The 57,671-nt window shown below is 40.2% G+C and carries 52 protein-coding genes (2 of these 52 running past the window's edge); 44 read left to right on the forward strand and 8 right to left on the reverse strand.

Features of this window, described 5'->3' with window-relative positions:
• The 28 genes from CSV68_RS04755 to CSV68_RS04890 all read left to right on the forward strand — a co-directional run.
• On the forward strand, nt 1–857 hold the 3' portion of the coding sequence (locus tag CSV68_RS04755; RefSeq protein ID WP_099633213.1) for a ribonuclease J. It extends 811 nt beyond the left edge of the window; only the last 857 of its 1,668 coding nucleotides appear in the window; its start codon lies beyond the left edge, outside the window; it ends in the stop codon at nt 855–857.
• A gap of 88 nt (nt 858–945) precedes the next feature.
• On the forward strand, nt 946–3,288 hold the full coding sequence (locus CSV68_RS04760) for a DNA translocase FtsK (protein ID WP_099661557.1): 2,343 nt from the start codon (nt 946–948) through the stop codon (nt 3,286–3,288).
• Between the two features lie 351 nt (nt 3,289–3,639).
• Nucleotides 3,640–4,728 (forward strand): BMP family lipoprotein, encoded by a 1,089-nt coding sequence (locus CSV68_RS04765; RefSeq protein ID WP_099661558.1) that lies wholly within the window; start codon nt 3,640–3,642, stop codon nt 4,726–4,728.
• 271 nt (nt 4,729–4,999) lie between these two features.
• Nucleotides 5,000–6,568: an ABC transporter ATP-binding protein gene (locus CSV68_RS04770; protein ID WP_099661559.1), complete on the forward strand. Its 1,569-nt coding sequence runs from the start codon at nt 5,000–5,002 to the stop codon at nt 6,566–6,568.
• Complete coding sequence (locus tag CSV68_RS04775) at nt 6,558–7,604, forward strand: ABC transporter permease (protein WP_099633320.1); 1,047 nt, start codon at nt 6,558–6,560, stop codon at nt 7,602–7,604. Before CSV68_RS04770 ends, CSV68_RS04775 begins: the two co-directional genes overlap by 11 nt.
• A 1-nt stretch (nt 7,605) precedes the next feature.
• Nucleotides 7,606–8,559, forward strand: coding sequence for an ABC transporter permease (locus CSV68_RS04780; RefSeq protein ID WP_099633217.1), 954 nt, complete (start codon nt 7,606–7,608; stop codon nt 8,557–8,559).
• Nucleotides 8,560–8,950: 391 nt separating this feature from the next.
• The gene (gene yfmF, locus CSV68_RS04785) at nt 8,951–10,225 is read left to right on the forward strand and encodes an EF-P 5-aminopentanol modification-associated protein YfmF (RefSeq protein WP_099633218.1); all 1,275 of its coding nucleotides are present in this window, start codon (nt 8,951–8,953) and stop codon (nt 10,223–10,225) included.
• Nucleotides 10,222–11,517 (forward strand): EF-P 5-aminopentanol modification-associated protein YfmH, encoded by a 1,296-nt coding sequence (gene yfmH / locus CSV68_RS04790; RefSeq protein ID WP_099661560.1) that lies wholly within the window; start codon nt 10,222–10,224, stop codon nt 11,515–11,517. Before yfmF ends, yfmH begins: the two co-directional genes overlap by 4 nt.
• Nucleotides 11,518–11,519: 2 nt before the next feature.
• Nucleotides 11,520–12,248, forward strand: coding sequence for an elongation factor P 5-aminopentanone reductase (gene ymfI, locus CSV68_RS04795; RefSeq protein WP_099661561.1), 729 nt, complete (start codon nt 11,520–11,522; stop codon nt 12,246–12,248).
• Between the two features lie 132 nt (nt 12,249–12,380).
• The gene (locus tag CSV68_RS04800; RefSeq protein ID WP_099633221.1) at nt 12,381–13,175 is read left to right on the forward strand and encodes a DUF3388 domain-containing protein; all 795 of its coding nucleotides are present in this window, start codon (nt 12,381–12,383) and stop codon (nt 13,173–13,175) included.
• Nucleotides 13,176–13,193: 18 nt separating this feature from the next.
• Complete coding sequence (locus CSV68_RS04805) at nt 13,194–14,012, forward strand: helix-turn-helix domain-containing protein (protein WP_099633222.1); 819 nt, start codon at nt 13,194–13,196, stop codon at nt 14,010–14,012.
• A 74-nt stretch (nt 14,013–14,086) separates the two neighbouring features.
• Complete coding sequence (gene pgsA / locus CSV68_RS04810; protein ID WP_099633223.1) at nt 14,087–14,665, forward strand: CDP-diacylglycerol--glycerol-3-phosphate 3-phosphatidyltransferase; 579 nt, start codon at nt 14,087–14,089, stop codon at nt 14,663–14,665.
• Nucleotides 14,666–14,681: 16 nt separating this feature from the next.
• Complete coding sequence (locus tag CSV68_RS04815; RefSeq protein ID WP_099633224.1) at nt 14,682–15,938, forward strand: competence/damage-inducible protein A; 1,257 nt, start codon at nt 14,682–14,684, stop codon at nt 15,936–15,938.
• A gap of 166 nt (nt 15,939–16,104) precedes the next feature.
• Nucleotides 16,105–17,166, forward strand: coding sequence for a recombinase RecA (gene recA, locus CSV68_RS04820; RefSeq protein WP_099633225.1), 1,062 nt, complete (start codon nt 16,105–16,107; stop codon nt 17,164–17,166).
• A 548-nt stretch (nt 17,167–17,714) separates the two neighbouring features.
• Complete coding sequence (gene rny, locus CSV68_RS04825; protein WP_099633226.1) at nt 17,715–19,274, forward strand: ribonuclease Y; 1,560 nt, start codon at nt 17,715–17,717, stop codon at nt 19,272–19,274.
• A 68-nt stretch (nt 19,275–19,342) separates the two neighbouring features.
• Nucleotides 19,343–20,140: a TIGR00282 family metallophosphoesterase gene (locus CSV68_RS04830; RefSeq protein ID WP_099661562.1), complete on the forward strand. Its 798-nt coding sequence runs from the start codon at nt 19,343–19,345 to the stop codon at nt 20,138–20,140.
• 92 nt (nt 20,141–20,232) lie between these two features.
• The gene (locus CSV68_RS04835) at nt 20,233–20,502 is read left to right on the forward strand and encodes a stage V sporulation protein S (protein ID WP_099633228.1); all 270 of its coding nucleotides are present in this window, start codon (nt 20,233–20,235) and stop codon (nt 20,500–20,502) included.
• 149 nt (nt 20,503–20,651) lie between these two features.
• Nucleotides 20,652–22,199, forward strand: a complete 1,548-nt coding sequence (gene miaB, locus CSV68_RS04840; protein WP_099633229.1) for a tRNA (N6-isopentenyl adenosine(37)-C2)-methylthiotransferase MiaB — start codon at nt 20,652–20,654, stop codon at nt 22,197–22,199.
• Nucleotides 22,199–22,633, forward strand: coding sequence for a YlbF/YmcA family competence regulator (locus CSV68_RS04845; protein ID WP_199168358.1), 435 nt, complete (start codon nt 22,199–22,201; stop codon nt 22,631–22,633). The genes miaB and CSV68_RS04845 overlap by 1 nt, the downstream gene beginning before the upstream one ends.
• A 120-nt stretch (nt 22,634–22,753) precedes the next feature.
• Nucleotides 22,754–23,311, forward strand: coding sequence for an outer spore coat protein CotE (gene cotE / locus CSV68_RS04850; RefSeq protein ID WP_099633231.1), 558 nt, complete (start codon nt 22,754–22,756; stop codon nt 23,309–23,311).
• 111 nt (nt 23,312–23,422) lie between these two features.
• Nucleotides 23,423–23,926, forward strand: coding sequence for an immunoglobulin-like domain-containing protein (locus tag CSV68_RS04855; RefSeq protein ID WP_099661563.1), 504 nt, complete (start codon nt 23,423–23,425; stop codon nt 23,924–23,926).
• 197 nt (nt 23,927–24,123) lie between these two features.
• Nucleotides 24,124–26,691 (forward strand): DNA mismatch repair protein MutS, encoded by a 2,568-nt coding sequence (gene mutS / locus CSV68_RS04860; protein WP_099661564.1) that lies wholly within the window; start codon nt 24,124–24,126, stop codon nt 26,689–26,691.
• A gap of 5 nt (nt 26,692–26,696) precedes the next feature.
• Nucleotides 26,697–28,523: a DNA mismatch repair endonuclease MutL gene (mutL, locus tag CSV68_RS04865; protein ID WP_099661565.1), complete on the forward strand. Its 1,827-nt coding sequence runs from the start codon at nt 26,697–26,699 to the stop codon at nt 28,521–28,523.
• Between the two features lie 27 nt (nt 28,524–28,550).
• Nucleotides 28,551–30,191 carry a glycerol-3-phosphate dehydrogenase/oxidase gene (locus CSV68_RS04870; protein WP_099661566.1) on the forward strand — a complete coding sequence of 547 codons (1,641 nt, stop codon included), beginning with the start codon at nt 28,551–28,553 and terminating at the stop codon, nt 30,189–30,191.
• Nucleotides 30,188–31,114 (forward strand): alpha/beta hydrolase, encoded by a 927-nt coding sequence (locus tag CSV68_RS04875; protein ID WP_099661567.1) that lies wholly within the window; start codon nt 30,188–30,190, stop codon nt 31,112–31,114. Before CSV68_RS04870 ends, CSV68_RS04875 begins: the two co-directional genes overlap by 4 nt.
• A complete protein-coding gene (miaA, locus tag CSV68_RS04880; RefSeq protein WP_099661568.1) occupies nt 31,098–32,030 on the forward strand; it encodes a tRNA (adenosine(37)-N6)-dimethylallyltransferase MiaA in 933 nt (310 codons plus the stop codon). Before CSV68_RS04875 ends, miaA begins: the two co-directional genes overlap by 17 nt.
• Before the next feature lie 40 nt (nt 32,031–32,070).
• Nucleotides 32,071–32,295, forward strand: a complete 225-nt coding sequence (hfq, locus tag CSV68_RS04885; protein WP_099633238.1) for an RNA chaperone Hfq — start codon at nt 32,071–32,073, stop codon at nt 32,293–32,295.
• A 94-nt stretch (nt 32,296–32,389) separates the two neighbouring features.
• Entirely contained in the window at nt 32,390–33,649 is a 1,260-nt protein-coding gene (locus CSV68_RS04890; RefSeq protein WP_099633239.1) for a methionine gamma-lyase family protein, read from the forward strand.
• A 51-nt stretch (nt 33,650–33,700) separates the two neighbouring features.
• Here CSV68_RS04890 and lexA read toward each other — a convergent pair whose 3' ends face one another.
• Complete coding sequence (lexA, locus tag CSV68_RS04895) at nt 33,701–34,321, reverse strand: transcriptional repressor LexA (protein ID WP_099633240.1); 621 nt, start codon at nt 34,319–34,321, stop codon at nt 33,701–33,703.
• A 195-nt stretch (nt 34,322–34,516) separates the two neighbouring features.
• Here lexA and yneA point away from each other — a divergent pair, with 195 nt between their 5' ends.
• The 6 genes from yneA (at nt 34,517) to CSV68_RS04925 (ending at nt 38,844) form a co-directional block, all read left to right on the forward strand.
• A complete protein-coding gene (gene yneA / locus CSV68_RS04900; RefSeq protein WP_099633241.1) occupies nt 34,517–34,843 on the forward strand; it encodes a cell division suppressor protein YneA in 327 nt (108 codons plus the stop codon).
• Entirely contained in the window at nt 34,840–35,493 is a 654-nt protein-coding gene (locus tag CSV68_RS04905) for a YneB family resolvase-like protein (RefSeq protein ID WP_099633242.1), read from the forward strand. The genes yneA and CSV68_RS04905 overlap by 4 nt, the downstream gene beginning before the upstream one ends.
• A gap of 67 nt (nt 35,494–35,560) precedes the next feature.
• A complete protein-coding gene (locus CSV68_RS04910) occupies nt 35,561–35,797 on the forward strand; it encodes a DUF896 domain-containing protein (RefSeq protein ID WP_099633243.1) in 237 nt (78 codons plus the stop codon).
• A 108-nt stretch (nt 35,798–35,905) separates the two neighbouring features.
• Nucleotides 35,906–37,912, forward strand: a complete 2,007-nt coding sequence (gene tkt / locus CSV68_RS04915; protein WP_099661569.1) for a transketolase — start codon at nt 35,906–35,908, stop codon at nt 37,910–37,912.
• A 144-nt stretch (nt 37,913–38,056) separates the two neighbouring features.
• Nucleotides 38,057–38,497 (forward strand): sporulation inhibitor of replication protein SirA, encoded by a 441-nt coding sequence (gene sirA, locus CSV68_RS04920; protein ID WP_099633245.1) that lies wholly within the window; start codon nt 38,057–38,059, stop codon nt 38,495–38,497.
• Nucleotides 38,498–38,607: 110 nt separating this feature from the next.
• Nucleotides 38,608–38,844: a YneF family protein gene (locus tag CSV68_RS04925; RefSeq protein ID WP_099633246.1), complete on the forward strand. Its 237-nt coding sequence runs from the start codon at nt 38,608–38,610 to the stop codon at nt 38,842–38,844.
• Nucleotides 38,845–38,909: 65 nt separating this feature from the next.
• Here the strand turns inward: CSV68_RS04925 and CSV68_RS04930 are convergent, their stop codons facing one another.
• Nucleotides 38,910–39,836: an alpha/beta hydrolase gene (locus CSV68_RS04930; RefSeq protein WP_099633247.1), complete on the reverse strand. Its 927-nt coding sequence runs from the start codon at nt 39,834–39,836 to the stop codon at nt 38,910–38,912.
• Nucleotides 39,837–39,850: 14 nt separating this feature from the next.
• Nucleotides 39,851–40,753, reverse strand: a complete 903-nt coding sequence (locus CSV68_RS04935; RefSeq protein WP_099661570.1) for a hydroxymethylglutaryl-CoA lyase — start codon at nt 40,751–40,753, stop codon at nt 39,851–39,853.
• 126 nt (nt 40,754–40,879) lie between these two features.
• On the opposite strand from CSV68_RS04935, the gene CSV68_RS04940 reads away from it, so the two are divergent.
• The 3 genes from CSV68_RS04940 to CSV68_RS04950 all read left to right on the forward strand — a co-directional run bounded on the left by CSV68_RS04940 (nt 40,880) and on the right by CSV68_RS04950 (nt 42,529).
• Entirely contained in the window at nt 40,880–41,137 is a 258-nt protein-coding gene (locus CSV68_RS04940) for a YqkE family protein (RefSeq protein WP_099633249.1), read from the forward strand.
• Nucleotides 41,138–41,221: 84 nt separating this feature from the next.
• Complete coding sequence (locus tag CSV68_RS04945; RefSeq protein WP_099633250.1) at nt 41,222–41,647, forward strand: hypothetical protein; 426 nt, start codon at nt 41,222–41,224, stop codon at nt 41,645–41,647.
• Nucleotides 41,648–41,677: 30 nt separating this feature from the next.
• The gene (locus CSV68_RS04950; RefSeq protein WP_099661571.1) at nt 41,678–42,529 is read left to right on the forward strand and encodes an STAS domain-containing protein; all 852 of its coding nucleotides are present in this window, start codon (nt 41,678–41,680) and stop codon (nt 42,527–42,529) included.
• Nucleotides 42,530–42,567: 38 nt separating this feature from the next.
• On the opposite strand, the gene serC is transcribed toward CSV68_RS04950, so the two are convergent.
• Nucleotides 42,568–43,665: a 3-phosphoserine/phosphohydroxythreonine transaminase gene (gene serC / locus CSV68_RS04955; RefSeq protein ID WP_099633252.1), complete on the reverse strand. Its 1,098-nt coding sequence runs from the start codon at nt 43,663–43,665 to the stop codon at nt 42,568–42,570.
• Between the two features lie 214 nt (nt 43,666–43,879).
• On the opposite strand from serC, the gene ypfJ reads away from it, so the two are divergent.
• On the forward strand, nt 43,880–44,725 hold the full coding sequence (gene ypfJ, locus CSV68_RS04960; protein WP_099633253.1) for a KPN_02809 family neutral zinc metallopeptidase: 846 nt from the start codon (nt 43,880–43,882) through the stop codon (nt 44,723–44,725).
• Between the two features lie 47 nt (nt 44,726–44,772).
• On the opposite strand, the gene CSV68_RS04965 is transcribed toward ypfJ, so the two are convergent.
• The 3 genes from CSV68_RS04965 to CSV68_RS04975 all read right to left on the reverse strand — a co-directional run bounded on the left by CSV68_RS04965 (nt 44,773) and on the right by CSV68_RS04975 (nt 47,434).
• The gene (locus CSV68_RS04965) at nt 44,773–46,053 is read right to left on the reverse strand and encodes an L-lactate MFS transporter (protein ID WP_099633254.1); all 1,281 of its coding nucleotides are present in this window, start codon (nt 46,051–46,053) and stop codon (nt 44,773–44,775) included.
• 178 nt (nt 46,054–46,231) lie between these two features.
• Nucleotides 46,232–47,077 (reverse strand): formate dehydrogenase accessory sulfurtransferase FdhD, encoded by an 846-nt coding sequence (gene fdhD / locus CSV68_RS04970; protein ID WP_099633255.1) that lies wholly within the window; start codon nt 47,075–47,077, stop codon nt 46,232–46,234.
• Nucleotides 47,078–47,092: 15 nt separating this feature from the next.
• Complete coding sequence (locus CSV68_RS04975) at nt 47,093–47,434, reverse strand: Na-translocating system protein MpsC family protein (protein WP_099633256.1); 342 nt, start codon at nt 47,432–47,434, stop codon at nt 47,093–47,095.
• Between the two features lie 261 nt (nt 47,435–47,695).
• Here CSV68_RS04975 and fdhF point away from each other — a divergent pair, with 261 nt between their 5' ends.
• The 3 genes from fdhF (at nt 47,696) to purU (ending at nt 52,154) form a co-directional block, all read left to right on the forward strand.
• The gene (fdhF, locus tag CSV68_RS04980) at nt 47,696–50,620 is read left to right on the forward strand and encodes a formate dehydrogenase subunit alpha (protein ID WP_099633257.1); all 2,925 of its coding nucleotides are present in this window, start codon (nt 47,696–47,698) and stop codon (nt 50,618–50,620) included.
• 18 nt (nt 50,621–50,638) lie between these two features.
• On the forward strand, nt 50,639–51,127 hold the full coding sequence (locus CSV68_RS04985; protein ID WP_143560984.1) for a helical membrane plugin domain-containing protein: 489 nt from the start codon (nt 50,639–50,641) through the stop codon (nt 51,125–51,127).
• A gap of 118 nt (nt 51,128–51,245) precedes the next feature.
• Nucleotides 51,246–52,154 (forward strand): formyltetrahydrofolate deformylase, encoded by a 909-nt coding sequence (purU, locus tag CSV68_RS04990; RefSeq protein ID WP_099633259.1) that lies wholly within the window; start codon nt 51,246–51,248, stop codon nt 52,152–52,154.
• A gap of 38 nt (nt 52,155–52,192) precedes the next feature.
• Here the strand turns inward: purU and CSV68_RS04995 are convergent, their stop codons facing one another.
• The gene (locus CSV68_RS04995) at nt 52,193–53,056 is read right to left on the reverse strand and encodes a YitT family protein (RefSeq protein ID WP_099633260.1); all 864 of its coding nucleotides are present in this window, start codon (nt 53,054–53,056) and stop codon (nt 52,193–52,195) included.
• A gap of 161 nt (nt 53,057–53,217) precedes the next feature.
• Between CSV68_RS04995 and CSV68_RS05000 the strand changes: the two genes are divergently transcribed.
• The 3 genes from CSV68_RS05000 to CSV68_RS05010 form a co-directional block, all read left to right on the forward strand.
• Nucleotides 53,218–55,116, forward strand: coding sequence for a PrkA family serine protein kinase (locus tag CSV68_RS05000; protein WP_369823473.1), 1,899 nt, complete (start codon nt 53,218–53,220; stop codon nt 55,114–55,116).
• 236 nt (nt 55,117–55,352) lie between these two features.
• Entirely contained in the window at nt 55,353–56,513 is a 1,161-nt protein-coding gene (gene yhbH, locus CSV68_RS05005) for a sporulation protein YhbH (RefSeq protein WP_099633262.1), read from the forward strand.
• On the forward strand, nt 56,504–57,671 hold the 5' portion of the coding sequence (locus CSV68_RS05010; protein WP_099633263.1) for a SpoVR family protein. It continues 230 nt past the right edge of the window; only the first 1,168 of its 1,398 coding nucleotides appear in the window; it begins with the start codon at nt 56,504–56,506; the stop codon falls past the right edge of the window. Before yhbH ends, CSV68_RS05010 begins: the two co-directional genes overlap by 10 nt.

Below are 57,671 nucleotides of genomic sequence, written 5' to 3' on the forward strand. Positions count from 1 at the left end.
GCTATTTACAAGTGGAAGAAGATGTAGTCATTCCAGTAAAAGACATGGAGCGCTATGATGATCAGGATATCGTGATTATTGTAACGGGTAACCAAGGTGAGCCACTGGAAGCGTTAGAGAAAATCGTCCGTAAACATCATAGAGAAATTAATATCAAAAGTTCAGATACAGTATTGATTACATTTACGCCATCACCTGTTATGGAAACTTCCATGTACAAAATGATGAATGAGCTAGCAAAGGCTGGAGCGACTGTACTGACGTCCACACGAAATGTACACGTTTCCGGTCACGGTTCTGCTGAAGATTTAAAAATGATGTTAAACTTAATGCAACCTAAATACTTTATTCCGATTCAAGGGGAATATCGTATGCTGATTGCACATTCTAAGCTCGCTCAAGAAATTGGTCTCCCTAAAAACCGAATCTTCATTGCGGATAAAGGTGATATTGTTGAATTTAAGAATGAAAAGCTTCGTATGGCAGGCAGAGTACAGGCTGGTAATGTTTTGATCGATGGTATTGGTGTAGGCGATGTAGGAAACATCGTGTTGCGTGATCGCAAGTTGTTATCGCAAGACGGAATCTTTACAGTCGTTGTAACGTTGAACAGAAAGCAAAAACGTATTGCTGCAGGACCGGAAGTCGTCTCTAGAGGCTTCGTCTATGTGCGCGAATCAGAGGAATTATTTGAAGAAGCGACAAAACTGATCACTAAAATTGTCGAGAAGTATGTGAATAAAGAAACGTTTGAATGGACAAACATTAAACAAGAGATCCGTGAGACATTGAGTTCGTATTTATATCAGCAAACAAAACGTCGCCCAATGATTATCCCAATCATCATGGAATACTGATCCATACTGTTTGTTGACGAATTAAAGAACAACTGGATTTCCATGCCTTTACGGCTGGAAATCTTTTTTTCAGAAAGGGGGTTAGCAAATGGCGAAGAAACGTGCTAAAAAGAGAGCGCCAGCCAAGAAAAGACAACAGAAAAAACAGCAAAGTCAAATGCAACCGCTCTGGTTTGAAATTTTAGGTGTCGTCTTAATTGGTATCGCAATAATCATGATCTTTGAATTTGGTATTATTGGCCAGGGTTTATCGGCTTTTTCTCGATTTTTATTAGGTAACTGGTATGTTGCATTGCCATTTTTGATTATTGTGCAAGCGTTGATTTTCATGATCAAAAGACAAATTGGCGGCTATAAGCACCGAATCGTCATCGGTTGTTTATTCATTTTAAGTAGTATGCTGTTGTTCAGTCATGTTCATTTATTTCAGACATTGTACGAAAGTAAAGTTCTGATGTCCAATTCTGCACTTAAGGAGACATGGAAAGTTCTGATCACTAATGATGGCATACATGACCAAACAGGGACGCTGGGTGGCGGTATGCTGGGCGCTGTACTGTTCGCAATGTTTTACTCATTAGTAGATTCATCAGGCGCTACAGTGGCTGGTGTGCTGTTACTGCTCATTGGTATCATCTTGCTGACAGGAAAGGCCTTGATTCCGTTTCTAGTAGAGCAAACACCGATCTTTGTGAATGATATAAAGAAGAAGTGGGCAGCGAGGGAAAAGAAATCAGTTAAGTCACCTGAAGAAAAACGTAAAGAAAGTGCGCGAAGCAATAGAAAGAATAAGCCTAAGCCTGTAACGACACCTGAAACGGAAGTAGTACAAGAATATCCGGAACCGGCAAGTGAACCGATTATCTCTAGCTTCACGGCGAAAATCGAACAGGCTGCACAACCAGAGATGGTACAACAAAAGCAGTCGAAAGTTAAAGGGGACGCAACTCTTGATCCTAAAGACCCTGCGGTTGATTATCCAGTAATGGGTGGAGAACAAGAAAACGAATCGTATATTTTACCATCCGTCAATCTTTTGGAACCACCTGTAGCAAGTGATCAGTCTGGAGAATATGATTTAATCCAAGCGAACGCCAAAAAACTAGAGAAAACGTTCCTAAGCTTTGGAGTCAAGGCACGCGTAACACAAGTCCATTTAGGACCAGCCGTCACTAAATATGAAATCCTGCCTGATACGGGTGTGAAAGTAAGCCGCATTGTTAGTCTAGCGGACGATATTGCCTTGGCATTGGCAGCCAGTGGTATTCGTATTGAAGCGCCAATCCCTGGTAAATCAGCAGTGGGAATCGAAGTACCGAACACTGCAGTAGCAATGGTAAGTTTACGTGAAGTGCTCGAATCTAAGGAGAATAGTCCTCCAGAGTCCAAATTACTAGTAGGTTTAGGACGTGATGTAACGGGACAAGCCATGATGACGGAACTCAATAAAATGCCTCACGTATTAATTGCAGGTGCTACAGGTAGCGGTAAAAGTGTTTGTGTCAACGGCATCATTATGAGTATTATCATGCGGGCGAAGCCACATGAAGTAAAAATGATGATGATCGATCCCAAAATGGTAGAGTTGAACGTTTTCAATGGCATTCCACATTTGTTGGCGCCTGTTGTCACGGACCCGAGAAAAGCGGCGCAAGCATTGCAACGTGTTGTGTCCGAGATGGAACGTAGATATGAGTTATTCTCCCATACCGGCACGCGAAACATCGAAGGGTATAATAACCATATTGAACAATGGAATGAAGATCACGATGAGAAACATCCGCGCATGCCATATATAGTTGTCATAGTAGACGAGCTGGCAGACTTAATGATGGTGGCGTCAAGTGACGTAGAAGATTCCATCACACGTCTCGCACAGATGGCAAGAGCAGCGGGAATTCATTTAATCATCGCTACTCAGCGTCCAAGTGTTGATGTGATCACGGGTATCATCAAGGCTAATATCCCTTCCCGAATTGCATTTGCTGTATCTTCAGCGATCGACTCGCGGACTATTTTGGACGGTGGCGGTGCGGAGAAGTTACTAGGGCGAGGAGATATGTTATTCCTGCCAGCTGGCGCTTCAAAACCTACGCGTATTCAAGGCGCATTTGTCTCAGATGAAGAGGTAGAAGCGGTAGTGAACTTCGTGATCGAACAGCAAAAAGCTCAATATCAAGAAGAAATGATTCCGACTGAAGTAGAAGTGGTAGCGCCACATGAAGAAACCGATGATTTATATGATGAAGCGGTACAGATGGTAGTCGATATGCAAACTGCTTCAGTTTCAATGATTCAGCGTCGTTTCCGAGTTGGTTATGCAAGAGCTGCACGTATAGTGGATCAAATGGAAGCGCGGGGAGTCGTTGGACCGCCTGAGGGCAGTAAGCCAAGACACGTACTACTTACTAAGTCAGAGCTGGAAATGTAAGGATTCATTCGTCTTTATTTTGATAAGTCAAAGTTATTCGTGATTTTGGCTAGATATTTCCTTCTACCTAAGTAAATGTTATAGTGAAGGTAGAAGGAAATTATCATTCCAGGCTAATGAAATAGAATGTGACATTCAATATTTGGCGGAACGGAAAGCGCTATCATACAATGCAGTACAACCACTGGTATTATGAATAACATAACGTGTAATGTAACAAAATTTCTTAGTAAGCTATTAAGAATGATTATTTTTCGAACGATTATTTAGGTGAAAAGTAGTGTTGATCGGGGTATAAGACGTATAGCGTCCTGACATAATACCAAAAATAACCAGGGGAGGTCATTATTGATGAAAAAAAGAAAGTTTGGTCTAGCAATGTCTTTAGTGTTAGCCGCAGGTACGATGTTAGCAGCATGTGGCTCTGACGATAAGGGCAAAAACGACGAGGGTGAAAAGCCAGCAGCAGGGGGGAGCGGTGAGAAAAGCGAATTCTCAATCGCTATGGTAACTGACGTTGGAGGAATTGATGATAAATCATTCAACCAATCTGCATGGAAAGGCGTTAAAGAATTCGGGGAAGACCAAGGATGGGAAAAGGGAACTGGCGGATACGATTATCTTCAGTCAACTGGTCCAGAAGATTATACAACTAATCTAAACAACTTGGCTCGTCGTGATTTCAACTTAATTTACGGAGTAGGTTTCTTGATGGAAGATGCAATTGAAGATATTGCAGCGCAACAAAAAGATACTCAATTCTCTATTATTGATGGTGAAGTAGATGCTCCAAACGTAGCTAGCATCCTCTTTAAAGAACAAGAAGGCGGATACTTAGCTGGAGTAGCAGCTGGATTAATGACAAAATCAGATAAGATTGGTTTCATCGGCGGTATGGACAACCCTGTAATCGAACGCTTCGAAGCTGGATTCCTTGAAGGCGTTAAAGCAGTTAAGCCTGAAATCAAAGTAGATTCAAAATATGTAGGTGCGTTTGATAAAGCGGAACTTGGTAAAGCTGAGGCAGGCCGTATGTACTCTTCAGGCGTAGATATTATCTTCCACGCTGCAGGCGGAACAGGTAACGGTGTTTTCTCAGAAGCAAAAGAGCGTAAGCAAGCAGATAAAGATGCATACGTTTGGGTAATTGGTGTAGACTCCGACCAGTATGAAGAAGGTAAAGTTGGAGATGACAACATTACTCTAACATCTATGTTGAAGCGTGTTGACGTAGCAGTTAAAGACATTGCTGATCTTTCAATGGCTGGAAACTTCCCTGGTGGGGAAACAAAAGTATATGGCCTTCAAGATGATGGTTTAGGTCTAGCTGATTCACGTGGCGCAATTCCACAAGATGTATTGGATCAAATTGATGAACATGCACAAAAAATTGCAAATGGTGAAATTGAAGTACCTGAGTTTGTAGAAAAGAAGAAATAAGGTCATTAAACAGATGGAGGCCGGTTTGATATCCGGCCTTCATTTCATTAGGTTAATAAAATAAAGGTTCCTTGGTGTTTGTTCTGGAACTTTTATTTTATTAATTTTTAAGATTAATAATAAAATATACTAAATAGTATCGGCAGACTACTTATTAAGAAATAGTAAAGCTTTCAACTTTTCATATAGAGGCTTAATCACGTATTATTGAAGATAAGAGTTGGGCTGCTTAAAGTTATTGAATTCAATTATGGGCAAGGAAGTGATTGGGATGGATTATGTAATTGAGATGCTAGATGTTTCAAAAAAATTCGGAAATTTCTATGCGAATGATCATATTACATTACAACTGGAGAAAGGCGAGATTCATGCATTGTTAGGTGAAAACGGTGCTGGAAAATCTACCTTAATGAACGTATTATTTGGTTTGTATCAACCGGATGGTGGCGAAATTCGTGTCCATGGTGAAAAGGTAGCAATCACTGATCCGAACGTAGCAAATGATCTAGGAATCGGGATGGTGCATCAGCACTTTATGTTGGTGGAGAATTTAACGGTTACCGAGAATATTATTTTAGGTAGTGAGCCAACTAAATCAGGCATTATCAACATTAAGGATTCCGCGAAAAAAGTTGCTGAAATTTCAAAAATGTATGGACTGGATGTAGATCCGTACGCCAAAATAGAGGATATTTCTGTAGGTATGCAACAACGTGTCGAAATTCTGAAGACGCTTTATCGTGGGGCAGATATCCTAATATTTGATGAGCCAACCGCATCATTAACTCCTCAGGAAATTGATGAACTGTTGAATATTATGAAAAAACTCGTTGCAGAAGGAAAATCAATCATCTTGATCACCCATAAATTAGCAGAAATTATGAACGTCTCAGACAAAGTAACTGTCATCCGCAAAGGTAAAGGAATCGGTACTGTTATCACATCGGAAACAAATCCCGAAGAGTTGGCGACGTTGATGGTAGGACGTCAAGTAACATTTAAAACGGAAAAAGGCCCATCTAATCCGACTGAAGAAGTTTTAAAGATAGAAAATCTACAAGTGAATGACTACCGAGGTGTTGCTAAATTAAAAGGCCTTAACCTCTCTGTCAGACGTGGTGAAATAGTGGGGATTGCCGGCATAGATGGTAACGGTCAATCCGAATTAATCGAAGCAATCACTGGCTTGACTAAAGTGAAGAGCGGTAAGATCTTCATCAATAATGAAGATGTTACAAATAAAAAACCACGAAAAATTACTGAAACCGGGATTGGACATATTCCGCAAGACCGCCACAAGCATGGACTTATATTAGATTTTTCAGTGGCGTATAATACCGCGTTGCAATCGTATTATCATGAACCATTATCTAAAGGTGGAATCATGAATTATAAAGTGATCAATGAAAAAGCGGGAGAATTAATTAAAGAATATGATGTTAGAACACAAGGTACACACGAATTAGCGAGAGCGTTATCCGGAGGGAATCAGCAAAAGCTGATCATCGGACGAGAAATTATGAGAAATCCCGATTTACTGATTGCCGCATTACCTACACGTGGTTTGGACGTTGGGGCAATTGAGTTTATTCATCGCCGTCTGATTGAACAACGTGACAGTGGCAAGGCAGTTTTACTCATTACGTTTGAATTGGATGAAGTCATGAATGTGTCAGATAAAATCGCGGTTATTTATGATGGAACTATTGTAGGTACGGTAATTCCTCAAGAAACAACAGAACAAGCACTAGGGTTAATGATGGCAGGCCATTCAAAAGATGTTGCTGAGAAAAAAGTACTAGCTGCTGAGAAGGATGGTGATGAACATCATGTCGAATAGAATGATCAATATACTAGTCCCGGTGATTTCAATTCTTTTAGGACTCTTGGTAGGCGCGGTCGTGATGTTGATCAGTGACTATAATCCAATCACAGGCTATATAGCATTATGGAATGGTATTTTTGGTGATTCTTATGCAATCGGTGAAACCATTCGTCAAATCAGTCCATACTTACTTGCAGGTCTTGCAGTAGCATTCGCATTTAGATCTGGACTTTTCAATATTGGTGTAGAAGGACAATTGATCGTTGGTTGGTTTGCTGCCGCTTACGTAGGGATGGCATTCGACCTTCCGAAAATCATTCACTTACCTTTCGCGCTCATAGCAGCTGCAGTAGCAGGGGCACTATGGGGACTTGTACCGGGTATTTTAAAAGCAACATTGAAAGTTCACGAAGTTATTGTCACCATTATGATGAACTATATTGCCTTACACGTAGTAAACGCATTAATTAAAACACTATCTGGTGGTGGATTTAAATTAGAGCGTATCCATGAATCGGCCTCGCTTCGATCAGAGTTTTTATCTAATTTAACGGACTACTCCACATTGCACTACGGAATTTTCGTAGCATTAGCAATGGTGGTTGTCATGTGGTTCATATTAGAGAAAACGAAGACTGGCTATGAATTGAAGTCTGTTGGATATAATGACCATGCAGCTCGCTATGCAGGGATGAGCGCTAATAAGAATATTGTTCTTGCTATGGTCATTTCTGGTGCGTTCGCTGGACTTGGAGGTGCGATGGAGGCACTTGGTACATTTGGCAACATGTCTTCCATGGGCGGCTTTACAGGGATCGGTTTTGATGGAATTGCCGTAGCCTTGCTTGGAGCGAATACGCCACTTGGTGTGATCTTCGGTGCGACGTTATTTGGCTCATTGAAATATGGAGCGAATAACATGCCGAATGAGGCGGGAATTCCGGTAGAAATCGTTTCAATTATTATAGCGTTGGTTATTTTCTTTGTTGCCTGTGGATATATCATCCGTGTAGGACTCATACGTTTGCGTAATAAGAAGGAGGCGAAGTGACATGTTAGATGTATTATATTTCATCATACCCATAACAATTGCTTCTGCAGCTCCTCTTATTTTTACAGCAATTGGCGGTGTGTTCTCTGAACGATCCGGAGTCATCAATATCGGATTGGAAGGCCTTATGATTATGGGGGCATTCATTGGTATTTTGTTCAACCTATTTTTCGCGGATACCTTTGGTGCATGGACACCTTGGATTGCGTTAATTGTAGCAATGCTCGTTTCGGCTTTGTTTGCAACACTTCATGCTATAGCGTCTATCTCGTTCCGAGCCGATCAAGTAGTTTCAGGTGTTGCAATTAACATGTTAGGACTAGCTATTGCATTATTCTCAGTAAAAATGATTTTTGGTAAAGGTCAAACCGATTTCATTCAACAAAAAATCCCAAGATTCAACGTACCGTTTTTGGAAGATATTCCAATTATCGGCCCTATGTTTTTTAAATTAGTTTATGGCTCTTCTATTATGGCGATCGCCGTTGCGTTCATCGCATGGTTTGTTATTTATAAGACGCCATTTGGTCTACGTCTTCGCTCGGTGGGAGAACATCCGATGGCGGCAGATACGATGGGAATCAAAGTAACAAGAATCCGCTATATTGCAGTTCTGATTTCTGGTGGACTAGCCGGTATTGGTGGAGCAGTTTATTCTCAGACTATCACGAATGATTTTGGACATGCGACAATTAATGGGCAAGGATTCATGGCCCTAGCAGCGATGATCTTTGGGAAATGGCACCCACTGGGAGCTATGGGAGCTGCGTTATTCTTCGGATTTGCGCAGGCGCTAGCAATTAGTTCTTCTAGTATTAAGTTCCTAGCAGATATTCCAGCAGTGTATTTCCATATATTCCCTTACGTTTTAACTATACTGGCTCTAGCTGGATTCCTTGGAAAAGCGAAAGCACCAAAAGCACTTGGTAAACCTTACATTAAAGGAAATAGATAAAAGTGATAAAAGCTATCTGGAGACACATACTCTTCAGGTAGCTTTTCTAGTTTTGTTAGAACTTTTAAGATTAACTAATACTAAATTGTCGCTTCTAAGTGGAAAGTAAAGACAAAGACGGCCTTTATTTTTAAGTCCTTCAGTGCCTGTCGAGGTTAAACGGCGCTCTCAGCACTAGAAACATCCAGCTTCGAGCGCCAACCTCTCGGGTCACTTCGGCCTTAAAGATAAAGGCAAAGAAAAACACCGCCTTTATTTTTAAGTCCTTCAGTGCCTGTCGAGGCTAAACGGCGCTCTCAGCACTAGAAAGAGTTGTATCATTTTCCAAATGGCGGGCTTAAATGTATAGTGAGACTAGGAATACATATAATAAGGTAAACGAGGTGTTTGTATGTTCAATAAAACAAAATTACAAGATGGCGTACATTTGTATATACGTAAAACGGAACAGTTCAAAACAGTTAACGTGACAATTAAGTGGAAAGCACCATTGGATCAGAAGAAAGCTTCTGAACGTACGGTATTGGCAAATGTGATGGAGGATTCAACGAAGCAGTATCCAACATTAAGTTCAATGCGCAAAGCACTTGACGAGTTATACGGCACAGTATTATTTACGGACGTTTCGAAAAGAAGCTCACAACATATGGTTTCACTTTATACGGAATGTGTAAACGATGAATTTTTTGCAGGCGAAGATATCTTTAAACAGTTATGGCAATTAATCCGTTCTGTAGTATTTGATCCAAATGTAACGAACAATGCATTTGATCCAGATGTAACAGAAAGGGAAAAACGTAATGTTCGTGATCGGATTCGATCTATTTATGACGACAAAACACGTTTCGCTCAGAAGCGCATGCTTGAAATCATGAGACCTGATCATCCGGCGTCAATCTCGGCTTATGGCACAGAAGCTGCGGTGTCTGAAATTACTAATGAAAGTCTCTATGCTACATACGAAGATATGATCAATAATGATTTGATTGATATTTATGTAGTGGGGGATGTAGACGAAAAGGAAATTATTGAGCAAATTAAACAGTTTCTACCGTTTGCAGCAAGAGACGCAGCGAAACAAAATGAATTACCAGATGTAAAAGTGTCAGATTCTGTGAATACGGTTAGAGAAAAACAGGACATGAAACAAGGTAAACTTCATCTTGGATTCCATACACCCGTATCATTCCATCATCCCGATTACCATAAGATGCAAATAACAAATGGTGTTTTTGGTGGATTTGCTCACAGTAAACTTTTCATGAATGTAAGAGAAAAGGAAAGTATGGCGTACTATGCAAATAGTGCATTTGCTTCGCATTACGGTATTGTCTATGTCACAGCAGGTATTGATGCGGATTTAGAAGAGAAAGCCGTCAAACTAATTCTGGAGCAACTGACAGCTTTACAAAATGGCGAGAGTACAGAAGTCGAGTTAAGTCAGACGATTGCACTTCTTGAAAATAGCATTTTAAGTGCAAACGATTCAGCCCGAAGTCAGATTGAGATTTATGATCAATATAAAGAGTTAGACGAGAACTTCACTGCTGAGCGATTAATCGAGAAGTGGGAATCGGTCACATTGAATGATATAAAAGATATGGCGAATACAATTCAATTACAGATTGTGTATTTGTTGTCAGGTAAGGAGGATGTTTCCAAATGAAAGAAGTAAATTTTGATCAACTACAAGAGAAAATTTATACTGAAACACTAGATAATGGCTTGAAAGTTGTCATTTTACCAAAACGTGGATTTTCTAAAACATTTGTCACATTTACAACGAAATATGGTTCTATTGATCGTACGTTCAAACCGCATGGCAAAGATGAATTCATCACAGTGCCTGATGGTATTGCCCATTTTCTTGAGCATAAAATGTTTGAAAAAGAAGATGGAGATGTTTTTCAGAAGTTTAGTTTAAATGGTGCTTCTGCAAATGCTTATACAACATTTGGTAGAACGGCCTATCTATTTTCCGCAACCAATAAACTAAAAGAAAATACAAAAGTATTACTCGACTTCGTTCAACAACCATATTTCACGAAGCAAACTGTCGATAAGGAAAAAGGTATCATTGCCCAGGAAATTACCATGTATGATGACCAGCCGGATTGGAGACTATATTTCGGTACAATTGAAAATCTCTATGAAAACCACCCAGTGAAAATCGACATTGCGGGTACTGTTGAGTCTATCCAGGACATTACAGCTGAACACTTATATACATGTTATGAGACGTTCTATCATCCGTCTAATATGTTGCTGTTTATCGTAGGAGCAGTGAATCCGGAGGAAATGATGGCGTTTGTTAAAGAAGATCAAGCACAGAAATCATTCGATAAACCTGAAGCAATCGAACGCCAATTCCCGTCCGAATCAAAAGAGGTGGATGTGCCCGAACGTACATTGACGATGGATGTTTCGAAACCGAAATTGAATATTGGTATGAAGTGTACCGAGACAAATCTACAGGGCCAAGAAATGCTTGAAACGGAATTGTCGGCAAACCTCGTATTAGATAGTCTATTTGGTCGCACGTCTGCATTTTATGAAAAAGCGAACGGGGAAGGTTTAGTTGATGAATCATTTTCATATGAATTCTCCATGGAAGAAGGCTATGGTTTTGCCATGGTTGGTTCTGATACAGATGAGCCCGAGCGCTTGGAAAAATTAATTCGTCATACAATTAAAGATGCAAAAAAAAATTGGCCAGTACAAGACGAAGACTTGGACAGAATGCGTAGAAAGAAAATTGGTCAATTTATGCGTTCATTGAATTCCATTGAATTTATTGCTAATCAATATACAAGATATGAATTTAACGAAATGAATTTATTCGATGTCGTACCGACTTTGGAAAACTTATCGATGGATAAATTAAAACAAGCATTTGCCACGTTTTCCGATGACGACAGTTATACAATCTTCAAAGTCATGCCACCAAAAGCACAATGAGTATGCCACGTTTTGCACTCGTTTTAGGAGCCACTGGAGGAATTGGGGAAGTCATCTGTAAACAGCTAGCAGAAGCGGGGTGGTCTTTGTATTTGCACTATAATACAAATAAAAACCAGCTCGATCTATTGCGTATGGAGTTAGAAGAGACGTATCCCAACCAGCAATTTCGCAGTGTGCAAGCTGACTTTAGAGTGGAGCAAGCAGCAGAAAAATTAGCGGCAAGCATTCAAAGCGTTCAAGCAATTGTTGTAGCCAACGGTCAAGCAGTTGTAAAACTGTTATCCGATACAAGCGAATTGGAAATGTCGGAATTATGGCAAGTCCATATGCAGAATCCAGCTCGTTTAATCGCACTATTATCCGAAAAACTACGCAAGCAAGATGTTTCCTATATACTATTTATCGGCTCAATATGGGGCAGTGCGGGGGCTGCAGGTGAAGTCATGTATTCTGCAGTCAAAGGTGCCCAACATGCCTTCGTCAAAGCATATGCAAAGGAATCAGCTTATTCTGGTATACGAGTCAATGCCATTGCACCAGGTTGGATTGACACCCGAATGAATCAGGAATTTTCCGCAGAGGAGCGTCAGATGGTACTTGAACAAATACCACTTTTGTCAGTCGGGACACCGCAGGAAATAGCGAATATGGTCGAATTTATGCTAAGTGGCAAAGCAGATTATATGACAGGTGAAATAATTCAAATTAATGGTGGCTGGTATATTTAAAGCCTTTGGAAAAGGACAATGCCTGTTGTCCTTTTCTTTTTTTCTTTTATTCGCTTTGGCTATCCGCTATTATAGAACTAAGTGCATACTTGTGCATTCTGGAAAAAGTAGTTTTATGAAGGAGTGTGTTGAATGGGAGAATGGTATGTCGAATATGAGTTGCAAGTCAATCGGCCTGGGTTGCTAGGGGATATTGCTTCCTTACTTGGTATGTTGCGAGTAGATATTGTGACCATCAATGGGGTGGATGGAAGATACCGTGGTATGCTCGTTCACACTGATCACGATCAGCAAATTAAACGTTTCGAGTTGATTGCCTCTACTATGGATGCAATTGTCATCCACAAGATCAGAGAACCTAAACTACGTGATGTATTGGCTGTTCGTCATGGACATTATATTCAGCGCGGAACGGATGACCGAAGAACTTATCAGTTCATAAGAAGTGAGCTTGGAATCTTAGTGGATTTTTTAGCGGAAATATTTAAACAGGATGGTCATAAACTAATCGGTGTACGTGGGATGCCGCGAGTAGGTAAAACGGAATCCGTAGTAGCGGCAAGTGTGTGTGCCAATAAAAAATGGGTCTTTTTATCTTCCACGATGATTAAACAAACGATTAGAACGAGTATGATGGGGGATGAGTTCTCAGATGATAACATCTTTATACTTGATGGGATCGTGACACGAAAAACTTCTGACGAACGTCATATGCAATTAGTACGTGAAATCATGGGGTTGCCGACAATTAAAGTGGTTGAGCATCCGGATATGTTTGTAAAGCAATCCGAATATACAATTGAAGATTTTGATATCATCATAGAGTTACGAACGACTGTGGATCAAGAAATCACTTACGATATTTTAGAAAAGAATGATCCAATATCCAACCGTAACCCTATGGGCGGCTTTAATATGTTTAATTGATTGAAAAGAGTTAGGTAGGTGTTGAATTTGATCGGAATAGGTGCTCGTTTAAAAGAAGCGAGGATTTCAAAAGGGTTGACGCTAGAAGATTTACAAGACAGTACGAAAATTCAACAACGTTATTTGTCAGCGATTGAAAATGAAGAGTTTCAAGTTATTCCTGGTGCTTTCTATGTTCGTGTTTTTATTAAACAGTATGCAGAAGCAGTTGACTTGGATGCGGATGAAGTATTGAGTCTTTATCAAGAAGTGTATGAACCGGGAGTACAAGAAAAGCAGGAAAAAGTTGTGCCAGCGACTATGCAACGTAGTATGGGTTCAAAGCAGAGTAACCAATTAAGAGAAGCAATGCCGAAAATAATTGTTGCACTATTTATCATTCTGATTTTAGTTATTGTTTATACTTTGCTTAGAGACAAAGCAACAAGTCCGGCTACAGACGATGAATTATCGGAACCCGGTTCATCAGTAGTCACTGACCCACAACAAGATCCGGTAGATGTTGAGAAGCCCAAGCAACCGTTTGAACACGCTTCTACTGATGGTGAAACATCTACATTCAAATTGTCTGATACTGACAAGATCAAAGTCGTTGTCAAAACTACGGGTGCGTCTTGGATTTCAGTAACAGATCAAGATGGCAAAGAATGGATGCCTGATCCAGGTGGTGCCCGTGTAGTACAAGAAGGCGAAACAATTGAAATTGAAGCGAATGATGTGGAAAGTTTGAGAATCCGAGTTGGGAATTACGAAAACGCGGAATTAACTGTCAATGGACAGCGTGTAGATTACCCAACAAATCTCATACCACAAAACATTGTGTTAAAAAAACCATAGAAAAATAGTCATCTCAAAAGGTGACTATTTTATTCTTTATAAGTAGATTTTACCGTTAGAAAGGCGGACATGTAATGAATTTACCAAATAAAATTACACTCTCAAGAGTATTTATGATCCCTATTTTCATCCTGTTTCTTGCAGTGGACTTTGGATGGGGAATGATTCAACTAGGTGGAGTGGAAATGCCTGTTGAACATTTAGTGGGAGCGATCATCTTCATCATTGCTTCAACAACGGACTGGCTAGATGGATACTTAGCTAGAAAAAACAACTTAGTGACCAATATGGGTAAGTTTTTGGATCCGTTAGCAGATAAATTACTAGTCTCAGCTGCTTTTATTTTATTAGTGGAAATGGGGACAGCTCCTGCATGGATCGTCATCATTATTATTAGTAGAGAATTTGCCGTGACAGGTTTACGTTTGATTTTAGCAGGAGGCGGTGAAGTAGTAGCAGCCAACCAGTTAGGTAAAATTAAAACAGTCGCGCAACTTCTAGCGATTTCATTTCTTTTATTGCATAATATATTCTTCGAGGCAATTGGTATTCCATTCGGAACGATCATGTTGTATATCGCATTAGTATTTACAGTATGGTCAGGTGTCGATTACTTCGTTAAAAATCGTAAAATTTTAGTGGAGTCAATGTGAGGAGTGAAATGTATTCATGAAAGCAGAAATCATTGCGGTAGGATCTGAACTTCTTCTAGGACAAATCACGAATACTAATGCTAGGTTCATATCGGCCAGATTGGCTGAAGCTGGAATTGAGGTATATTGCCACACCGTTGTAGGGGATAATCCTACACGCTTGTCACAAACCATTCAACTGGCTCAGAAACGTGCAGATATCCTTATCTTTAGTGGCGGTCTCGGACCGACTAAAGATGACCTGACAAAGCAAACTATTGCCCATGAATTAGGTTGTGAGCTTGTATCTGATGATGATGCGATGAAAACCATCGAAGATTATTTTACTCAAGTTGGAAAAGTAATGACGGAGAATAATAAACAGCAAGCACTTGTTTTAAAAGGATCTACGGTATTGCCAAATCGAAATGGTATGGCTCCTGGTATAGCGATAGGCAAGAATGGTAAACAGTATATTTTACTGCCGGGCCCTCCCCATGAAATGGAGCCCATGTTTGAACAAGAAGCGATTCCATACTTGCTTGGTGTATACGGAAAACAAGATGTAATCACATCGAAGGTATTGAAGTTGCAGGGAATTGGCGAATCAGAATTGGAAGTGCGTATCCAGTCTATTCTAGAGAAGCAAACAAACCCTACAATTGCACCACTTGCTTCACCTGGTATGGTGAAGTTGCGTATTACCGCAAAAGCTAAAACGGAAGAAGATGCTCAGAAGTTAATATTACCTGTGGAACAGGAAATTCGTTCAATTGTAGGGGAGTTTATTTATGGTGTAGATGAAGATACGCTGGCTTCCAAAACGACTGAATTATTGCTTCAAAATGACTGGACTATTTCGGCGGCAGAAAGTTTAACTACCGGAATGTTTATGGCGGAACTTGGTTCAGAAGCTGGAATTGGTAATGCGCTAAAGGGCGGTCTTGTAGTATACAATAAAGAAATGAAAATCGAGCAATTAGGTATCTTATCATCATTGCTTGATTACCATGGGATTGTCAGTGCAGAGTGTGCTGAAGCGATGGCTGAAAGCGTTAGAGAGAGATTTTCTACAACATTTGGTGTTAGTCTGACAGGAGCTGCAGGTCCTGAACCTCATGATGGTCAGCCACCCGGTACAGTTTGGATCGGGATTGCAGCAGAAGGTATGAAGACAACATCTTATAAGCTTCAGCTTTCCGGGTCTCGTAATACAAATCGTAAACGTTCTGTTCAATTTGCCTTACATTACCTTATTCAGAAAATAAAAGAGAAAAAAGAACTGAAGTATTAAATTTTGCTATTAAATTAGCTACCAAAAATCAATTCATCCTAGCCTTTTGCGCTTGTTTTTCAATTTCTATAACCGATTTATCGAATGCCCGTTCGTTTAAATCTTGTGTATTCCATTTGAAAAAGGTATAATAAGAGTAGAAAAAGAGTTTGAGGAGGAATTGTAATTGAGCAATCGTAAAGCGGCATTAGATATGGCACTAAAACAAATAGAGAAACAATTCGGTAAAGGTTCTGTCATGAAAATGGGAGAGAAGACAGATCTTCAAATTGATACATCTTCGTCAGGTTCACTAGCTTTGGATGCGGCGCTGGGAATAGGCGGATATCCACGTGGACGAGTCATTGAAATCTATGGACCAGAGAGTTCTGGTAAAACGACTGTTTCGTTGCATGCAATTGCAGAAGTGCAAGCAAGCGGTGGTACTGCGGCATTTATTGATGCGGAACACGCATTAGACCCTGTCTATGCACAAAAGCTAGGTGTCAATATCGACGAGTTGCTATTATCACAGCCGGATACAGGTGAGCAAGCATTAGAAATTGCAGAAGCACTTGTTCGTTCAGGCGCGGTAGATATTGTCGTAGTTGACTCTGTAGCAGCACTTGTACCAAAAGCTGAAATCGAAGGCGAGATGGGTGACGCACACGTTGGTTTGCAAGCTCGTTTGATGTCTCAAGCGTTGCGTAAACTTTCTGGTGCTATTAATAAATCAAATACTATTGCAGTATTCATTAACCAGATTCGTGAAAAAGTAGGCGTTATGTTCGGTAATCCAGAAGTAACACCAGGTGGACGTGCATTAAAGTTCTATGCTTCTGTTCGTCTTGAAGTACGCAGAGGTGAAGCAATCAAGCAAGGCAACGACATTATGGGTAATAAAACTAGAATTCGTGTTGTGAAAAATAAGGTAGCTCCACCTTTCCGTACAGCAGAAGTAGACATCATGTACGGTGAAGGAATTTCAAAAGAAGGTGAAATTCTGGATTTGGGATCTGAATTGGAAGTAGTCCAAAAGAGTGGTGCTTGGTATTCTTATGAAGGCGAGCGTTTAGGACAAGGTCGTGAAAACGCGAAACAATTCTTGAAGGAAAACTTAAAAATGCGTGATGAAATCGCGGTCAAAATTCGTGAATCATACGGTTTAAATGCTACAAACTATGTAATCGCAGCACATGATGAAGAAGATGAGCTGGATGACTTACTAACACTTTCAGATGAGAAGTAAGATATACTTGCAAAACCGCCAATTTTCAATTGGCGGTTTTTTTATATAAAATCACTACATTTCATTTTAGAGATAATTAGCTTGACTATGACATTCCTCACGCTGTTCTGGAACTATAAGTACATTTCAAGGAAAAGGCGAAATGTACAGTGGAAAGACTCGAGCAAAAAACAAAAAGCTTCTATAGAGTCATTTTTCCTTCATCATTCCTTGACACAATAAAAATACAACTATACAATTAAAGTGGCGTATTATATACGTCCTATATTTAACAAACCAATCAATTGTTTTTGGCGGTATGTTGATTTTAACTTAATTCAGCAAAATGAAAAGTTAAGCAAAAAGTAGTGACATCAATAGAAAATTAGTCCCGAAACAGCAGGTTTTCTACTACCCGTTGGATTAAGTTAAGCCTTCGGCGTTTTCACAGATCGTCGGGACATTACCGGGAATCTCCGGTAACAAGTAAAGTGAATATATTCGCCGTGGCAAAATTGATTATACAAGCCGACTGAAAAGAAAAGAATAAGCAGGAGGAGGTGACCTCAATGGGTATTGAAATACTCATCTCCGTTTTGCTAAGTCTCATCGTCGGTGCAGTTGTTAGCTTTTTTATATTGAAAAATGTGAATGATTCAAAAGTAACTGGTGCCAAGCATACTGCCAACCAACTCGTCGAAGAGGCGAAGCGTGAAGCGGAGTCAGTGAAGAAAGAGGCACTGTTAGAAGCGAAAGATGAAACTCACGAACTGCGGATTGAAGCAGAAACAGAAGTCCGTGAGAGAAGGACGGAATTACAGAAACAGGAAAACCGTCTCTTACAGCGTGAAGAAAACCTTGATCGCAAGGATGATGCGCTCAATAAAAGAGAAGCAGGTCTAGAGCGCAAAGAAGATGCGCTATTAGAAAGACAACAGCATATTGAAGAGATGGAACGCAAAGCGGAACAACTCGTTACTACACAGAAGACTGAACTGGAAAGAATCTCTTCGTTAACTAGAGATGAGGCAAAGCGCGTCATCTTGGAAGATGTTGAAGAAGAACTATCTACAGATATTGCTGTCATGACAAAAGAATCGGAGCAACGAGCTAAAGAAGAATCTGAGCGTAAAGCTCGTGAAATTCTATCGTTGGCATTGCAACGTTTTGCAGCAGATCATGTGGCAGAAACAACAGTTTCCGTCGTTAACTTACCGAATGATGAGATGAAAGGTCGCATCATTGGTCGTGAAGGACGAAATATTCGTACTCTCGAGACGCTTACAGGAATTGATCTAATTATTGACGATACACCAGAAGCAGTCATTCTTTCCGGTTTTGATCCAGTACGTAGAGAGACGGCAAGATTGGCTTTGGAGAAATTGGTTCAGGATGGACGAATTCACCCTGCACGTATCGAAGAAATGGTGGACAAGTCTAGAAGAGAAGTGGACGAGTTAATCCGAGAAAAGGGAGAACAAACTACATTCGATGTAGGTGTTCACAACTTGCATCCGGATATGATCAAAATTCTTGGACGTTTGCACTTCCGTACGAGTTATGGACAGAACGTCTTGAAACACTCTATCGAAGTAGCCTATTTAACTGGCTTACTGGCGGCAGAGCTAGGAGAAGACGTAACACTTGCTAGACGTGCTGGCTTACTTCATGATATCGGTAAAGCAATCGACCATGAGGTAGAAGGTAGTCACGTTCAAATTGGTAAAGAGTTGGCAGTGAAATATAAAGAACATCCAGTTGTCATTAACAGTATTGCTTCTCACCACGGTGACGAAGAAGCTACTTCTGTTATAGCAGTACTTGTAGCAGCGGCAGATGCATTATCTGCAGCAAGACCAGGTGCTCGTAGTGAAACATTGGAAAACTATATAAAACGACTGCAAAAACTCGAAGAAATTTCGGAATCATACGAAGGTGTAGAGAAGTCATTTGCCATTCAGGCAGGACGGGAAGTGCGAATCATTGTTCGCCCCGAACAGATCGATGATATTACCGCACATCGCTTAGCACGTGATATACGAAAACAAATCGAGGAAGAATTAAACTACCCAGGGCATATCAAAGTGACGGTCATACGGGAGACCCGCGCAGTAGAGTATGCAAAATAATACCTAATAAAAAAACAGCTTCCGGTTCGTTAGGAAGCTGTTTTCATTTTGGAAAGAGGATGTTACAGATGAAAGTAATATTTATTGGAGATATCGTAGGATCGATGGGAAGAGAAATGGTAATTGATTATTTATCGCGTTTGAAACGCAAATATCAAGCAGACGTTATTATCGCGAATGGTGAAAATGCTGCTTCGGGTAGAGGAATTACAAAATCCATCTATCATGATTTATTGCATGCTGGAGTAGATGTCATCACAATGGGAAACCATACATGGGATCAACGGGAAATTTATGATTTCATAGATGAAGTGGATTATTTAATTCGTCCTGCTAACTTCTCTGAACAAGCACCGGGTAAAGGCATGACGTCCATTACCAAAAATGGCGTTACACTTTCCGTAATTAATTTACATGGCCGTACATTTTTGCCGCCGCACGATGATCCATTTGTAAAAGCAGATGAATTAGTAGAAGAAGCGTTGCAAACATCACCATTAGTCTTTGTAGACTTCCATGCAGAAGCAACAAGTGAAAAGATTGCGATGGGTTGGCATTTAGATGGAAAAGTTTCCGTTGTTGTTGGGACACATACACATGTTCAAACCGCAGACGATCGAATATTGCCGGGGGGTACTGCATATTTAACAGATGCAGGTATGACAGGCCCGTATGATGAAATTTTAGGAATGAAAAAAGAAGATGTGTTGTATCGCTTCTATACCAACTTGCCAACTCGCTTTGAGGTGCCGAAAAGTGGAAGACCACAGCTAAACGGTATGTTTGTAGAATTGGATGACAAAACCGGTAAAGCACTCAAAATTGAGCGGATACGAATCAACGAAGATCATCCTTTCAAAAACTAATTATCTAGGTGTCTAAATCCTCCTTGCCTATCATAGGATGTTGTATGGAATATACACGTTCCATAGACATTGCAAAATAAGGAGGAAATATCGTGAGTCCCTTGAAAGTATCATCTCGCTCAAATCCGAACTCAGTAGCAGGAGCATTGGTTGCAGTTATTCGTGAACAAGGCTATGCCGAGATCCAGGCAGTCGGTGCTGGAGCACTAAATCAAGCAGTGAAAGCAATTGCAATCGCAAGAGGATTCGTAGCACCAAGCGGAGGCGACCTAATTTGCGCGCCAGCCTTCACCGATATCGAAATCAACGGGGAAGCTAGAACGGCGCTCAAACTTTTCGTTGAAAAAAAGGAACGTAAGTAGAATACAGAAGACCACGATCAATTTCGTGGTCTTTTTTTCATGACAAACCAGCGACATTTTTCCCCTTTGCTGTCATATCAGACAAAAGTTCAGTATAATAACAACAGGTATGCTTATTTCCCGATAAGTAATAGAAAGGGGCTTCTGCAATGAATGAAGAACAGCGCTTGCAAGCTGGACTCGCAACGAAAGACCGATCGAAACCAGACATCTTAGAAAAAGACTATAGCAAATATTTCGAGTCTGTGTATAGCGGGCCTTCTCTAAAAGACGCAAAAAAACGCGGGAAAGAAGAAGTGGAATATCACGATAACTTTCAAATAGATCAACGCTTTAAAGGAATGGGACAAGGTCGTAAGTTCTTTATTCGAACATTTGGCTGTCAAATGAATGAACACGATACGGAAGTGATTGCAGGGATTCTTATGGCATTAGGATATGATGCCACTGACAATGTTAAAGAAGCAGACGTTATACTGCTCAATACATGCGCAATCCGTGAAAATGCCGAGAATAAAGTGTTTGGTGAATTAGGTCATTATAAACCACTCAAACTGACAAACCCTGATTTATTAATCGGAGTATGTGGCTGTATGTCACAAGAAGAATCCGTTGTAAATAAAATCTTGAAAACGTATGATCAAGTAGATATGATCTTCGGCACACATAACATTCATCGCTTGCCGAACATTTTACATGAAGCGTATATGTCTAAAGAGATGGTTATTGAAGTGTGGTCCAAAGAAGGCGACGTGATTGAGGACTTGCCAAAAGTCCGTCATGGTAAGATCAAAGCATGGGTTAATATCATGTACGGATGTGATAAGTTCTGTACGTACTGTATCGTGCCGTATACGCGTGGTAAAGAACGTAGCAGACGTCCAGCAGACATCATTCAAGAAGTTCGTCAGTTGGCTGCAGAAGGCTATAAAGAAATCACCTTACTAGGGCAAAATGTGAATGCGTACGGCAAAGATTTTGACGATATTACATACCGTCTAGGTGATCTCATGGATGAGTTACGATTAATTGATATCCCAAGAATTCGATTCACTACAAGTCACCCTCGCGATTTTGATGATCATTTGATAGAGGTCCTTGCAAAAGGTGGAAACTTGGTCGATCATATTCATTTGCCTGTACAATCAGGTTCAACTGAGATGTTGAAGATTATGGCTCGTAAATATACTAGGGAAAGCTATTTGGAACTGGTTGATAAAATCAGAAGTGCAATACCTAATCTATCACTCACAACGGATATTATTGTAGGGTTCCCGAATGAGACAGAAGAACAGTTTCAAGAAACGATGTCTCTCTATCGCGAAGTTGGGTTTGATATGGCATTCACATATATTTATTCACCGCGTGAAGGAACACCGGCTGCGAAGATGCAGGACAATATACCGATGGAAGTAAAGAAAGAACGCTTGCAGCGCCTTCTTAAACTAGTGAACGACATGTCCGCCGAAGCAATGAAGCCATATGAAGGACAAACTGTTAAAGTACTAGTTGAAGGGGAAAGTAAGAGAAATCCTGATGTACTAGCGGGTTACACAGAAAAAAGTAAATTAGTGAATTTTGTAGCACCGCGCTCTGTGATTGGTGAGATAGTAGAAGTGCGTATTAAAGAAGCAAAATCATGGTCACTCAATGGTGAATTCATTGGAGTAGTCCAACAAGAAAAGGTGATGGGATAATGGAGAAGAAGTTTACAAAAGAAGAAATCATAGAAAAAGCACGTGATTTGGCACATATGTTGGCAAACACGGAAGAAGTAGAGTTTTATAAACGTGCAGAAGCGCAAATCAATGAAAACCAAAAAGTACGTGAAAAAATCGCTAGTATGAAATCACTTCAAACACAGGCAGTGAATTTCCAAAACTACGAAAAAGAGCGTGCATTAAAAGCGATTGAAAAGAAAATCGAACAAGTACAAGGTGAAATTGACGCGATTCCATTGGTACAAGAATTCAAACAGTCTCAAGACGAAGTGAATGATTTACTTCAATTGGTTTCTAATACAATAGCTAACAGCGTGACAGATGAAATTATTGAGTCTACTGGCGGCGATCTATTACGCGGTGAAACAGGATCATACGTAGAGAATACGCAGAAAAAATCCCTTTCTTAAATAAAAAATCGGCTAAGGAGAAAATTCCTTGCCGATTTTTTTCAATTTCTGGGCTGCTGTTGCATAGGATGGATAGAAGCCAAAGAAGGAGGAAGAAAACTGAAAAACTTACGACAAATTGTGACTAAAGCTGTTATTGCCAAAGGGAAGCATCGTTCGGAAACTACTGAGCTGCTGAAGCCGCCTAATCGCCCCTCCAGCATATTGGGTTGCTGGGTGATCAATCACACGCAACAAGCAAAGAAAGTTGGAGCGCATGTAGAAGTAACGGGTAGTTTTGACGTGAATGTTTGGTATTCACATCATGATCATTCCAAGACGTCTGTCTTTACTGAATCGATTCCTTATAAAGATAAGATCGCGTTGCATTACCGCGATGAGCCGACATCCGCAAAAGAAGAAACGATTGTCACGGTATTGCAGCATCCTAACTGTACAGAAGCCAGTATTTCTGAATGTGGCCAAAACTTCTCCATTTCCATTGAAAGAGAACTATTAGTTGAGATGATTGGTGAAACAAAAGTTTCTGTAACCATTCATCCCGATCCATATGATGAAGAATGGCCGATACTTGAAGCAGAATCTTCTTCTCTTGTGATGGAGGATAAAAAGGATAATGAAGTACCGAATAAAGAGAGACCACACCAACCACCAAAACGTAAAGATTCACCATTTTAAAGCCGGAGATTCACCGGCTTTTTTTTTATTTTGCTTTAAGTAAAAAAACATGATGCAGGTCAAGTGGAATTTTCGCTAGTAGATGTAGTCTATAGACAGGAAGGTGATCCTATGGTGAAGATCAAATGGCTTATACTCCTATCTGCTTTGACACTGTTGATAGCATGTTCGAAAGAGAATGAAATACAAACACTAACAGCTCCTTCACCTGAGCAGAAATTAGTGACGAATGAGCAAGGCCTGACATTTTCGATTCTAGAAGATCAATATGAGGAAGGTATGCCGTTATTCCACACGAAAGTAAAGAATGACAGTAAAAGTATTTATGAGTACGGTGAATATTATCAAATAGAAGTATTAAAAAATGATGAATGGTACACTCTGACACATTCGGATTCAGTGTTTTATGAAAATCCACACTTTACTAATTTAGGTAATTTGATTGCACCGGGCAAGGAAATCCAACAAAGTTTTTCCGTAGAAACACTTGGAGTGACTCTCGTACCCGGCCAATTTCGCCTAGTGAAAATATTTCTGACGCCAATAGCTCCCTATTATACGATAACACTCGCTGTACCATTTACAGTAACTTCTAAACACAGAGCACCAGAATAGCACAAAATTGGAATAGAACAGATTAAACTATCCTAGCTAATCAAAAGCAAGAATAGTTTATATTTTTTAAATACCGTTTTTATTTGATTATATATGTCTATTTACCTTTTAAAACTACATCAACCCCTTTTGATTCGTTAACTCTTAGGGTGTTTGGTATAATGTATAGAAAATGAGCGAGAAAAAGAGGGTTTACCATGTCTGAACATACACCAATGATGCAACAATATTTGAAAATTAAAGAGCAATATACAGACGCATTTTTATTCTTCCGTTTGGGAGATTTCTATGAGATGTTTTTTGAGGATGCCGTTAATGCATCTGCATTATTAGAAATTACGTTAACTAGTAGGGATTCCGGTGCACGAGAACGTATACCAATGTGCGGTATACCTTATCACTCCGCTACTGGATATATTGAAACATTAATCCATAAAGGTCATAAAGTAGCGATATGTGAACAAATGGAAGACCCACGCAACGTAAAGGGAATTGTTAAACGTGAAGTCGTTAAAGTTATTACGCCTGGAACATTAACAGAAGGTAAAACAATTGATGTCGAGGCAAATCATTTTATAGGTGCTATCGATAGCTTAGGGTATCAACGTTATGCACTAGCGTATCTTGATGTCGGTACTGGAGAAGGGAAAGTAGAGTTAATTGAAGGAAGCGAGCGAACACTGCTGGCAGAAATCGAAGCACTTAACATGAAGGAAATTATCGTTGATCAACAACTTCATGTTATTTTGACAGATCTGTTCGAAAGTCGCGAAATCATGCTTTCAATTGAAGATACGGAGCATTCGGGATCAATTGGTCATGATACATATGACCATTTGCCAGAAGAGTTGCAGGAAGCTTGCCGTAAGTTGCAGTCGTATCTACTACGCATGCAAAAGATGGTTTTTGGTCATATTCGGCCTTTCATCTATATAGAGAAAGATGCTAAGTTATCGATTGATGCGAACTCGATGCGGAATTTAGAGCTTGTACAAACTATTCGTTCAGGCAAAAAAGAAGGTACGTTGTTCTGGGTACTTGATGAAACCGTTACAGCGATGGGTGCGAGGAAATTACGGATGTGGATTCACCAGCCTTTGGCGCAGCGACAAGCGATTGAAGATCGTCTAGAAACTGTAAACAACTTACTTGATGAGTATTTCTTGCGTGAAGAGTTACTAGAAGAATTGCATGACGTTTATGATGTAGAACGCCTTGCCGGCAGAATATCTATGGGTAGTGCAAGTGCACGTGATCTTGCACAATTACGCAATTCATTGTCACATATACCAAAACTAAAACAATTGCTTGAACAATCGAAGCATCCGATGTTACAGCGCTTTGCTGACCGAATGGATCCTTGCGGAGAAACATTCCAGTTGTTGACGGATGCGATAGCAGTCAACCCACCGATATCTAGTAAAGACGGTGGACTCATTTTGGACGGTTATCATGAAAAATTAGATGAGCTTCGAAATGCTTCCCGTAATGGAAAGACATGGTTAGCGCAACTTGAGCAAAAAGAGCGACAACTGACCGGAATTAAAACGTTGAAAATAGGCTATAATCGGATTTTTGGGTATTATATTGAAATCACTAAATCCAATATTCATTTAGCTGACTTATCTCGCTATGAACGTAAGCAGACACTCGCGAATGCAGAGCGATACATAACGACGGAGCTGAAAGAAAAAGAAGAACTGATCCTAAACGCGGAGGCAGACAGCCAGACATTGGAATTGGATTTATTCCAGTCAATTCGCGAACAGGTGAAGGGCGATGTACAACGAATTCAACAACTAGCATCTGTCATCAGTGAACTGGATGTTTTGCTGTCATTTGCTAAAGTATCTGAAAAGAATCAATATGTTCGACCAGTGTTCCATACAGGGAAGGCTGTCGACATTGAAAATGGCCGACATCCAGTCGTGGAGAAAATGATGAACCATTCATTATATATCCCAAATTCTTGTATGCTAGCTGAAGATGAAAATATGTTGCTTATTACAGGCCCCAACATGTCGGGTAAAAGTACGTATATGCGTCAAGTAGCTTTGACTGTAGTGATGGCACAAATCGGTTGTTTCGTGCCTTGTGAAAAGGCTATACTGCCCATCACAGATCAAATATTCACACGTATAGGAGCTGCGGATGACGTGGCGTCGGGACAGAGTACATTCATGATGGAAATGATGGAGTCTCAATATGCATTGGCTCATGCGTCCTCCCACAGTCTATTGTTGTTTGACGAGATTGGGCGCGGAACTTCAACGTATGATGGGATGGCACTCGCACAAGCGATGATGGAGTATATCCATGAAGAAATTGGTGCGAACACACTGTTTTCTACCCATTATCATGAACTGACACAATTGGAAGATGTGTTAGATCGCTTATTGAACGTACACGTTGCGGCGAAAGAGCAAAATGGTAAAGTCGTGTTCCTGCATAAAGTATTACCTGGAGCAGCCGATCGAAGCTACGGGATTCATGTAGCAGAACTCGCAGGTCTTCCTGCAGATGTAGTAGGACGTGCAAAAACCCTGTTACAGCGATTTGAAGAAGATAGTACAACGAAAGGCGCGTCATCTGTGTCAGAACAGCTTGCCTTGTTTGAAACGGACAGCGAGCCTATGCTTTCCGCAGAAACACAAAAATTGCTCGATGAAATAGAAGCGGTGGACTTGATGAATATGACACCTATGCAAACCATGCAGAAAATAATGGAGTGGAAAGAACGCCTGACCACAGAGAAGAAGGGGTGAAGCGGATGAATCAAATTCACATTATGGAAGACACACTAGCCAATAAAATAGCGGCGGGAGAAGTGGTGGAACGTCCTGCTTCTATCGTTAAGGAACTAGTGGAAAATGCGATTGATGCGCAAAGTACTAAAATTGAAGTATCTCTAGTGGAGGCGGGTTTGACTTCGATCCGTGTTACCGATAATGGCAAGGGGATGTCTGAAGAAGATGCCATTCGCTGTTTTGAAAGGCATGCTACTAGTAAAATAACTAATGAACATGATCTGTTTCGAATTCGTACGCTTGGGTTTCGAGGAGAAGCCTTAGCAAGTATTGCCGCAGTATCGAAAGTATCGTTATGGACTTCTGATGGTGTAGAAGGTGCTGTAGTGGAGATAGAAGGCGGTAAAGTACTGAAGTATGAAGCGGGAGCATTACGAAAAGGCACAGATTTTCTTATACAACATTTATTTTTTAATACGCCCGCACGTTTGAAATATATGAAAACGATTCAGACGGAACTTGGACATACGATAGATTTATTGAATCGATTAGCATTAAGTCATCCTGACATTTCCTTTTCGTTAACTCACGATCATCATAAAGTTCTTAGAACATCGGGTTCAGGAGACTTATTACGGGTATTATCAGATATATACGGTGTAGGAGTTGCCCGTAAGATGATCCCGTTTCAAAAGGAAGATGCTGATTTTAAGGTGAAGGGTTTTATTACACTTCCTGAGATGACACGCGCATCTAAAAATTATATTTCACTTCTGATGAATGGCCGTTGGATTAAAAGCTATGCAGGAACGCAAGCAGCTATTGATGCGATGCATACGTACTTACCTATAGGAAGGTTTCCGATTGCAGTTATTGATATTACAGCAGATCCTATTTTGACAGATGTCAACGTTCATCCTGCGAAGCGTCATATCCGTATTAGTAAAGAAGGAGAATTACTTTCTTTGATAAAGGCAGCAATTAGAGAGGCAATTCAAGGAGTCACTATAATTCCTGACGCGGTAAAGAAAGAGAAGCCTGTTAAAAGAGACTCGCAACAGCAGACAATTTGGACACCTTCTTATCGTCGGCCGGAAGTAGCGGTTCCATTAGAAGGACAAGAAGTACAGTCTTCCATTGCGCCTGTGGAAGCGCCTATTAGAGAGCAAGCTACACCGGTCTTTCCAGAAGCTGTTTTTGAACCGCAAGAAGAACCCATGCCGCAAGAGCCTACTGTCTATGAGCAGCAACAGCAGGAAATGAATCATTTTCCTTCCATTGCACCGATCGGACAAGTTCATGGAACATATATAGTGGCGCAAAATGAAGACGGATTTTATTTGATCGATCAGCACGCTGCGCAAGAACGAATCAAATATGAATACTTCAAAGTGAAGCTTGGACAAGTGGATGCTGGTGAACGGCAGCAATTGCTCTTACCACTAGTTTTTCATTACTCAGCTGATGAGCAAGTAAAGATTGAAGAGTGTAAAGATGCACTGGAAGAAGTCGGTGTGTTTTTGGAAGCATTCGGTCCAGCGACGTATACCGTGAAAGAGTATCCTTCATGGTTCCCTGAAGGACAAGCTACCTCGATCATAGAAGAAATGATTGAGCAAGTACTCGAGAAACGCAAAGTCGATGTCGAGAAACTGCGTGAGGAAAGTGCCATTATGATGAGTTGTAAAAAATCGATCAAAGCAAATTATTACTTAAGACAAGAAGACATGGAACAATTACTGACTGATCTAGGTGCATGTCATAATCCTTATACATGTCCGCATGGTCGTCCAGTATTGATCCATTTTACAACGTATGAATTAGAGAAAATGTTTAAACGAGTGATGTAACAGAGCACATCAGAGAGGAGCGATTTTATGTTTTCTACATTAGAAAGATCAAGCAGAATTCAGGACTTGAGAAACTTTTCATTCGATGTTTTAGTTGTCGGTGGAGGGATTACAGGTGCCGGAATCGCATTGGATGCGGCTGCAAGAGGATTTTCGGTTGCCCTAGTTGATATGCAAGATTTTGCGGCGGGAACATCTAGCCGTTCAACTAAACTGATACATGGCGGTTTACGCTATTTAAAACAACTAGAAGTGAAAATAGTGGCAGAAACGGGAAAAGAACGGGAAATTGTCTTCCGTAACTCTCGTAACATTACCAAATCAAGACCGATGCTATTGCCGATTTATCAAAAAGGAACGTATGGCAAGTATTCCACTTCTGTCGGGCTTCTCGCCTACGACCTACTGGCGGGTGTAAAGCCGGCAGAACGACGGGAAATGTTGACGAAAGAAGAAACAGCTGAACTTGAACCATTACTGAAAAAGGAACGCTTAAAAGGTGGCGGGTATTATGTGGAGTATCAAACCGATGATGCGCGCTTGACGATTGAAGTACTGAAGAAAGCGGCAGAAAAAGGCGCACTTTGCTTGAATTATATGAAGTGCGAACAATTCAACTTTGAGAAAGATCGAATCGTTGGAGCAGTATTAAGTGATCAACTAACCGGTGAACGATTTTCCGTAGGGGCTTCTATGGTGATCAACGCATCTGGTCCGTGGGTAGATGAGTTGCAGCAGAAAATTAGCAGCAAACATACGAAACAATTGCATATTACGAAAGGTGTCCATATCGTAGTAGATCAATCTATCTTCCCGTTGCAACAAGCAATCTATTTTGATAACTCGGATGGTCGTATGTTATTTGCTATTCCACGGGATAATAAAACGTATATAGGAACGACTGATACATTTTATACCGAGGATAAACAGCATCCTATAGCGACCGAAGAGGATATACATTATATTATCGATGCGGTTAGTGAGATATTCCCAAGCATTCATCTTCAACGTCAACATGTAGAATCTACGTGGGCAGGAATTCGTCCATTGATTGCACAAGAAGGTAAGGACGCCTCTGAAATCTCACGAAGAGATGAAGTGTGGGAAACAGTTCCTGGATTGCTGACGATTGCAGGAGGGAAGTTAACAGGCTACCGTCAGATGGCGGAAGTCGTAGTGGATCGAATTAGTGAACAGCTAGTAAAGCCATCTATCAAGCGATGTGAAACGAAGGATATCCCCGTTTCAGGAAGTGATTTCATAGACGATGAAGCGTTGAAGCAATTTATTGACCTACAAGCGGAAAGAGCACCTAAATTCGGCTTAACTCCACAGCAAGGAGCGCGTCTTGCTTCATTTTACGGAAGAAATAGTGATGAAGTTTTCCAATTAGCCCACTCGATTTCAGCAGAAGAGAACAATTTGCCGATAAGTTTACGCGCAGAGATCTTATATGGAATTCATCATGAAATGGTCACAACGCCAAGCGATTTCTTTATCCGCAGAAAAGGTGATTTATATTTCCAAATCGATGTTGTAGAAACATTAGCGACACAAGTAACCGACTATATGGCAAAGTTGTTGCAGTATACAGACAGTGAGAAAGCCACTCATGAAAACGATTTGCAAAATGCGATTGCGGAAGCGAAGGGAAGTGTAAGTTCATGACAGACCAATGGATAGCAATGCGTGACGGGACAAAAGTGTATGGGACAAGTTATACACCGGAGACTGAGCCGATTGGCCGTGTGCACATCATTCATGGATTAGCAGAACATAGCGGACGCTATAAAAGATTCGCACAGTACTTGCAGTCGCAAGGGTATGTCGTGACGTTGCATGACCAAAGGGGACACGGTAAGACAGCTATAGAAAATGGGCATGTTTACGGCTATATAGGTGAGTCTGCTACATTCGACCAATTGGTAGATGATGCATTCGAAGTGAATCAATGTTATCAACTACAATACCCGGAACTTCCCGTTGTACTACTCGGTCATAGCATGGGTTCATTCGTTGCTAGGCGCTATATCCAGCTTTATAGTCAGACGATTAGTCAAGTGATCTTATCGGGCACTGGTTCTAATTCTGAGTTCACTGCACATGCTGCGATTGCGTTGGCTGCGTATAGGGAAGATAAGTTCCCTAAAGAGCAACCGGATGTGTTTTTGAACAACTTGGTCTTCGGCAATTATTCGAAACAATTTCCTGATGAAGGTGAATTTGCTTGGCTATCGCGCGATGTAGAAAGCGTGGCTGATTACGAAGAGGATGAGGCATGTGGTTTCGTACCGACTGCTCAACTATTTCGTGTGTTGCTTGAAGGAATGAATTCAATGGAAGTGCCTGAATTTTTGTTGAATATTCCGAATGAACTACCGATTTTATTATTCTCAGGTACAGATGATTTAGTAGGAGACCGCGCTAAAGGTGTGTGGAAAGTAGCCAAACAATTCGACAAAGCGAAACAACAGCAAGTTACTGTTCAGCTCTATGAAGGCGGAAGGCACGAGATGCTTCAGGAAACCAACTACAAACAAGTGTATATGACTATCGTAGAATGGATGAAACGACATGAACTTACCCGTTGATGTACTAGCAGTAGTAGGACCGACTGCTTCAGGGAAAACAGCGCTTAGCATAGCCCTGGCAAAATTGTTTAATGGAGAAATCATTAATGGAGATGCTATGCAAGTATATAAAGAATTGGATATCGGCACAGCAAAGATTCATCGTTCTGAAATGCAAGGAATTCCACACCATTTCTTTGATGTAAAAGAACCAACAGAATCGTTTTCCGTAGCGGAATATCAACTAGCGGTGAGACAATGGATAGCGGATATTCAATCTCGTGGAAAACTACCTATTATTGTTGGTGGCAGTGGAATGTATGTTCAGTCCGTTTTGTTTGATTATCGATTTACAGAACAAGCCGCCGACCCTGAAGTGCGAGCGCGCATAGAACGGGAACTTGAACTAGAAGGCGCAGATGTCTTGCACGCGAAACTTGCAGAATTAGATGCGAAAAGTGCGGAGAAAATCCATCCGAATAATCATAGACGTCTAGTGCGTGCGCTAGAGATCCTTGAAGTGACGGGTCAAACAAAGCAAGACCATGAACAGCAACAAGGAAATCAGCCGATGTATCATTCTGTAATTATTGGTCTGGATCTTCCCCGTGAACTACTCTATGAACGAATCGATATGCGTGTGGAACAAATGGTTCAAGCGGGTTTGTTTACAGAAGTACAGCAACTCTGGAATAAAGGGATTCGGCACACTCAATCTGTACAAGCGATAGGTTATAAAGAACTGATTTCCTATTTTGACGGACAATTAACAAAAGAGCAGGCAATAGAAGCGGTAATGAAAAACACACGTAATTATGCAAAAAGGCAGCTGACCTACTTTCGTAATAAATTGCCTGTCCAGTGGGTAGATGCTAATCAGTCGGGGGAAGAAGTTTTTCAAACAACCTGTAAGATAATAAAGGATTTTCAGAAGTGAGTATGGAATAACTAAATAACAGGGACGAGGAGGCAATCGAATGGCACAAGGAAATATGCAAGATACGTTTTTGAATTCTTTACGGAAGAACAACACATTCGTGACAATCTTTTTACTAAATGGTTTTCAACTAAAGGGTCTAATCAAGTCGTATGATAATTATACGGTTCTATTGGAAACAGACGGTAAGCAACAGCTTATTTATAAGCATGCGATTTCTACGTATGCCCCTGCAAAACCAGTTATTTTAAAAGACGAACTATAAACAGGCGCTTGCCTGTTTTTTTGTTGTCTTTCATTTGGTATATACACTTCATCTGGTAAAATAGAATATGACAAAATGAAATGAGGTACTACACATGCAAATAACACCCATAAATGATGAATTACTGATTAAATCACAAGAAGCGGAGGAACTAATTGCTCCGTACGTGAAGACAGTAGAAGAAATTGCGTTTTTTAACCAAAGAAAAGTCTTACAAGCATTCAAAAAAAATCAGGTAAGCGACTTTCATTTATCCGGCTCTACAGGTTATGGTTATGATGACAGTGGCCGTGATGTATTGGAACAAGTATACTCAGATGTATTCGGAGCGGAAGACTGTCTTGTCAGAAATCAAATTATCTCAGGCACGCATGCCATTACAATTAGCTTGTTTGGGATATTGCGTCCGGGTGATGAACTTCTTTATATTACGGGTAAACCATACGATACGTTGGAGTCTATCATTTCCGGCAATGGCAAAGATACGGGTTCACTAGAGGACTTTCACATTTCTTATCAGCATATTGATTTGAAAGAGGATGGCTCTGTTGATTATGAGAAAGCCAAAGTGACGATTTCATCGAAGACGAAAGTCGTAGCAATCCAACGTTCGAAAGGTTATTCAAGCAATCCATCATTCAGAATCCATGAAATTGAAGCGATTATTAAGGAAATCCGTAAAATCAAAGAAGATGTCGTGATATTTGTAGATAATTGCTATGGAGAATTTGTGGAAATGAAAGAGCCCGTAGAAGTTGGAGCAGATCTGATGGCAGGATCGCTCATCAAAAATCCAGGCGGCGGACTTGCCAGAACAGGTGGATACATAGCAGGTAAGAAAGACTTGGTTGAGAAGTGTGCATATCGAATGACTTCTCCAGGCCTTGGAGCTGAGGCAGGAGCCTCACTAGATACGTTACTTGAGATGTACCAAGGATTCTTCTTAGCCCCACACGTAGTAAGTCAAGCGGTCAAAGGCGCGCTATTCACATCGGCATTTTTCGGTAGCTTTGGTATGGATACCACACCGCATTACAGTGAGCTTCGAACGGATTTAATCCAATCAGTGAATTTTTTAAACGCCGAACAAATGATTGCATTCTGTCAGATGATCCAGCAAAACTCACCAATTAATGCTCAATATGCACCGGAGCCATCCTATATGCCCGGTTATGCCGATGACGTCATAATGGCAGCGGGTACGTTTATTCAAGGCTCCAGTATCGAATTGACAGCTGACGGCCCAATTAGACCACCCTACACAGCATATATTCAAGGTGGATTGACCTATGAGCATGTAAAATCCGCAGTACTAGATTCTATGGAACAATTGCTTGAAAAGAAGTTGGTATAAAAAAAGTGTATCGAGAACCTATTAAGGTTTCTCGATACACTTTTTTGTTGATTAATGAATCATACGGAAAACACCAATCACTTTTCCTAAAATAGAAACTTGATCTACAATGATTGGCTCCATAGAGGAGTTTTCTGGTTGGAGTCGGAAATAGTCTTTCTCTTTAAAGAAACGTTTAACTGTCGCTTCGTCTTCTTCTGTCATAGCTACAACGATTTCACCATTACTTGCGGAGTGGGTTTGTCTGACAATCACACGGTCTCCGTTTAAGATGCCAGCTTCAATCATACTATCTCCTACAATCTCTAACATGAAGATTTCATCCTCTGATGAACCGAATGTATCCGGCAATGGGAAGTACTCTTCGATATTTTCAATTGTCGTAATTGGATTACCAGCTGTAACTTTACCAATCAATGGCACATGCATAACGCCACTCTTTAACTCGTCCAGTCCTTCAGGATCCAAAATTTCAATGGCACGAGGTTTTGTCGGATCCCGGCGTATAAAACCTTTACTTTCGAGCCGTGATAAGTGACCGTGAACCGTGGAACTTGATGCAAGACCGACAGCTTCCCCAATTTCACGAACGGAAGGGGGGTAACCTTTTAAACGCACTTCATCTTTTATGAAAGCAAGTATTTCTTCTTGTCTCTTTGATATTTTCTTCAACAGATTCACCTCTTCTACTAGTTTGCGAGCAATGGAATACTGAACCACTATTTTGAATATAGTATAACATGTGTTCGATTAGTAATCAAACAAAGGTTCTAATTTTGCTTGACATGGAATCATATGTTCTCTTATAATTAAGAACAGGTATTCCGAACGTGCATTCTAAATGCGCAAATTAGAGGAGGAGTTATTATGGAATTTGTTAAAGAATTTATTAAAAACAATTATTATTTCGCTGTATTATTAATAGTATGTGTGTCATTTGCCTGGGTTCAATTCGATAAAATAGCCGTGGAAGATCACTATATGGAAATCGTTGTTAATGAAGGAGATACACTATGGCAACTGGCTTCTAACTACTCAGAAGATATACCAACCACTCATTGGATCGAACAGGTACGTTCATTAAATGAATTGCCTACCGATCAAATCGTTTCAGGTGAATTACTGCGTGTGCCTGTTAAAATTAATAAACAAACAGATATCCGGGTGGCTGAAATAGGAGTGGGAACTAAATGACAGAAAAGACGTGTGTAATATACTGCCGAGTGAGTACAGAAAAAGAAACACAAGAGCAGTCTATTGTAAGGCAGCAGGAAGAACTAGAAAAGTTAGCTACTGAGTTATCCTATGATTGTGTTGGAATTTACACAGATCGGCAGAGTGGGTATGATATGGATCGTGAAGGCCTTCTATCCATGTTGGATCAAATCCAAAATGGTTTAGTGGATGCAGTATTCATTCAAGATGAGACACGATTAGGTCGAGGGAATGCAAGGGTCGCGATATTGCATGTAATTGCAAAAAGTGAAACGGCTGTGATTACCAATCATTCAAACGGTACAATAGAACTGAATGAAATGGATTCCATGTTACTAGAAATTCTCGCAATCGTAGAGGAATATCAACGTAAACTACATAATGCAAAAATACGTAGAGGGATGAAGCGTGCTGTTGACAGAGGCTATGATCCATCAAAGAATCTGCGGAATATTGATCAGGGACCGGGGCGTGAAAGACTTGAACTACCAATAGAAGAAATTGTCTCGCTTCGCAACAAAGGTCTCACATACGAAGAAATTGCAACGGTATTGAATGGACTTGGCCATGCTGTCAGTAAAGCGACGGTTCATAGAAGATATAAAGAGTTTATTGCACAAGAACACTAATAGGTTGCACTTTTCCTTCAGGTTGTTTACATTTTATTAAACGACTAACTTATGGAGGGTTTTAAAGATGCTATCAGAAAAGAAAATAAAACGTATTAATGAATTGGCGAATAAAAAGAAAACAACAGGATTATCGATCGAGGAGGCAAAAGAACAGACGCGGTTGAGAAAGGAATACTTGGAATCATTCCGTTCAAGCATGCGTGAAACAATCGAATCGGTCAAAGTAGTAGATCCTGAAGGAAATGATGTAACACCTGAAAAAGTTAAACTAGCGCGAGCGAATCAAAAGCCGCTAAATTGATGATAGGTAAAGGATTAACATTGTAATTAACTCTAGAATTGACTACACTAGAGAAGGAATATGTACTATAAAACACTCATATGAGACAGGACGGAAAGGATGTACAGCATGACCGAAAAAATCGATCAACTGGCAATAACGACAATCCGAACATTATCAATCGATGCAATTGAAAAAGCAAATTCTGGTCACCCGGGATTACCGATGGGCGCAGCACCGATGGCGTATACACTATGGACACAACATTTACACCATAATCCATCAAACCCACAATGGTTCAATCGTGACCGTTTTGTACTTTCAGCAGGACACGGCTCCATGTTACTTTACAGCTTGTTGCACTTAAGTGGCTACGGTTTGACTATTGATGACTTAAAGAACTTCAGACAATGGGATTCAAAGACACCTGGACATCCGGAGTATGGACACACTGCAGGAGTTGAAGCGACAACAGGACCACTTGGACAAGGGATTGGTATGTCCGTTGGTATGGCAATGGCTGAAAAACATCTTGCGGCAACGTATAACAAGCCCGGTTTCGATATTGTCGATCACTACACATATGCACTTTGCGGTGATGGAGATTTGATGGAAGGTGTGGCGGCAGAAGCAATTTCTATGGCAGGCCACCTTCAATTGAATAAACTGATCGTGCTATATGATAGTAACGATATTTCTTTAGATGGCGATTTAGATATGTCGTTCTCTGAAAACATTAGAAAACGCTTTGAATCATATGGCTGGAACTATGCACGCGTAGAAGATGGCAATGATACAAAATCTGTTTCAGATGCAATTGAAAAAGCAAAAGGCAATACAGGAGGACCGACAATCATTGAAGTGAAAACTGTCATTGGTTACGGATCACCAAATAAGTCTGGTAAAGCAGATGCACACGGTGCACCGTTAGGTGAAGATGAAATGGCGCTTACGAAAGAGTATTACAAGTGGACATTTGAAGAAGACTTCTACGTTCCAGAAGAAGTTTATGACCGTTTTAATTCAGCAACAGATCAACTGGGTGTTCAATCAGAGAATCAATGGAATGAACTATTCGCAAGCTACGAAAACGAACATAAAGAATTGGCAACACAGTTTAAATTAGCGATGGCAAACGAACTTCCAACTGATTTAAAAGAACAAATGCCAGTTTATGAAGCAGGTGCTTCTGTAGCGACTCGTTCAGCATCTGGTGAGTCAATCAATGCATTAGCGAAAGCAGTTCCGGCATTATTTGGTGGTAGCGCGGACCTTGCGGGTTCAAACAAGACAACGATTAAAAATGCAGGTGATTTCACTGCAGACGACTATGCGGGCCGTAATATATGGTTTGGTGTTCGTGAATTCGCTATGGGGACTGCTCTAAACGGCATGACTCTTCACGGCGGAGTGAAAGTATTTGGTGGAACATTCTTCGTGTTTAGTGATTATGTACGTCCTGCTATTCGATTGTCTGCATTAATGGGCTTACCCGTAACATATGTATTCACACATGATAGCGTAGCGGTCGGAGAAGACGGACCTACTCATGAACCAGTTGAGCAATTGGCTTCATTACGTGCAATGCCTGGATTGTCTATCATCCGTCCTGCTGACGGAAATGAAACATCTGCAGCATGGCATATAGCTGCTACTTCAAAAGACACACCAACTGTCTTAGTCTTGTCTAGACAAAACCTTGAAGTATTGCCTAAATCACAAGAACTAGCGATGGAATATGTACCAAAAGGTGCGTATGTCATATCACCTGCTTCTAAAGAGCAAGCAGATGGTTTACTGCTTGCAAGCGGCTCGGAAGTAAGTCTTGCAGTTGAAGCGCAGAAAGCTCTTAAAGAACAAGGTATCGACGTCGCTGTCGTCTCCATGCCTTCATGGGATCTATTTGAGAAACAGGATCAAGCGTACAAAGATTCTGTTCTTCCAAAGAACATCAAGAAGAGAGTAGCGATTGAGATGGGAGCTTCCCTTGGCTGGCATAAATACTCAGGCGATGAAGGAACTGTCATGGCAATTGATACATTTGGTGCAAGTGCGCCAGGCGACTTAGTCATTGAAAAGTATGGCTTTACTGTAGAAAATGTTGTAAGAGAAATGACAAATCTATTAAATAACTAAGCATACGCAACACACGGCTCTTTCTATCAAAGAGCCGTGTGTTTTTTTGCGCAGCTTTACGACAATAATAGTGATGAAGTTTTCCGCAAACTGACACGATTTACTGAGGACAAGTTCTATGATAGACAGTAGGAGGTGTTCGTTATGAGGAAGTATGAAATTTTCAAGATCAAGTCAGCGTATCAGTCCTTCATAATGGGACGTGAACGATTATTATTTGAGCTGCTAACAGTAGGTCCTTCTACGAATTATCAAGAAATTGAATATTTATGTGATCGGTTAAATCAAAGAGAACTAGATACTATTATTCAGAATAACTTGGCAAAAAGTTTTGATGAATTGGATTCATATCATAATGAATATCGATTGACACACTTAATCAAGGGAGAAGTATTCATCAAAATGGGTACGCACAGTATACAGGTGTATTGCCAAGGGTCACGCATGTTGGATTTAGATTTATTTGTAGCACTATCCACTTCAACTGATCGTTTTTTTGCGGTGATGAATGAACAGCAAGAATGCGGCTGGCTCAAACCACTTAAACACTCTGAACGCATGATACTAGAAAATTCGATGATGTAAAAACTTCCGCACAATTTGCGTACAGTCATTGCTATTCACTGCTGCTATGTTGTATAATCCTTCTTGGTAGTATGTAATCGAACTATTTTTATGAGGGGGGTTTGGCAGTAATGACTTTATGGATAGCAATTTTATTGATCGTCGTCGCTTTGATCGGCGGAGTAGCTCTCGGCTTTTTCATAGCACGTAAATATATGATGAATTATTTGAAGGACAATCCGCCAATTAATGAACAAATGTTACGTATGATGATGATGCAAATGGGACAGAAACCTTCACAAAAGAAAATTAACCAAATGATGGCTCAGATGAGCAAGGTTCAAGACAAGCCAGCTAAAAAAAAATAAGTAAAACTCCGTGAATAGCAGAATTGCTAACACGGAGCTTTTTTATTTTCTATTGTATAGCATTATCAAGAATATAAACGAAAACGACTGAGGAATGTTTGAACCGTTTGCAGATATTCATCTGGATTGTCATTATATGATTTAGCGTGAGCACCTTTTGCGAAAAGCTTCATCATTTTATCGCCTTCTTTTAATTCGTATAACTCTTCCGTCATTTGAGGCAAAATGAATGTGTCTTCCATGCTATGAATGAATAATACGGGTTTATCAATAAACTTCATCACTTCGCGGGGGGAAACAGCTGCAGAAGTATAACCATCACGAATCTTCAAAAACAAATTGGCGATTCGCAAGCTCATTGAGGTCTTAAAAGGCATCTCTGTACGAATGATATGCAATAGTTGCTCTGAGAAATCAGAAAATGGACAATCAGATATATAGAAATCCGCCTCATCTTCATACGTACCTGCGTACAACAGCGTAGTGGCAGCTCCCATAGATTCTCCATGGATGCCAATTAAAGCGCGCTTACCTACACGTTCACGAACAGCTGTCACAACTTCTTTTAAGTCTATTTTTTCATAAAATCCAAAACTTGTTGTTTTGCCGCCAGAATCGCCATGCCGCCGATGATCAAAAATAACAGAATTAAATCCTAAACGTTCAAACAGTCGTGCATATTTGATAGAATTCACTTTATTTTCTGTTACGCCATGACAAATGACAACCGTTCGTGTTGTATCTAAAGGTCGCAAGAAGATCGCGCGTAAGTTATAGCCGTTAGGTGAGGGAATCCAAATATCATCTTTTCTTATAGTTTCAAACCACTGACGATCAAAGCGTTTAGCAATCATTTCACGCTGCAAAATAACTTCTGAGTCTTTTGTTTTTAAATACATTAGACGATTAGTGAGAAGAATCCCGAAAATTGTAAGAAACGCTGTCATCACACTTGACGCTATACCGACAATATACACTACTCTACGTTTCACCAAAATCCTCCTTTCTATTTACTTCTTCGTTTATATAAGTTATACATCGCCGTTTCAATGGGACGTGACAGATAAGGTGCAACTTCATCTACTGCTGCACATATTTTATCCAGATCAATCCCTGTTTCTACATTGATTGACTGCAAAAGATATAACGCATCTTCCGTTGCGACATTACCTGTAGCGCCAGGTGCAAAAGGACAGCCACCAAGACCACCTGCAGATGTATCGAATCGATCAACACCTGCTTGTAAGGAGGCGTAAATATTAGCTAATCCTAATTTACGGGTATCATGGAAGTGTGCTGTAATTAAAATATTTGGAAACTGTTTTTTTAGTTCTCGAAACAAAGTATAGCTGGCTAAAGGGTTGGCCATACCGTCAGTATCTGCCACACTTAATTCATCTACACCCATATCGACAAACTTCTTGCAAAGTGCCAGAGTTTGTTCAAGTGGAATAAAACCTTCATACGGACAGTGAAATGCTGTTGAAATACAAGCTCTTACAAAACGCTGATCTATTTTGAGCTGATGGACAATAGGTCGCAACGTCTCCACGCTCTCCGTAGTGGAGCGATTGATATTATGTTGATTGAATGTATCACTCACGCCTACAAACACCGCCATGCTATCTGCACCAGCTTTGAGTGCATTCTCAACACCACGTGCGTTTGGCGTGAGAACAATCTGCCTGCCTTGTTTGCTAACTCGTGCCATAATCTCTTTGGAATCTGACATTTGTGGTACCCACTTTGGTGATACGAAAGAGGTAACTTCCATTTCATGTATACCTGCTTGCTGCAAAGAATGTATAAAAGCTAATTTTTGATCAGTAGGAATACTGTTTTTTTCATTTTGTAAGCCATCGCGCGGTCCAACCTCGATTAACGTTACGTTTTTTGGTAAGCTATACATAAACATCCCTCCCTCAATCTATTGTACGTAATTAAAGCGAATAAGGGCAATGTATAACCCTTGACAATTATCTGGATAATTTCAATAAGATGTATCTCAATTATCAAATAGAAAGTAGTGTTTACTATGTCAAAAAAACAACGAAAAGCATCGACGAAACAAGAGAGCAAAATCGTAGATGAGTCTGCAACTTCACTTTCAGATTTAATGAGCGATGATATGTTAGCTAAATTAAAAGGAATGAAGCAGGAAATGAAAGTAGAAGAAGAATTAAAATTGGAACAGGAAAAAGAAATACGTATTCAAGAGCGCAAAGAACGTGAGAAAAATAAAAGTTTTGAAGAATTACTAGAGGAATATGGATATGATGGAACCAAGTATTAAAAGTACTACTTAAATAGATGTGGGAATAGCTGTACTAGTAAAATGATTACTATATTAAAAGCCTTTTGCAAAGGAGAGGGAATAATGAAGTTTTTGTATATTACGTATTGTGATAAACTAAATACTCAAAAAGAACCTACATCCCAAAATCTTTTGAAGCGCGTTCATTCAGCTCCAATTGAGCATCCAATTGTTCATTGGGTGCAAAGAAATTTAGAAACTATTGAGAAAACAGGGCCTATTATATATTATGATTTTCCTGAAAAAAAGGTAGAGAGTTTTTATAATATGTTATTAGATGCACATGCGGAAAAAAACAATGATTCTCCAAGACCTTGGAAGTTCTTGCCCATCCCTTCGGAAGAACAGTATGTATATCCGATTGCGCAATATGACAAAGAATATGGCATCACGTATTATGAATCTATATACAAATATATAACGGTTCTTGGGGTCATATTAAATATCTTTGACTTTGAAGCGAATCAATTAATTATACACATTCAATAAGATCGAAGAACGTATCCAGGAGGATCTAAGATGAAACAGCTTGATGTAAGGCTTTATGAATATTTACTAGCAAAATTGCCGGAAATCACTACTTCTTGGCTAGCGATGAGAATAATAGAAAAAGATTCTATTTATTCGCTCAGCGCGCACCCAGAAATGGAAGAAACACTTCGTGAACAAAATAGATTAACGAATTTAACCATCATTAGTAGTTTACTTGATGATCCTGAAATCTTTGAAAAAAACAAAAAAAAATGGGCTGCCGTTGTCGCTCTAAGTAGAGTCAACAGCAATACCCCCATAGAAGAAGTTATAGAGGCGTTAAGTAAACTTCGTTTAACATACTGGCAAATAATAAATGATTTTAAGTTGGCCAATATAGACGACATTAAACTAGAAGATTATATGCGTTGGAGTGAAACGATCAATAGTGCATTTGATCAAATTTATATTAATTTCGCGGAAACCTATAATGAATATATCAACAGCAAGTTTGATATCCAACAAAGCTTAATTAATGAGTTAAGCTCACCCATCATTAAAATTACCGATAAAATTGGTGTAGTACCGCTAATTGGTGATATGGATGAGCTGCGTGCACGTATTATGTTGGAAAGTATTCCGGAGAGAAGTTTAGAGTCTGACATTGAACATTTATTCATTGACTTATCGGGAGTGACCGTAATTGATACACTGGTAGCTCAGAAGATTTTTCAAGTTACAAAAGTGTTATCTCTATTAGGAACAAGATGCACCATTACAGGTATCTTACCGGCAATTGCCCAAGCGTCGACAGAGCTTGGTTTAGATTTTACGAATATCCAAACATTTAGTTCTTTGCAATTAGCTTTCTCAAAAGAATTTATTATTGTAGAACAGTAAAAAGCCAAGTCACTTATGAGTGACTTGGCTTTTAGATTTCACTTATTTTTTTCTTGGAAATCAAGCATGAATTGCTGTAACGCCTGACATGCTTCAAATGGTACTGCGTTGTATGCAGACGCACGACATCCGCCTACAGAACGGTGACCATTTAGCCCGACGAATCCTGCCTCTTTAGCTTCTTGTAAGAATTGTTTTTCCAACTCTTCATCCGCTACACGGAACGTGATGTTCATCAATGAGCGACTTTCTATTTCAGCATGTCCTGTATAGAAACCATTACTGTTGTCGATTACCTCATAGATCAAGTTCGCTTTTTCTTCATTGCGCTTTGCGATTTTTTCCAAGCCGCCTTGTTGTTGCATCCAACCAAGCACTTCACCCAACATGTAAATACCAAATGACGGAGGAGTGTTATATAAAGAGTTGCTAGACGAATGTGTACTATATTTCAAAATAGCTGGAATCGCGCTATTCGCATTATCTAACAAGTCTTTGCGGATAATCGCAACTGTAACACCTGAAGGTCCAAGGTTTTTTTGAGCACCAGCATAAATCATTCCGAATTTACTAACGTCTAATGGTCTTGACAGAATATCACTGGACATATCAGCAATCAACGGAACATTGCCAGTGACAGGGAACTCGTGGAATTGTGTACCGAAGATTGTGTTGTTTGATGTAATATGCACGTACGCATCCGTTTCTTCAAATGTAATTTCTTCTGAAGATGGAACGCGATTATAATTTGCATTTTTTGTAGAAGCAGCTTCATATACTTCACCGATTGTCCCTGCTTCTTTAAGTGCTTTGTCTGACCATGCGCCTGACATAATATAGCTTGCTTTTTTTCCTTTTGCTAAGAAGTTCATCGGTACCATTGCAAATTGTAGACTAGCTCCACCTTGCAAGAATAGTACTTCATAGTTTTCAGGAATTGTGAATAAAGAACGTAAGCGTTCAATTGCTTGATTATGTACTTGTTCATAAGTAGCACTGCGGTGACTCATTTCCATAATAGACATTCCTGATTCTTTAAAATTCACTAGTTCAGCTTGTGCTTTTTCAAGAACTTCTCGTGGGAGAGCGGATGGACCCGCGTTAAAATTATAGACAGACTTTTGATTACTCAACAAACTCACTCCTTCATTAGTTTACAACCCTAAAGTAAAGTATATATGAAAAATCATACATGGGGAATAGCTATCTGCCAATTCGCAATAAATTATTCAACTCAATAAGATGCTCGTCTTGTTTGTTTTGTTGGGGAAATGGGTAAATTGTAATCAAGTAGCATCTACATAATGATGTAAAATTCAGCTCACATAAAGCCGAAACGGGGGAGACAGAATGAAAACAGGTGGACGTAGAAAAAGTTCAAATGTTGAGGATCGAAGAGGGAAGAGTGGTGGAGGCGGAGGTGCGATCGCATTAGGTGGTGGCGGTCTTGGGATTGTCGGTATTATATTGTTTCTTATATTAGGTGGAAACCCAACTGATTTATTAGATAGTAGTTCAGCTGTACCTGATCAACCGTACGTGGAAACCGAACAAGATAAAGAATTGGCAGATTTTGTATCGGTTGTACTCGCGGATACAGAAGACATTTGGTCGGAGTTATTCGCTCAACAAGGAATTCAGTATGAAAACCCTACACTAGTTCTATATTCAGGACAAGTGGATACAGCTTGTGGATATGGAAGTGCAGCTGCAGGACCGTTTTATTGTCCGGGTGATCAAAAATTGTATATTGATTTAGCATTTTATAATGAATTACAAAGTTCGTTTAAAGCACCTGGTGATTTTGCTATGGCCTATGTAGTAGCTCACGAAGTAGGACACCATGTGCAAACATTACTCGGAATTTCAGATCAAGTGATGCCGCTACGTCAAAAAATGAGCGAAGAAGAATTTAATAAATATTTAGTGAGATTTGAATTACAGGCAGATTATTTTGCGGGAGTCTGGGCGCATCATGCAAAGGGACGCGGATATTTGGAGCAAGGGGACTTGCAAGAAGCAATCACTGCTGCGGGTGCGGTTGGTGACGACACGATCCAAAAACGTGCAAGAGGGTACGTTGTTCCAGAAAGTTTCACACACGGTACAGCAAAACAACGAATTTATTGGTTTGAACATGGATTTGAATTAGGTACCATTGATGGTGGGGACACATTTAATCAAACCGAAAAATAAAAGTCGCGAAGGTCATTTTGTTTATCAAAGTGACGTTCGCGATTTTTTTATTTTGTTGCGGCTATGGCAGGCTCAGCTGGAATGATCCCTTCTTTTTCATTTCGTAGTCTTTTAATATCCACTCGTATGAGTAAGGAAATGACTAGAGCAACTGCGAATAAGCTAGCAAAGAACAGTAGGCTACTCTCGTAACTACCTGTCGTATCTTTCATCCAAGCGGCAAACATCGGCCCTGCCACACCAGCAGCAGACCATGCTGTCAAAATATAGCCGTGGATGGCTCCAAGTTGTTTCGTTCCGAATATATCACCAATATATGCCGGAATAGAAGCGAAACCTCCTCCATAGCACGTATAGATTACGGCTAGAATGACTTGGAAAATAATTGCGTTTGTGGTGAAGGGTAAAATAGCGAACAGAACAAGCTGAATGACAAAGAACGTAGTATACGTATTCGGACGTCCGATAAAATCCGAAATCGCAGCCCAGCCAAGTCTTCCGGCCCCGTTAAAAATGCCTAGCACACCAACTAATGCTGCTGCTTGAATAGTCGTCATGCCGATACTATCAATCGCCATTGGTTTGGCAGCGGATAGAATTGCAATACCACACGTGACATTAATAAATAACATTAGCCATAAATAATAAAAGCGTTTTGTTTTGACTGCTTGATTTGCTGTCAATTGAGCAAGATCTTCTTTAACTTCAGTTTTACCTGAACGAACTTTTTCAATGAATCCAGGCGGTGCCCATCCTTCTTCCGGCTTTTCTAGGTAAAGAGAAGAGAGCATCATGATAAGAAAATACGATACACCAAGAATATAAAAAGTGTTTTGTAAACCAACGTTGACAATCAAGTATTCCATGATAGGACTACTAATGGCTGCTGCGAATCCAAAGCCCATGATGGCGAGTCCCGTAGCTAGCCCTCTGCGGTCTGGGAACCATTTGACGAGCGTAGAAACAGGTGCAATATATCCTACACCTAAGCCAATTCCACCGAGCATACCGTAAAAGACATACAGCAAAGGTAATGAAGACATTCCTACTGCCAGTCCGGAACCTGTCACTCCGACCCCGAAGAACACAGCTGCAAGTAATCCTGCTTTTCTTGGACCATATTTCTCTACAAAGTGACCTAAAAAAGCAGCTGATAAACCAAGAAATAAAATGGCTATACTAAACGTTAGCTGTACTTGGCTTGTAGTCCATCCAAATTCTTCAATAAGTGGATTAGTGAAGTTACTCCAGGCATAAACAGATCCGATGGAAATGTGAATACCTACTGCAGATAACGCGATCAACCATCTGTTCTTTGTTTTTTTCATTTGTAGTCCTCCTTTTTAACAAAAAATTTCCACAGTTCTAATTCCAGTAAACAAACCTCTTAACTAGTCGGTGGAGTAAATGAATAGTCGACAGTCCACTAGTTCGCGAAGTGGAAATGAAAGGAAGATAATTAAACAATTACTGGAATGTAACTTAGGATTAAGGAGTATATTATTATCAATTCACAAGATTGTCAATATTACTTTTTCCTGTAGTCGGAAAAAGAGAATTGTCATCCATAACGATTCTTTCAGGATGTGTGTATACGTTAAAGGATCCTCCACGTATGAAACCGACCGTAGTTATTCCTAAATCGTCTGCTAAGCTCAAAGCTAATTCCGTAGGTGCAGATTTTGATAGGACAATTTCACAACCGATCTTGGCGACTTTAAGTAAAATTTCGGAGGAGATTCGTCCACTGAACACAATGATCTTATCTCGCACAGAGATATCGTTCTTTAGACAGTGCCCATAAATTTTATCTAACGCATTATGGCGGCCAATATCCATACGGGATAACAACAATTGATCAGGTACACATAAAGCTGCATTGTGAACACCGCCGGTATGTCGGAACATTTCTGCCTGATCTTCCATTTGATTCATCAAGGAAAATATTTGTACGGGTGTGAGTTTAACAGAGATACTGTCCATCTTTTTCGCTGTCAGTGCATCGTTGGCAAAGATAAATCCTTGTCTGCTCATGCCGCAACAAGATGTGATATACCTTTTATTTTGCAATTGTTCAAAGAATGGATAGGCCTTGTCGGTATCGACGTAAATAAAGCCATTTTCCAGATCAAGACGAATGTCCTTTACTTGTTCCCACTTCGGTACTATTCCTTCTGAAGCTAAGAAGCCTACTGTCATATCCTCGATATATTCTGGCGTACATACAATCGTCGCAAATTCCTTGTTGTTTAGTTTAATTGTGATTGCGTATTCAACTGCAACCGAATCTTCTTTTTCAAAGACTGTCCCATCCTGAAATCGAATAATGGATCGTTGTTGTTGCTGTTCCATAATTCTTCCTCCCTTTTAGTCAATCGATCGATCGAATAAAAATACTGAAACCGCAATATCATCATCAATTTTAAAATCGCTGAATAAATGCAGAAACTTCGCGTCGACTAATTGTTCCAATCCTTCTGGCGGCTCTTTTGCATAGACTGCCTGAATCATGCTAGTTCGCGCGCGGTGGACCATTTCTTTTCCCTCTGGCGTTCCTGCAATGAATTTCTCTGTAGGAGTCAAATTACCGTAGAGTGTAGAGACCACCATATTATCGATAAATATTGTATGAATTCGTTCGGGACCTTTGCCAAATAAGTCTTTTCGTAATTTACGGATGATATCATTAAATTCATGAATTTTCTTCATAGGACACTTCCTTGTAGTATTTACAGAATAGTCTAATTATTTGAGGGTAGCCATTGTATTATACGCTTTATTACTTTATACTAAATACATAACAGATGGAAATCTAGTATGTGATTGCTAGGAGTCCATCAACCTACATGTAATAGTAAGTATGGATTGGTTCTTTAGCAAGTCCTGTTAAGAAACTATTCCACCATAAAAAAATACCGTAATGACGGTTTTTTTATGGTGGATTTTTTATTTGAGAAGGAGGACGCCTGTATGTCAATTTCAATCAATGATAAGATTTTTAACTTCGAACCAGGGTCGACACTCATTCAAATTATCAATGCAAATAAGATTGAGCACCCACAAATATGTTATTTGCCAGAAGTCGATCCAATACAGACATGTGATACGTGTATTGTCGAAGTGAATGGTGAATTAACACGAGCTTGTTCAACACAAGCTGTCGACGGCATGGATGTTAAATTAGCGTCCCCGCGTGCAAAGGAAGCACAAACGGAAGCAATGGATCGGATTTTAGAGAACCATTTACTTTATTGTACCGTTTGCGATAACAACAATGGGAACTGTAAAGTACATAATACCGTGGCACTTATGGAAGTGGAAGAACAAAAATATCCATACGAGCCGAAATGCACGAAAGATGCAGTAGATTTCACTCATCCATTCTACCGTTACGATCCGAATCAATGTATCGCTTGCGGTCAGTGCGTGGAAGTGTGTCAAAACTTACAAGTGAATGAGACGCTTTCAATCGACTGGGAGCGTGATCGTCCAATTGTTCTATGGGATGGCGGAGCGAAGATTAATGATTCTTCTTGCGTAGGCTGTGGCCATTGTATTACGGTTTGTCCATGTAATGCCCTGATGGAAAAAACGATGCTTGGTGAAGCTGGATTTATGACTAAAATGAGTGACGAGCTGATGGAGCCTATGGTGGATTTGATCAAAGATGTAGAACCAGGTTACAGCAGTATCATGGCGATTTCCGATGTAGAATCGGCGATGAGAGAATCTACAATCAATAAAACGAAAACTGTCTGCACATTCTGTGGAGTAGGTTGTTCATTTGAAGTATGGACAAAAGATCGTACCATATTAAAAATCCAACCGGTTTCCGATGCACCTGTCAACCAGATTTCTACTTGTGTCAAAGGGAAATTTGGTTGGGACTTTGTGAATAGTGAAGAACGTATCACAACGCCTCTTATTCGTAAAGGTGACGACTTTGTTGAAGCGTCATGGGATGAAGCATTGGATTTAGTCGCAAAAAATCTAGGTGAAATCCGTGACGAGCATGGCAGAGACGGAATCGGCGTCATCTCCTCGTCAAAAATCACAAATGAAGAGAACTATGTCATTCAAAAATTCGCTCGACAAGTATTTGGTACAAATAACGTAGATAATTGTTCTCGTTACTGCCAGTCTCCCGCGACAGACGGATTATTCCGTACGGTAGGTATGGGTGGAGACGCTGGCACGATTAAAGATATTGCCGAAGCAGGCTTGGTCATCATTGTAGGTGCAAATCCCGCAGAAGGTCATCCAGTTCTTGCTACACGTGTAAAGCGAGCACACAAGCTACACGGTCAAAAGTTAATTGTAGCTGACCTCAGAAAGCATGAAATGGCTGAACGCGCAGATATCTTTATGACACCTCAGCAAGGAACTGATCAAGTATGGCTAATGGCAGTGACAAAATACTTAATCGACCAAGGCTGGCATGATCAGCAATTCATTGACGAAAATGTACTTCATTTTGAAGATTTTAATGAAGTGTTGGATCGCTATACGCTTGAATATGCAGAAAAAGTAACTGGCGTTTCAAAAGAAGTATTAATTCAAACAGCTGAAATGATCCGTGATGCAGATGGTACATGCATATTATGGGGAATGGGAGTTACACAAAATACAGGCGGTTCCGATACTTCAGCAGCAATTTCTAATCTATTGCTTGCATCAGGAAATTATCGTCGTCCAGGCGCAGGTGCTTATCCATTACGCGGACACAACAACGTACAAGGTGCCTGTGATATGGGGAGCTTGCCTGGTTGGTTGCCTGGCTATCAGCATATTACAGACGATGCAGCACGAGAGAAATTTGAACGTGCTTATGGTGTAGAGATAGAAAGTAAACCAGGACTTGATAATATTCAAATGCTTCACTCGATTGATGAAGGTGTTATGAAGGGGATGTACATTGTAGGAGAAGATATGGCACTGGTGGATTCCAATGCAAACTATGTTCATGATGTACTGTCGAAGCTTGATTTCCTTGTTGTACAAGATATCTTCTTCTCACGCACAGCACAATACGCAGACGTCATTTTACCTGCAGTGCCATCACTTGAAAAAGACGGTACATTCACAAATACGGAGCGCCGTGTACAACGACTTTATAAAGCATTGCCGAATAAAGGTGACTCTCGCCAAGATTGGTGGATCATCCAAGAAGTGGCAAATCGCTTAGGTGCTAACTGGAATTACACACATCCAGGTGACATATTTGCTGAGATGACAAGTTTGAGTCCTATGTTCGGAGAAGCTTCTTACGAGATGTTAGAAGGTTGGGGGAGTTTCCTTTGGGGAAGTCTAGAAGGGAAGAACACGCCACTTCTATATACAGATGGATTTAATTTCCCAGACAAGAAAGCACGCTTTGCATTATCGGATTGGATTGAACCAGTAAAGTTCCCTGATGAATTTGATCTTCATATTAACAATGGCCGTATGCTCGAACATTTCCATGAAGGAAATATGACGAATAAATCTGAAGGTATCCAAGAGAAAGTTCCTAATATATTTGTTGAGATTTCACCTGAATTGGCAAAAGAGCGTGGAGTAGTCACAGGTACTTATGTAAGACTTATTTCTCCGTATGGAGCAGTGAAACTACCTGCATTGGTAACAGATAGGGTACGGAAAAATGAATTATTCTTACCGATGAATTCTGTTGATAAGGAATCTGCCATCAACTTCCTAACCGGACCTGCGACTGATGAACGAACGAATACACCCGCTTACAAGCAGACAAAAGTTCGCATGGAAGTGCTCGCGAAGCAAGGAGACAATCCACTACCTAAGAGCAACCACCGTGATAAGAAACGCCATCCTCAAAATGGTGTAGAAGTAGAGCGGAAATGGAATCGACCAGGATATGTCCAATTAACAGATCAATAACTAGTGAGGTGAATATCAATGGCGGCACCCATAACTTCTATTAAAAGAACAGAACGATCCGAATTGGAAATACAGCAGGATAAGTTGGCGGAACTACAGAAACAAATTGCTGAACAGGAAGAGTCTTTGCAGAAAATCATGGAGATCACAGGTGAATTGCATAAGATTGGCGCACTAGACGCATTACAAGCCATGCTTCATTCAAAAGAAAAGATTACCGGCATAGCGTTAGGTCAAGTATCCAGAGAACCTGTCACCAACCTGCTCAATAATTTGATGGCAGGAGCTGGAATTCTAACTGCATTAGACCCAGCCACCATTCAGCAACTCTCAAAAAGTGTCCAAAAAGGATTGTCGGAAGCAGAGCAAGGGAATGATGAAGGTCAGAAAACAGGCGTTCTTCAACTGATGAAAGCTATCAATGATCCTGATATCAATCGTGCGTTAACTTTCGGTATGAACTTCTTAAAAGGGATGGGGAGAGGTTTAGAAAAACCTGCTGAGTAAGATTTTTGCGAAAAACATCACTTTGCTTCATACTGTATGAGAAGCGTTTACACGTTCCCTAGCCTTACTGGCTGGGGAACTTATTCATTACGTAACATTATTTGTAGGAGATGAAAATATGTCGGCCCAAAGTAAAATTGCAACACATTTACAAGAACAATCTACAGCACAGAAAAACATCGGAAGACTGCTTGTGAAATGCTCAGATAAACCGGGAATTGTATCTGCAGTCTCCGCATTTTTGCTACAATATGAAGCAAATATCGTAGAATCCAGCCAATATTCAACTGATCCAGAAGGTGGCATGTTCTATTTACGTATCGCATTCCATTTAGACAATCTAATGGAGAAAAAAGAAGAAATGGAAGAACATTTTAATGACATTGCGAACCAATATGAAATGGACTATCACTTTTCGTACGCCGTAGAACTAAAACGAACGGCGATCTTTGTTTCCAAAGAACCGTATTGCTTAATGGAATTGCTATGGGAATGGCAGAATGGTGATTTAAATACTGACATCGTTGTGGTTATCAGTAACCATGAAGATGCTCGCGGAATGGTCGAAGCACTTGGTATTCCTTTCTACTACATTCCGGCGAACAAAGATATACGCCAAGAAGTAGAGAAACAGCAAGTGAAGTTAATGGAAGAATACGATGTGGACGTACTCGTGTTAGCACGTTATATGCAAATACTAACACCTGAATTCGTTAGTCACTTCCCGAATCAAATTATCAATATTCATCATTCGTTCTTGCCGGCCTTCATCGGTGCGCGTCCTTACGAAAGAGCTTTTGGACGTGGTGTAAAACTGATTGGTGCAACGTCACACTATGTAACGAACGATTTAGATGAAGGTCCAATCATTGAACAGGACATCGAGCGCGTAGATCACCGTGATGATATTGTTCAATTGAAGAAGATTGGACGCACTATCGAGCGACGTGTTCTTGCACGTGCAGTGAAGTGGCATCTTGAAGATCGAGTGATTGTAGAGAATAATAAAACCATTGTCTTCCATTAAGAGACACGAAACCGCCGCTCAAATGAGTGGCGGTTTTTTTAATGTATAGGTGACTTGAAGGTCGCTCCATGTGTTTCTTGTGTGTTCATGATGGTCAAGAACGCAGAAGGGTCTATGTCGGTAGTGATTTGCTTTAGCTTTGAAATTTCTAGTCTTGTCACGACTACATAGATGACGTCTTTTTCGTTATCCGAATAGCCACCCCGACCGTGCAACATTGTAATGCTGCGGCCGAGTCGTAGACGAATCGCTTCACCCAGCTCTTCATATTCATCGGAGATAATAAAGACGGCCTTGGTCTCGTCTAGGCCTTGAATCACAATGTCGATCGCTTTTGAGGCTATATAGTATGTAATGATCGAGTACATCGCTTTTTCGGGTCCGAGTACAAAGCCTGCCCATCCGAAAATGAAGAGGTTGAAGAACATTACGAATTCTCCGACACTGTACGGGATTTTCTTTGTAAGTAAAATGCCGAGAATCTCCGTCCCGTCTAGCGCCCCGCCATTACGTATGATGGTTCCAACACCTGCGCCAAGCAACAATCCTCCAAAGACTGTAGCGAGTAACGAATCTGTAACGAATGGACCTAGTTTTTTTAGTGGAAATTCTACAATCGCAAGCAAAGCAATCGCATAGGAAGAGGAGAAGAAAAAGTTCTTGCCGATATGTTTATAGCCGAAGAACAAGAAGGGCAAATTTAAGATCAAAATCAAAATCCCAAAAGGTACTCCAGAAATGAAATTCAATATAAGTGCGATCCCGATAATACCCCCGTCAATTACGGAATTAGGGATTAAAAATAAATCTAAAGCAACTGCTGTAATTACAACACCAATAGAAATGAATAAATAGCGTCTAAGTAAATGCCCCACGGTTTCTTTTTTATGCTGTTTGCTCATAAAACTCCCCTTTTTTCAAACGTATTTATTCTATCTTAACGGAATTTTTAAAAAGAAAGTAGTGAAAATCTAAGGTTGTCAATTTTTCTTCCGAAGGACATGATGAATCTTTTACTCTTTCAGAACATAAGATGATACATCATAGCCTAATTGGAGGAGATATGTTGGATATCATTCGTCAGTTGCATAACTATCGCAAAGAAGAAAATCAGTTGAAGTGGGAAGGTACATTTTTGGAGTATCTAGAATTAATTAAAGAGCGTAAAGAAGTGGCACAGACTGCACATTCCCGTATTTATGAAATGATTAAAAGCGCAGGAATTGAAAAGAAAGACGGTAAGAAGATTTATAATTTCTTTGATGAAGAGTTATATGGTCTGGAAGAGTCTATCGAACGTTTAGTGGAAGAATATTTTCATCCGGCAGCCAAGCGTTTAGATGTAAAGAAGCGCGTACTGTTACTGATGGGACCTGTTAGTGGTGGTAAATCTACTATCGTTACGATGTTGAAACGTGGGCTAGAAGCGTATTCCCGCACGGATGAAGGAGCGGTGTATGCGATCAAAGGATGTCCGATGCATGAAGACCCATTGCACTTGATTCCGGAATCATTGAGGAAGTCATTCTTTGAAGAGTATGGCATAAGAATCGAAGGTAGTTTATCGCCTTTAAATCAGTTGCGTCTTGAAGAAGAATTCGGAGGTAAAATTGAAAATGTTGTAGTGGAACGCATTCTGTTCTCAGAAGACCGTCGTGTCGGGATTGGAACATTCACACCATCCGATCCGAAGTCACAGGACATCGCTGACTTAACTGGAAGTATAGACTTCTCCACTATTGCTGAATATGGTTCAGAGTCGGATCCACGTGCATACCGATTTGATGGAGAATTGAATAAAGCGAATCGGGGCATGATGGAGTTCCAAGAAATGCTGAAGCTCGATGAAAAGTTTCTTTGGCATTTATTGTCTTTAACACAGGAAGGAAATTTTAAAGCAGGAAGATTTGCATTGATTAGTGCAGATGAACTAATCGTTGCGCATACGAATGAAACGGAATATCGTTCATTCATTAGTAATAAAAAGAACGAAGCGCTTCACTCAAGATTGATTGTCATACCAGTTCCATACAATCTAAAAGTAAGTGCGGAAGAAAAGATTTATGAAAAAATGATTCGTGACAGTGATATGGCTCACGTCCACATTGCGCCGCATGCATTGCGAGTGGCTGCTATTTTTTCTGTTTTGACACGTTTGAAAGCATCCAAGAAACAAGGCATCGATCGCTTGAAGAAATTGCGCTTGTATGATGGTCAGAATGTCGAAGGTTTCAACGATGCAGATGCGGAAGAACTGAAGAACGAATTTATAGATGAAGGAATGGACGGAATCGATCCACGCTACGTCATCAACCGTATTTCTTCTGCAATTATCCGAAAAGAAGTACCAAGCATCAATGCACTAGATGTATTGCGTTCATTAAAAGACGGCTTCGATCAACACGCTTCCATTTCTAGTGAAGACCGTGACACGTATATGAACTATATTTCAATGGCGCGTAAAGAGTATGATGAAATTGCGAAAAAAGAAGTCCAGAAAGCTTTTGTCTATTCTTACGAAGAGTCTGCCAAAACATTAATGGATAATTACTTGGATAACGTTGAAGCATACTGTAATAAAAACAAACTACGTGACGCACTTACTGGGGAAGAAATCAATCCCGATGAAAAGCTAATGCGTTCGCTGGAAGAACAAATAGGAATTTCCGAGAATGCGAAAAAAGCATTCCGAGAAGAAATTCTGATTCGCATCTCGGCATATGCAAGAAAACACCAGCGCTTCGACTATCGCTCTCATGACCGTTTACGTGAAGCGATTCAGAAAAAACTTTTCACCGATCTAAAAGACGTCGTGAAGATCACCACAACTTCTACAACGCCTGACGAGACACAACTGAAGAAAATGAACGAAGTCGTAGCACGCCTAGTAGACGAACATGGCTACAACTCTATCTCAGCAAACGACCTACTGCGTTACGTAGGCAGTTTGTTAAATCGATAAATTGGATGAGTACTGTGAATTGAATTGGCGTAATGATGGGATTGCAACTCGGGTTTAAGTTCGCACTCCGCAGAGCAAATCACGGTTCCAGAACTAATAGAAGCCTATACAAATCAAAACCAAGAGACCTCAAATCATGAGGTCTCTTTTTAGTTTTGTTGCTGTTTAGTCAATATTCAAATAGCTATCGCATATGATAGGGAAACAAATTGTTCGAAAGATAGGCGGGGATACGAGTGGAAGAAAACCAGAAAAGTCGATTCGTTGTCACTGAAGAAAATTGGTCTCTCCATCGCAAAGGCCATCAGGACCAGCAACGCCATCTAGATAAAATAAATGAAGTACTAAAAAGTAACTTACCCGACTTGATTAGTGAAGAGAACATCATACTTTCAAATGGAAAAGACATGGTGAAGATTCCAATACGCTCACTAGATGAATTTAAAATTCGTTACAACCACGACAAGTCCAAGCACGTTGGCCAAGGAGAAGGTGACAGTGCGGTAGGAGACGTAGTGGCGCAAGGAGAAAAGAAAGCGCAGCCAGGTGAAGGAAAAGAAGCAGGCGATCAGCCGGGGCAAGATATCTATGAAACGGAAGTCTCGATTGAAGAGTTGGAAGAGATGTTCTTTAAAGAATTAGAGCTGCCAGACTTGGAACAAAAAGAACAATCAGTAACAACGATTGAAGATATTGATTTCACGGACATCCGTAAAAAGGGACTAATCGGTAATATTGATAAAAAACGGACTTTATTATCTGCCATAAAACGTAATGCGATGAAAGGCAAAGCTGAAGTTGCTCCAATTCTAGGAGATGATCTACGGTTTAAAACATGGAATCCCGTGGAAAAACCGCAATCGAAAGCGGTTGTCATCGCAATGATGGACACGAGTGGTTCAATGGGTAAATTTGAGAAGTATATGGCACGAAGTTTCTTCTTTTGGATGACAAAGTTTTTACGGACAAAGTATGAAACGGTAGAAATTGAATTCATTGCGCATCATACGGAAGCGAAAGTAGTATCAGAGGAAAACTTCTTCAACAAAGGAGAAAGTGGTGGGACCAGATGTTCATCTGCCTATAGTAAAGCATTGGAAGTTATTAAAGAATCTTATCCTCCAACTAGGTATAATATCTATCCTGTACATTTTTCGGACGGGGAGAATATGACAAGTGACAATAAGAAGTGTTTGGAACACGTGGATGAATTATTAGCGATATCGAATATGTTTGGATATGCCGAAGTCAATGAACATCGTAGAATGTCAACGTTGATGTCTGCGTATAAATCAATTGAACATCCAAAATTCAATTATTATATTTTGCAAAAAAATCGCGATGTCTACTTTGCGCTCAAGAAGTTTTTCGAAAAGCGAACGGAGGGATTACGCTGACTGATCAACGGGCATTATATTATGCAATTGATGAGATTACGGAGATTGCCAGTGGGTTTGGACTCGATTTTTATCCGATGCGGTATGAAATTTGCCCAGCGGATATTCTGTATACGTTTGGTGCCTATGGAATGCCTACACGTTTCACGCATTGGAGTTTCGGTAAACAGTTCCATAAGATGAAATTGCAATATGATATAGGATTAAGCAAAATTTATGAGCTAGTGATCAATTCAAATCCTTGCTATGCATTTTTATTAAATACGAATAGTTTGATTCAAAATAAATTAATCATTGCGCATGTATTAGCGCATTGTGACTTCTTCAAGAATAATATCTATTTCTCTAAGACGCGTAAAGACATGGTTGAAAGCATGGCGGCTACAGCCGAACGAATTGCAGACTATGAGGTACGTTACGGAAAGAAATGTGTGGAAACGTTTCTTGATGCGGTATTAGCCATTCAAGAACATGTAGATCCAAGTATGATGCGAGACATTATCCCGGCACCGTTTATTGTCCAACAACCTCGTAGATCAGCATATGAAGATTTATGGGACCTAGATCAACGGACAATTCCCGGTCAGCAAGCGATTGAAATGCACAAAAAGAATCCGAAGGAACAAGAAAAGGACATCTTATTATTTATTCTAGAAAATAGTCGTAATCTAACGGAATGGCAATCAGACATCTTGACGATGTTACGTGAGGAAATGCTGTATTTCTGGCCGCAGTTGGAAACGAAAATCATGAATGAAGGGTGGGCTTCTTATTGGCATCAAACCATCCTCCGACAAATGGATTTAACGCCTTCAGAAACAATTGAGTTTGCAAAACTTAATGCTAGTGTACTACAGCCTTCTAAGACCTCCATTAACCCGTATTATCTCGGTGTTAAAATGTATGAGGATATTGAGAAGCGCTACGATGTTTTAGCTAAAGAAGCCACTTCACGTGGAGAAGAAGCGATGACGGGACGGGAAAAAATATTCGAAGCGCGTGAAATCGAAAATGATACATCTTTCATTCGGAATTACTTAACGGACGACCTCATCAAACAAGAGGATCTGTATGTATTTCAAAAGCAGGAAGACCAATACAAAGTCTCTGACAAACAGACCGATGCTGTCCGGAATCAGTTAATTGGTCAGCGAGTGA

The sequence above is a fragment of the Sporosarcina sp. P29 genome (assembly GCF_002743265.1).
GTDB lineage: Bacteria > Bacillota > Bacilli > Bacillales_A > Planococcaceae > Sporosarcina.

Bases quoted from the DNA above. Each gene is read 5' to 3' on its own strand.
- CSV68_RS04855 (WP_099661563.1), top strand. From the start codon at position 23,423: ATGGTGAAGATCAAATGGCTTATACTCCTATCTGCTTTGACACTGTTG.
- CSV68_RS04985 (WP_143560984.1), top strand. From the start codon at position 50,639: ATGGCGGCACCCATAACTTCTATTAAAAGAACAGAACGATCCGAATTG.
- sirA (WP_099633245.1), top strand. From the start codon at position 38,057: ATGAGGAAGTATGAAATTTTCAAGATCAAGTCAGCGTATCAGTCCTTC.
- CSV68_RS04870 (WP_099661566.1), top strand. From the start codon at position 28,551: ATGTTTTCTACATTAGAAAGATCAAGCAGAATTCAGGACTTGAGAAAC.
- mutL (WP_099661565.1), top strand. From the start codon at position 26,697: ATGAATCAAATTCACATTATGGAAGACACACTAGCCAATAAAATAGCG.
- CSV68_RS04945 (WP_099633250.1), top strand. From the start codon at position 41,222: ATGAAGTTTTTGTATATTACGTATTGTGATAAACTAAATACTCAAAAA.
- CSV68_RS04890 (WP_099633239.1), top strand. From the start codon at position 32,390: ATGCAAATAACACCCATAAATGATGAATTACTGATTAAATCACAAGAA.
- fdhD (WP_099633255.1), bottom strand. From the start codon at position 47,077: ATGGAACAGCAACAACAACGATCCATTATTCGATTTCAGGATGGGACA.
- tkt (WP_099661569.1), top strand. From the start codon at position 35,906: ATGACCGAAAAAATCGATCAACTGGCAATAACGACAATCCGAACATTA.
- miaA (WP_099661568.1), top strand. From the start codon at position 31,098: ATGAACTTACCCGTTGATGTACTAGCAGTAGTAGGACCGACTGCTTCA.
- CSV68_RS04770 (WP_099661559.1), top strand. From the start codon at position 5,000: ATGGATTATGTAATTGAGATGCTAGATGTTTCAAAAAAATTCGGAAAT.
- yneA (WP_099633241.1), top strand. From the start codon at position 34,517: ATGGAATTTGTTAAAGAATTTATTAAAAACAATTATTATTTCGCTGTA.
- miaB (WP_099633229.1), top strand. From the start codon at position 20,652: ATGAATGAAGAACAGCGCTTGCAAGCTGGACTCGCAACGAAAGACCGA.
- CSV68_RS04950 (WP_099661571.1), top strand. From the start codon at position 41,678: ATGAAACAGCTTGATGTAAGGCTTTATGAATATTTACTAGCAAAATTG.
- CSV68_RS04800 (WP_099633221.1), top strand. From the start codon at position 12,381: ATGGGAGAATGGTATGTCGAATATGAGTTGCAAGTCAATCGGCCTGGG.
- pgsA (WP_099633223.1), top strand. From the start codon at position 14,087: ATGAATTTACCAAATAAAATTACACTCTCAAGAGTATTTATGATCCCT.
- CSV68_RS04910 (WP_099633243.1), top strand. From the start codon at position 35,561: ATGCTATCAGAAAAGAAAATAAAACGTATTAATGAATTGGCGAATAAA.
- CSV68_RS04995 (WP_099633260.1), bottom strand. From the start codon at position 53,056: ATGAGCAAACAGCATAAAAAAGAAACCGTGGGGCATTTACTTAGACGC.
- CSV68_RS04760 (WP_099661557.1), top strand. From the start codon at position 946: ATGGCGAAGAAACGTGCTAAAAAGAGAGCGCCAGCCAAGAAAAGACAA.
- yfmH (WP_099661560.1), top strand. From the start codon at position 10,222: ATGAAAGAAGTAAATTTTGATCAACTACAAGAGAAAATTTATACTGAA.
- fdhF (WP_099633257.1), top strand. From the start codon at position 47,696: ATGTCAATTTCAATCAATGATAAGATTTTTAACTTCGAACCAGGGTCG.
- CSV68_RS04905 (WP_099633242.1), top strand. From the start codon at position 34,840: ATGACAGAAAAGACGTGTGTAATATACTGCCGAGTGAGTACAGAAAAA.
- yfmF (WP_099633218.1), top strand. From the start codon at position 8,951: ATGTTCAATAAAACAAAATTACAAGATGGCGTACATTTGTATATACGT.
- CSV68_RS04935 (WP_099661570.1), bottom strand. From the start codon at position 40,753: ATGTATAGCTTACCAAAAAACGTAACGTTAATCGAGGTTGGACCGCGC.
- CSV68_RS04780 (WP_099633217.1), top strand. From the start codon at position 7,606: ATGTTAGATGTATTATATTTCATCATACCCATAACAATTGCTTCTGCA.
- mutS (WP_099661564.1), top strand. From the start codon at position 24,124: ATGTCTGAACATACACCAATGATGCAACAATATTTGAAAATTAAAGAG.
- CSV68_RS04925 (WP_099633246.1), top strand. From the start codon at position 38,608: ATGACTTTATGGATAGCAATTTTATTGATCGTCGTCGCTTTGATCGGC.
- CSV68_RS05000 (WP_369823473.1), top strand. From the start codon at position 53,218: ATGTTGGATATCATTCGTCAGTTGCATAACTATCGCAAAGAAGAAAAT.
- CSV68_RS04765 (WP_099661558.1), top strand. From the start codon at position 3,640: ATGAAAAAAAGAAAGTTTGGTCTAGCAATGTCTTTAGTGTTAGCCGCA.
- CSV68_RS04965 (WP_099633254.1), bottom strand. From the start codon at position 46,053: ATGAAAAAAACAAAGAACAGATGGTTGATCGCGTTATCTGCAGTAGGT.
- ypfJ (WP_099633253.1), top strand. From the start codon at position 43,880: ATGAAAACAGGTGGACGTAGAAAAAGTTCAAATGTTGAGGATCGAAGA.
- CSV68_RS04815 (WP_099633224.1), top strand. From the start codon at position 14,682: ATGAAAGCAGAAATCATTGCGGTAGGATCTGAACTTCTTCTAGGACAA.
- CSV68_RS04845 (WP_199168358.1), top strand. From the start codon at position 22,199: ATGGAGAAGAAGTTTACAAAAGAAGAAATCATAGAAAAAGCACGTGAT.
- CSV68_RS04830 (WP_099661562.1), top strand. From the start codon at position 19,343: ATGAAAGTAATATTTATTGGAGATATCGTAGGATCGATGGGAAGAGAA.
- purU (WP_099633259.1), top strand. From the start codon at position 51,246: ATGTCGGCCCAAAGTAAAATTGCAACACATTTACAAGAACAATCTACA.
- ymfI (WP_099661561.1), top strand. From the start codon at position 11,520: ATGCCACGTTTTGCACTCGTTTTAGGAGCCACTGGAGGAATTGGGGAA.
- CSV68_RS04875 (WP_099661567.1), top strand. From the start codon at position 30,188: ATGACAGACCAATGGATAGCAATGCGTGACGGGACAAAAGTGTATGGG.
- CSV68_RS04940 (WP_099633249.1), top strand. From the start codon at position 40,880: ATGTCAAAAAAACAACGAAAAGCATCGACGAAACAAGAGAGCAAAATC.
- CSV68_RS04975 (WP_099633256.1), bottom strand. From the start codon at position 47,434: ATGAAGAAAATTCATGAATTTAATGATATCATCCGTAAATTACGAAAA.
- CSV68_RS04775 (WP_099633320.1), top strand. From the start codon at position 6,558: ATGTCGAATAGAATGATCAATATACTAGTCCCGGTGATTTCAATTCTT.
- hfq (WP_099633238.1), top strand. From the start codon at position 32,071: ATGGCACAAGGAAATATGCAAGATACGTTTTTGAATTCTTTACGGAAG.
- rny (WP_099633226.1), top strand. From the start codon at position 17,715: ATGGGTATTGAAATACTCATCTCCGTTTTGCTAAGTCTCATCGTCGGT.